This is a genomic window from Pseudomonas sp. R19M (genome assembly GCF_050312585.1).
Classification (GTDB): domain Bacteria; phylum Pseudomonadota; class Gammaproteobacteria; order Pseudomonadales; family Pseudomonadaceae; genus Aquipseudomonas; species Aquipseudomonas palleroniana.
In genome coordinates, this window is record NZ_JBNPJV010000032.1 from 56,266 (window position 1) to 111,817 (window position 55,552).

At 60.4% G+C, this 55,552-nt stretch carries 58 protein-coding genes and 1 tRNA gene (2 of these 59 running past the window's edge); 31 read left to right on the forward strand and 28 right to left on the reverse strand.

The window, feature by feature from the left end; genetic code table 11:
• The 10 genes from ACQRBT_RS05530 to ACQRBT_RS05575 form a co-directional block, all read left to right on the forward strand.
• A protein-coding gene (locus ACQRBT_RS05530) for a sigma 54-interacting transcriptional regulator (RefSeq protein ID WP_412046979.1) crosses the window boundary here: on the forward strand, positions 1–243 show its final stretch. The gene continues 672 nt to the left of window position 1, outside the view; the window shows 243 of its 915 coding nt (coding positions 673–915); its start codon lies beyond the left edge, outside the window; it ends in the stop codon at positions 241–243.
• Between the two features lie 418 nt (positions 244–661).
• The gene (locus ACQRBT_RS05535; RefSeq protein ID WP_060754810.1) at positions 662–1,024 is read left to right on the forward strand and encodes a hypothetical protein; all 363 of its coding nucleotides are present in this window, start codon (positions 662–664) and stop codon (positions 1,022–1,024) included.
• Positions 1,025–1,031: 7 nt separating this feature from the next.
• The gene (sctJ, locus tag ACQRBT_RS05540; RefSeq protein WP_412046978.1) at positions 1,032–1,805 is read left to right on the forward strand and encodes a type III secretion system inner membrane ring lipoprotein SctJ; all 774 of its coding nucleotides are present in this window, start codon (positions 1,032–1,034) and stop codon (positions 1,803–1,805) included.
• Positions 1,798–2,379 carry a type III secretion protein gene (locus tag ACQRBT_RS05545; RefSeq protein ID WP_244697443.1) on the forward strand — a complete coding sequence of 194 codons (582 nt, stop codon included), beginning with the start codon at positions 1,798–1,800 and terminating at the stop codon, positions 2,377–2,379. The genes sctJ and ACQRBT_RS05545 overlap by 8 nt, the downstream gene beginning before the upstream one ends.
• A gap of 7 nt (positions 2,380–2,386) precedes the next feature.
• Positions 2,387–2,947 (forward strand): type III secretion system stator protein SctL, encoded by a 561-nt coding sequence (gene sctL, locus ACQRBT_RS05550; protein WP_412046977.1) that lies wholly within the window; start codon positions 2,387–2,389, stop codon positions 2,945–2,947.
• 104 nt (positions 2,948–3,051) lie between these two features.
• Complete coding sequence (locus ACQRBT_RS05555; protein WP_104995453.1) at positions 3,052–3,288, forward strand: hypothetical protein; 237 nt, start codon at positions 3,052–3,054, stop codon at positions 3,286–3,288.
• The gene (locus ACQRBT_RS05560; protein ID WP_161548323.1) at positions 3,275–3,682 is read left to right on the forward strand and encodes a type III secretion protein; all 408 of its coding nucleotides are present in this window, start codon (positions 3,275–3,277) and stop codon (positions 3,680–3,682) included. Before ACQRBT_RS05555 ends, ACQRBT_RS05560 begins: the two co-directional genes overlap by 14 nt.
• 14 nt (positions 3,683–3,696) lie before the next feature.
• Positions 3,697–5,829, forward strand: coding sequence for a type III secretion system outer membrane ring subunit SctC (sctC, locus tag ACQRBT_RS05565; protein ID WP_104995451.1), 2,133 nt, complete (start codon positions 3,697–3,699; stop codon positions 5,827–5,829).
• On the forward strand, positions 5,826–6,029 hold the full coding sequence (hrpT, locus tag ACQRBT_RS05570; RefSeq protein ID WP_060754804.1) for an HrpT family type III secretion system protein: 204 nt from the start codon (positions 5,826–5,828) through the stop codon (positions 6,027–6,029). Before sctC ends, hrpT begins: the two co-directional genes overlap by 4 nt.
• Positions 6,026–6,397 carry a transcriptional regulator gene (locus tag ACQRBT_RS05575; RefSeq protein ID WP_412046976.1) on the forward strand — a complete coding sequence of 124 codons (372 nt, stop codon included), beginning with the start codon at positions 6,026–6,028 and terminating at the stop codon, positions 6,395–6,397. Before hrpT ends, ACQRBT_RS05575 begins: the two co-directional genes overlap by 4 nt.
• Before the next feature lies 1 nt (position 6,398).
• Here ACQRBT_RS05575 and sctU read toward each other — a convergent pair whose 3' ends face one another.
• From sctU to sctW, 11 genes are read right to left on the reverse strand one after another with little or no spacing between them, the layout of a single operon-like run.
• Positions 6,399–7,496: a type III secretion system export apparatus subunit SctU gene (gene sctU / locus ACQRBT_RS05580; RefSeq protein ID WP_090366941.1), complete on the reverse strand. Its 1,098-nt coding sequence runs from the start codon at positions 7,494–7,496 to the stop codon at positions 6,399–6,401.
• Positions 7,493–8,281: a type III secretion system export apparatus subunit SctT gene (sctT, locus tag ACQRBT_RS05585; protein ID WP_161548327.1), complete on the reverse strand. Its 789-nt coding sequence runs from the start codon at positions 8,279–8,281 to the stop codon at positions 7,493–7,495. The genes sctU and sctT overlap by 4 nt, the downstream gene beginning before the upstream one ends.
• A gap of 10 nt (positions 8,282–8,291) precedes the next feature.
• Positions 8,292–8,555, reverse strand: a complete 264-nt coding sequence (sctS, locus tag ACQRBT_RS05590) for a type III secretion system export apparatus subunit SctS (RefSeq protein ID WP_060754800.1) — start codon at positions 8,553–8,555, stop codon at positions 8,292–8,294.
• 7 nt (positions 8,556–8,562) lie between these two features.
• A complete protein-coding gene (sctR, locus tag ACQRBT_RS05595) occupies positions 8,563–9,216 on the reverse strand; it encodes a type III secretion system export apparatus subunit SctR (protein ID WP_244697421.1) in 654 nt (217 codons plus the stop codon).
• Positions 9,213–10,226 carry a FliM/FliN family flagellar motor switch protein gene (locus ACQRBT_RS05600; protein ID WP_412046975.1) on the reverse strand — a complete coding sequence of 338 codons (1,014 nt, stop codon included), beginning with the start codon at positions 10,224–10,226 and terminating at the stop codon, positions 9,213–9,215. Before ACQRBT_RS05600 ends, sctR begins: the two co-directional genes overlap by 4 nt.
• On the reverse strand, positions 10,223–10,684 hold the full coding sequence (locus ACQRBT_RS05605; protein WP_412046974.1) for a type III secretion system HrpP C-terminal domain-containing protein: 462 nt from the start codon (positions 10,682–10,684) through the stop codon (positions 10,223–10,225). The genes ACQRBT_RS05600 and ACQRBT_RS05605 overlap by 4 nt, the downstream gene beginning before the upstream one ends.
• A complete protein-coding gene (gene sctO, locus ACQRBT_RS05610; protein ID WP_104995446.1) occupies positions 10,681–11,109 on the reverse strand; it encodes a type III secretion system stalk subunit SctO in 429 nt (142 codons plus the stop codon). Before sctO ends, ACQRBT_RS05605 begins: the two co-directional genes overlap by 4 nt.
• Positions 11,096–12,454 carry a FliI/YscN family ATPase gene (locus ACQRBT_RS05615; protein WP_060754795.1) on the reverse strand — a complete coding sequence of 453 codons (1,359 nt, stop codon included), beginning with the start codon at positions 12,452–12,454 and terminating at the stop codon, positions 11,096–11,098. Before ACQRBT_RS05615 ends, sctO begins: the two co-directional genes overlap by 14 nt.
• Complete coding sequence (locus ACQRBT_RS05620) at positions 12,451–13,350, reverse strand: FHA domain-containing protein (RefSeq protein ID WP_412046973.1); 900 nt, start codon at positions 13,348–13,350, stop codon at positions 12,451–12,453. The genes ACQRBT_RS05615 and ACQRBT_RS05620 overlap by 4 nt, the downstream gene beginning before the upstream one ends.
• Positions 13,351–13,384: 34 nt before the next feature.
• Positions 13,385–15,478 carry a type III secretion system export apparatus subunit SctV gene (gene sctV / locus ACQRBT_RS05625; RefSeq protein ID WP_060754793.1) on the reverse strand — a complete coding sequence of 698 codons (2,094 nt, stop codon included), beginning with the start codon at positions 15,476–15,478 and terminating at the stop codon, positions 13,385–13,387.
• Positions 15,475–16,539: a type III secretion system gatekeeper subunit SctW gene (gene sctW, locus ACQRBT_RS05630; protein ID WP_412046972.1), complete on the reverse strand. Its 1,065-nt coding sequence runs from the start codon at positions 16,537–16,539 to the stop codon at positions 15,475–15,477. Before sctW ends, sctV begins: the two co-directional genes overlap by 4 nt.
• A gap of 262 nt (positions 16,540–16,801) precedes the next feature.
• Between sctW and ACQRBT_RS05635 the strand changes: the two genes are divergently transcribed.
• From ACQRBT_RS05635 to ACQRBT_RS05670, 8 genes are all read left to right on the forward strand, one after another.
• Positions 16,802–17,353: an RNA polymerase sigma factor gene (locus ACQRBT_RS05635; protein ID WP_412046971.1), complete on the forward strand. Its 552-nt coding sequence runs from the start codon at positions 16,802–16,804 to the stop codon at positions 17,351–17,353.
• Between the two features lie 224 nt (positions 17,354–17,577).
• Positions 17,578–17,654 (forward strand) — tRNA-Met (locus ACQRBT_RS05640).
• A gap of 426 nt (positions 17,655–18,080) precedes the next feature.
• On the forward strand, positions 18,081–19,355 hold the full coding sequence (locus tag ACQRBT_RS05645; protein WP_060754790.1) for a glycoside hydrolase family 68 protein: 1,275 nt from the start codon (positions 18,081–18,083) through the stop codon (positions 19,353–19,355).
• A gap of 206 nt (positions 19,356–19,561) precedes the next feature.
• Positions 19,562–20,395 (forward strand): EamA family transporter, encoded by an 834-nt coding sequence (locus tag ACQRBT_RS05650; RefSeq protein ID WP_161548331.1) that lies wholly within the window; start codon positions 19,562–19,564, stop codon positions 20,393–20,395.
• Positions 20,396–20,489: 94 nt separating this feature from the next.
• Entirely contained in the window at positions 20,490–21,269 is a 780-nt protein-coding gene (locus ACQRBT_RS05655) for a PhzF family phenazine biosynthesis protein (protein ID WP_412046970.1), read from the forward strand.
• Positions 21,270–21,305: 36 nt separating this feature from the next.
• A complete protein-coding gene (gene ggt / locus ACQRBT_RS05660) occupies positions 21,306–23,135 on the forward strand; it encodes a gamma-glutamyltransferase (protein ID WP_412046969.1) in 1,830 nt (609 codons plus the stop codon).
• Positions 23,136–23,156: 21 nt separating this feature from the next.
• Positions 23,157–23,882 (forward strand): peptidoglycan editing factor PgeF, encoded by a 726-nt coding sequence (gene pgeF, locus ACQRBT_RS05665; protein WP_412046968.1) that lies wholly within the window; start codon positions 23,157–23,159, stop codon positions 23,880–23,882.
• A 71-nt stretch (positions 23,883–23,953) separates the two neighbouring features.
• On the forward strand, positions 23,954–24,268 hold the full coding sequence (locus tag ACQRBT_RS05670; RefSeq protein WP_090366954.1) for a helix-turn-helix domain-containing protein: 315 nt from the start codon (positions 23,954–23,956) through the stop codon (positions 24,266–24,268).
• Positions 24,269–24,295: 27 nt separating this feature from the next.
• On the opposite strand, the gene ddlA is transcribed toward ACQRBT_RS05670, so the two are convergent.
• The 4 genes from ddlA to ACQRBT_RS05690 form a co-directional block, all read right to left on the reverse strand.
• On the reverse strand, positions 24,296–25,390 hold the full coding sequence (gene ddlA, locus ACQRBT_RS05675; RefSeq protein ID WP_244384420.1) for a D-alanine--D-alanine ligase: 1,095 nt from the start codon (positions 25,388–25,390) through the stop codon (positions 24,296–24,298).
• Positions 25,391–25,434: 44 nt separating this feature from the next.
• Entirely contained in the window at positions 25,435–26,073 is a 639-nt protein-coding gene (locus ACQRBT_RS05680) for a LysE family translocator (RefSeq protein ID WP_090366956.1), read from the reverse strand.
• 80 nt (positions 26,074–26,153) lie between these two features.
• Positions 26,154–26,375, reverse strand: coding sequence for a helix-turn-helix domain-containing protein (locus ACQRBT_RS05685; RefSeq protein ID WP_060754782.1), 222 nt, complete (start codon positions 26,373–26,375; stop codon positions 26,154–26,156).
• 7 nt (positions 26,376–26,382) lie between these two features.
• A complete protein-coding gene (locus ACQRBT_RS05690; RefSeq protein ID WP_090366957.1) occupies positions 26,383–26,946 on the reverse strand; it encodes a DUF2975 domain-containing protein in 564 nt (187 codons plus the stop codon).
• A gap of 190 nt (positions 26,947–27,136) precedes the next feature.
• Between ACQRBT_RS05690 and ACQRBT_RS05695 the strand changes: the two genes are divergently transcribed.
• Positions 27,137–27,946, forward strand: a complete 810-nt coding sequence (locus ACQRBT_RS05695; protein WP_060754780.1) for an AraC family transcriptional regulator — start codon at positions 27,137–27,139, stop codon at positions 27,944–27,946.
• A 130-nt stretch (positions 27,947–28,076) separates the two neighbouring features.
• On the opposite strand, the gene ACQRBT_RS05700 is transcribed toward ACQRBT_RS05695, so the two are convergent.
• From ACQRBT_RS05700 to ACQRBT_RS05710, 3 genes are all read right to left on the reverse strand, one after another.
• Complete coding sequence (locus tag ACQRBT_RS05700) at positions 28,077–28,658, reverse strand: flavin reductase family protein (protein WP_090366958.1); 582 nt, start codon at positions 28,656–28,658, stop codon at positions 28,077–28,079.
• A 52-nt stretch (positions 28,659–28,710) separates the two neighbouring features.
• Complete coding sequence (locus ACQRBT_RS05705; RefSeq protein WP_090366959.1) at positions 28,711–30,027, reverse strand: methyl-accepting chemotaxis protein; 1,317 nt, start codon at positions 30,025–30,027, stop codon at positions 28,711–28,713.
• 102 nt (positions 30,028–30,129) lie between these two features.
• Positions 30,130–30,462, reverse strand: coding sequence for a DUF2790 domain-containing protein (locus tag ACQRBT_RS05710; RefSeq protein ID WP_060754777.1), 333 nt, complete (start codon positions 30,460–30,462; stop codon positions 30,130–30,132).
• Positions 30,463–30,687: 225 nt separating this feature from the next.
• Between ACQRBT_RS05710 and ACQRBT_RS05715 the strand changes: the two genes are divergently transcribed.
• The 3 genes from ACQRBT_RS05715 to ACQRBT_RS05725 all read left to right on the forward strand — a co-directional run bounded on the left by ACQRBT_RS05715 (position 30,688) and on the right by ACQRBT_RS05725 (position 34,400).
• Positions 30,688–32,007 carry an OprD family porin gene (locus ACQRBT_RS05715; protein ID WP_244384422.1) on the forward strand — a complete coding sequence of 440 codons (1,320 nt, stop codon included), beginning with the start codon at positions 30,688–30,690 and terminating at the stop codon, positions 32,005–32,007.
• Between the two features lie 336 nt (positions 32,008–32,343).
• A complete protein-coding gene (locus ACQRBT_RS05720) occupies positions 32,344–33,018 on the forward strand; it encodes a heavy metal response regulator transcription factor (protein ID WP_060754775.1) in 675 nt (224 codons plus the stop codon).
• Positions 33,015–34,400, forward strand: coding sequence for a heavy metal sensor histidine kinase (locus ACQRBT_RS05725; RefSeq protein WP_244384424.1), 1,386 nt, complete (start codon positions 33,015–33,017; stop codon positions 34,398–34,400). The genes ACQRBT_RS05720 and ACQRBT_RS05725 overlap by 4 nt, the downstream gene beginning before the upstream one ends.
• 10 nt (positions 34,401–34,410) lie before the next feature.
• Here ACQRBT_RS05725 and ACQRBT_RS05730 read toward each other — a convergent pair whose 3' ends face one another.
• The 4 genes from ACQRBT_RS05730 to ACQRBT_RS05745 all read right to left on the reverse strand — a co-directional run bounded on the left by ACQRBT_RS05730 (position 34,411) and on the right by ACQRBT_RS05745 (position 40,925).
• Positions 34,411–37,545, reverse strand: coding sequence for a CusA/CzcA family heavy metal efflux RND transporter (locus ACQRBT_RS05730; protein ID WP_412046967.1), 3,135 nt, complete (start codon positions 37,543–37,545; stop codon positions 34,411–34,413).
• Positions 37,546–37,563: 18 nt separating this feature from the next.
• On the reverse strand, positions 37,564–38,670 hold the full coding sequence (locus ACQRBT_RS05735; RefSeq protein WP_412046966.1) for an efflux RND transporter periplasmic adaptor subunit: 1,107 nt from the start codon (positions 38,668–38,670) through the stop codon (positions 37,564–37,566).
• A gap of 20 nt (positions 38,671–38,690) precedes the next feature.
• The gene (locus ACQRBT_RS05740) at positions 38,691–39,911 is read right to left on the reverse strand and encodes a TolC family protein (protein ID WP_412046965.1); all 1,221 of its coding nucleotides are present in this window, start codon (positions 39,909–39,911) and stop codon (positions 38,691–38,693) included.
• Positions 39,912–40,019: 108 nt separating this feature from the next.
• Positions 40,020–40,925, reverse strand: coding sequence for a cation diffusion facilitator family transporter (locus ACQRBT_RS05745; RefSeq protein ID WP_090366966.1), 906 nt, complete (start codon positions 40,923–40,925; stop codon positions 40,020–40,022).
• Between the two features lie 216 nt (positions 40,926–41,141).
• Between ACQRBT_RS05745 and ACQRBT_RS05750 the strand changes: the two genes are divergently transcribed.
• Complete coding sequence (locus tag ACQRBT_RS05750; protein ID WP_060754769.1) at positions 41,142–42,512, forward strand: gluconate:H+ symporter; 1,371 nt, start codon at positions 41,142–41,144, stop codon at positions 42,510–42,512.
• Positions 42,513–42,515: 3 nt separating this feature from the next.
• On the opposite strand, the gene ACQRBT_RS05755 is transcribed toward ACQRBT_RS05750, so the two are convergent.
• Positions 42,516–43,805, reverse strand: a complete 1,290-nt coding sequence (locus ACQRBT_RS05755; protein WP_060754768.1) for an MFS transporter — start codon at positions 43,803–43,805, stop codon at positions 42,516–42,518.
• Positions 43,806–43,991: 186 nt separating this feature from the next.
• Here ACQRBT_RS05755 and ACQRBT_RS05760 point away from each other — a divergent pair, with 186 nt between their 5' ends.
• On the forward strand, positions 43,992–45,410 hold the full coding sequence (locus ACQRBT_RS05760) for a short-chain fatty acid transporter (protein WP_412046964.1): 1,419 nt from the start codon (positions 43,992–43,994) through the stop codon (positions 45,408–45,410).
• A gap of 33 nt (positions 45,411–45,443) precedes the next feature.
• Here ACQRBT_RS05760 and ACQRBT_RS05765 read toward each other — a convergent pair whose 3' ends face one another.
• Positions 45,444–45,788: a HepT-like ribonuclease domain-containing protein gene (locus ACQRBT_RS05765; protein ID WP_090366972.1), complete on the reverse strand. Its 345-nt coding sequence runs from the start codon at positions 45,786–45,788 to the stop codon at positions 45,444–45,446.
• Entirely contained in the window at positions 45,785–46,075 is a 291-nt protein-coding gene (locus ACQRBT_RS05770) for a nucleotidyltransferase family protein (RefSeq protein ID WP_053134104.1), read from the reverse strand. Before ACQRBT_RS05770 ends, ACQRBT_RS05765 begins: the two co-directional genes overlap by 4 nt.
• A 158-nt stretch (positions 46,076–46,233) precedes the next feature.
• On the opposite strand from ACQRBT_RS05770, the gene acpA reads away from it, so the two are divergent.
• The 3 genes from acpA (at position 46,234) to ACQRBT_RS05785 (ending at position 49,896) form a co-directional block, all read left to right on the forward strand.
• On the forward strand, positions 46,234–47,934 hold the full coding sequence (gene acpA / locus ACQRBT_RS05775; RefSeq protein WP_412046963.1) for an acid phosphatase: 1,701 nt from the start codon (positions 46,234–46,236) through the stop codon (positions 47,932–47,934).
• 122 nt (positions 47,935–48,056) lie between these two features.
• Complete coding sequence (locus ACQRBT_RS05780; RefSeq protein WP_412046962.1) at positions 48,057–49,226, forward strand: hypothetical protein; 1,170 nt, start codon at positions 48,057–48,059, stop codon at positions 49,224–49,226.
• A gap of 145 nt (positions 49,227–49,371) precedes the next feature.
• Positions 49,372–49,896 (forward strand): SET domain-containing protein-lysine N-methyltransferase, encoded by a 525-nt coding sequence (locus ACQRBT_RS05785; protein WP_412046961.1) that lies wholly within the window; start codon positions 49,372–49,374, stop codon positions 49,894–49,896.
• Here ACQRBT_RS05785 and can read toward each other — a convergent pair.
• Positions 49,893–50,537: a carbonate dehydratase gene (can, locus tag ACQRBT_RS05790; protein WP_198761647.1), complete on the reverse strand. Its 645-nt coding sequence runs from the start codon at positions 50,535–50,537 to the stop codon at positions 49,893–49,895. The genes ACQRBT_RS05785 and can overlap by 4 nt on opposite strands.
• 139 nt (positions 50,538–50,676) lie before the next feature.
• On the opposite strand from can, the gene ACQRBT_RS05795 reads away from it, so the two are divergent.
• Positions 50,677–51,081: a serine kinase/phosphatase gene (locus tag ACQRBT_RS05795; protein WP_412046960.1), complete on the forward strand. Its 405-nt coding sequence runs from the start codon at positions 50,677–50,679 to the stop codon at positions 51,079–51,081.
• 53 nt (positions 51,082–51,134) lie between these two features.
• On the opposite strand, the gene rimI is transcribed toward ACQRBT_RS05795, so the two are convergent.
• Positions 51,135–51,587, reverse strand: coding sequence for a ribosomal protein S18-alanine N-acetyltransferase (gene rimI / locus ACQRBT_RS05800; protein WP_090366980.1), 453 nt, complete (start codon positions 51,585–51,587; stop codon positions 51,135–51,137).
• Complete coding sequence (locus ACQRBT_RS05805; RefSeq protein ID WP_198761658.1) at positions 51,580–52,323, reverse strand: energy transducer TonB; 744 nt, start codon at positions 52,321–52,323, stop codon at positions 51,580–51,582. Before ACQRBT_RS05805 ends, rimI begins: the two co-directional genes overlap by 8 nt.
• A 187-nt stretch (positions 52,324–52,510) precedes the next feature.
• On the opposite strand from ACQRBT_RS05805, the gene mksB reads away from it, so the two are divergent.
• The 3 genes in view from mksB to mksF are tightly spaced (each overlapping or abutting the next) and all read left to right on the forward strand, a layout consistent with a single transcriptional unit that may run on beyond the window.
• The gene (mksB, locus tag ACQRBT_RS05810) at positions 52,511–53,788 is read left to right on the forward strand and encodes an Mks condensin complex protein MksB (RefSeq protein WP_060754760.1); all 1,278 of its coding nucleotides are present in this window, start codon (positions 52,511–52,513) and stop codon (positions 53,786–53,788) included.
• Positions 53,778–54,485 (forward strand): Mks condensin complex protein MksE, encoded by a 708-nt coding sequence (gene mksE, locus ACQRBT_RS05815; RefSeq protein ID WP_060754759.1) that lies wholly within the window; start codon positions 53,778–53,780, stop codon positions 54,483–54,485. The genes mksB and mksE overlap by 11 nt, the downstream gene beginning before the upstream one ends.
• A protein-coding gene (gene mksF / locus ACQRBT_RS05820; RefSeq protein WP_060754758.1) for an Mks condensin complex protein MksF crosses the window boundary here: on the forward strand, positions 54,482–55,552 show its 5' portion. It continues 1,770 nt past the right edge of the window; only the first 1,071 of its 2,841 coding nucleotides appear in the window; it begins with the start codon at positions 54,482–54,484; its stop codon lies beyond the right edge, outside the window. The genes mksE and mksF overlap by 4 nt, the downstream gene beginning before the upstream one ends.

Genomic DNA, 55,552 nt, shown 5'->3' on the forward strand with positions numbered 1-55,552 from the left:
GGCAACATCCGGGAGCTGCGTTCAGCGGCAAAGCGCTTTGTGTTGGGCTTGCCGCCCCTGTGCGAACCGCTGGTGGAGCAGAGGGTGCAACCGTTCAAGGAAAAACTGCAACAAATCGAGAAATCACTGATTGAGGCCTCCCTGAAACGTCATGCCGATTGTGTGGAAAGTGTGGCGGTGGAACTGGGAATCCCTAAGCGCACGCTTTACTACCGTTTGAAACACCTGAACATATTCAACTAGGCCGTTAACAGACAACACCGACGAAATATCCAGAAATAACTAAACAATACTCATCAGGAACCGTTGAAGCCTCTTCCGCCACCCATAACATGAGCACTAGCTCGCTAGCTTTTAAACACACAGTGCTGAGCACTTAGCAAGATCCAATCTTAAAAAGGTACTGCATATGTCTATTAACAATGTTTCCTCACTCGGACGTCTCACAAACGAACAGGCAATACTCCAGACAAAGGAACTGCAAGAAACTAAGAATGCGGAAAACGTCGAGCTCACCCGCACCAGTATTCTTGTCGAAAAACTCACCAAAATAATGCAGCAAATAGGCGCGAACAGGCCCTGACCCTATTGCCTCCTTTGCCTGGTTTGCAAGGGAGGCAACTCTCTTCGTTATCAATCTCGTGCAATGGGTGGAGATTACATGCTTTTAAAAAACGAGTGGGCCTCGCCGCCTTCCACACCGCTTCCAATCGCCGAAGCCACGACGGGCGCTGACAGCACCATCGACAGCCACTTTTTTGCGTCAGCCCTGGCAACCAATGACAGCGTCAAAACACCACCCCCCACCATCGGCACGCACTTTCTGGCCGAGCAATCCAACTATCTGAGAACGCGTGCCAACGATGTCTCCAAGGGTTTGAGCGACCTGGTGAAAAACAAGAACTCGATAAAATCAGTTCAAGTCCCGCAGGCGCTGGCTGAAAGCAAAGAGGTCCTGACCGTGTCGGTGAAAATCATTAAGCACTGCGTTTCGATGGTAGAAAAAACCACCAACTTGCAGTAGGCCGCTTATGCGCACGCGCTTCATCTATTTATTACTTACGCTGACGTTCATGCTGAGCGGCTGTGGTGAACGCATTGACCTTCACCGCCAGCTGTCCGAACAGGAAGCCAACGATGTGATCGCCGAACTGGCGGACAAGCATATCCGTGCCCAGAAGGTACTGGAAAAAGACGGTGCCGTAGTGCGGGTCCGCACAAGCGATATCGCCCGTGCGGTTCGAACGCTGGAGGCGGCAGGGCTGCCAAAAACCGCGCGCACCACACTCGGTGAAATTTTCCGTAAGGAAGGGGTTATTTCCACCCCGCTGGAAGAGCGTGCGCGCTATATCTATGCCTTGTCCCAGGAACTGGAGGCGACGCTATCCAACATAGATGGGGTCATCGTTGCCCGCGTCCATGTTGTGCTGCCCGAGCGTGTAGCGCCGGGCGAACCCGTACAACCGGCTTCAGCCTCGGTCTTTATCAAGCACGATCCAAGGCTGGAGCCGGACAACATCAGGCCACGCGTACGCAGGATGGTTGCCAGCAGCATCCCCGGCATGAGCACCACGGCGGACAACCCGCAAAAACTCACCGTTACGTTCGTGCCGGCCGCGACCTATATCGAGCGCGAACGACTGGTCTACTTCGGCGCGTTTCTAGTACCCGAGGCTGACCTGGCCTTTTGGCAGATCTGTGTGACGGTCTTGCTGATCCTCTTGATAGTGTCACTCGTTGCCGCTGCTCTATGGCTTCGCAAGACGCGAACCGCATCACCTTCGAGCTCGCCACCACATGCCTGATATCCGTGACTGGGTGCATTGGTGGGCCTGCCCCTGGAGCCGTTCGCAGCATCCATGGGTCGCCTTCGATCTCAACTCACCCTCCAGCCTCGCGTTATGCCGCGGCCGGCATGAGCTGATCAGTCGCGCATTGGGCATCACGCCCTGCCTGCCGATCCAGCCCTCTGCAGCGCTATTGCGGATGGTACTGGCACCGCCTGAACAACAAGCGTTGATGCTGACCCTGGTCGACGGCATTTACCACCCACAGCGCGATACCGCTTTGAATCATGACCAGCGCCAGTGGTGCGCCCGCCTATCCATGGCCCTGCCCTCCTCGTCCCGACAACCCAGTGAAGACCCTCTGCATCATCTGCGCGCCTGGGTCGATCACACCGTGTGGCAACGCTTGCGCCTCAGTTTTGCGCGCCGTCGGGTACTGGAACTCGAAAGCCAATACCTACCGCAAGTGGGAAGCAAACTGGACACTGTCTGGCAGGCGGTCATCTGGCGTGCCACCGCTGCGGCGGAAGACGACTTTCACGCTGCCCCCTCCGGAGTGCCCCCGCACCATGTTATGCCGACGCAAGATTGAACTGTCGATGCCCACCGCAAGCCTGCCGCATGCCTTGATTCCCCGAGCTGTCCTTGCCGACAGCCGACAGGCCGAGCAGTTGCTCGAAAACGCCCAGGCCCAAGCCGACGCGCTACTGCACCAGGCTCAGGCACACAGCGAGCAATTGCTTGAACAGGCCCAGGTCGAGTTCTGGCAGCGTGCCAATCGCCAGCTCGAACGCTGGGAAGTAGAGCGCCAGGCCATTTGCGAGCGCCTCGAGCAGATTGCCACCTCCGTCACCAATCAGGCGCTGATCAGCCTGCTGGAGCTGACACCTCCCGCCGAGCGCCTCAACGCCTTGCTTAAAAAACTGCTGAACACGCAAGTCCCGGCAATCGCAGCCAACCTGGTCTGCCACCCACAGGACCACGTGCAGGTCGAGCAATGGCTGCAGCTTCACACTGAGGCCCCCTGGTGCCTGCGCCTTGATGACTCCCTGGCGGCCGAGACACTCATACTGGAAACCGACGAAGGCAGCTTCCACATCGAGTGGCGCTCTACCGTTGATGGCCTGCTATTGCTTGAGCCCGTGTCCCGCGGCAGGTAAGGAATTTCCGGCAACGCTGATTACATTGCCTTTCAAAACTCTTGGCGTGGAACCGTTACCAGCCTTTAGCCACTTATAGCGGCAAAGCCACCGGAGAGCCGACCATGAGTTTTGATTACCGCCAGCAACAACGGCAATACAGGGAACTGGATACCGTCAACCGCCACCTCGAACAGATGAAGAAAGCCTCAGAAGAGCCGCTCGATAACGAAACGTTCGCGGCCTTACTGGAACAGGCCTTTGAGCTCAAGATGGATGCCAACCAACTGATGACCTCAACCTTCGCGATGACCAATCACATGGCCGATAAAGGGAAGATCGTCTTTGATGGAATCCCTTGAAGGTGAGGATGACCTGGCGCGCTGGTTGAGCGGTTCCGATCCGCAGATCACCTTGACTGAAGGCGATAGCCGTATCGTCCTGCAACGTGACAGCGGCGCGCTGGTACTGGGCGTTGAACTCACTCAGCACGTGCCCACCAATGCCCAGTTGGAGAACTGGATGCGTCCGGGCGCCGCCAGCTTGCATCATTTTCCAGGGGCGCTCGCCCAAGACCCGGTCCATGGCGCGCTGTGGTTGCTCGAGTGCCTGCACGACGCGCCAAACCCGACGCAGGTGCAGAAAAGCCTCGAGGCGCTGCTCAATCAGCGTGACACCTGGCGGGCAGTCATGGCCCGCCTTGCACGCCCTGCCCGTGCGCCGCGCCCCGCCTCGCGACATCCGCTTTCGCCTTAATCAGAGAACGCCTTATGAACAATACCTCCGACAAGCCTGATGGCTTGCATGCCCCCTCGCCCCGGTTAACTGCAAAGCGCTCCGGCTGGCGCGGCCTGCTCGTTCTGCCATGGTTGCTGATCCCTTGGCAAAGCGCGCAGGCCGCCATTCCCAGCGAATGGAAAAATACCGCGTATGCCTATGAAGCCGAACACAAGCCTTTGCGCGAGGTACTTGAAGACTTCGCCCAGACCTTCGGCACGCAGTTGCAGATCGAGGGCCTGCTGGAGGGTGTCGTCAATGGAAAGATCCGCGCCAATACCCCCCAGTCGCTGCTCGACAGGTTGGGCGTTGAGCATCGTTTCCAGTGGTACTTGTACAACAACACTTTGTACATCAGCACCCTGGACCAACAGGAATCCGCACGCCTCGAGGTCTCCTCGGAAACCATCGCGGACTTGAAGCAGGCATTGACTGATATCGGCTTGCTGGAAAGCCGCTTCGGCTGGGGCGAGCTCCCCGAGGACGGTGTGATATTGGTTTCCGGCCCCAGACGCTACATCGAGCAGATTAAACAGTTCGCCAGCCAGCGCCGGTCGCCCGATGAAAAACAGAGCGTACTGACGTTCCCCCTGAAGTTTGCCAATGCCGCAGACCGGCAGATTGATTATCGTGGCGAAAAATACAACGTCCCCGGCGTCGCCAATATGCTGCGCGGGCTATTGGAAACGCGCCCAGCGTCAGCCTTGTCATCCCGTGCCACGCCCCCTTCCGCACCCGCACCGCTCGCGGCGAGCGGCGCTCGCTTGAGCAACCCGTTGCTGGGGCAGATGCTGGGCACCACGGCACCTTCGGAGCCCCCAGGCACTGGCCCCATGGTCACGCCGCGTGCGCCCGTCGGCAGCGGCAAAATCCGCGTCGAGGCGGACGTGCGCAACAACGCGGTACTGATCTATGACCTGCCCGAACGCCAGGCCATGTATCGCGACCTGATTGCCCAACTCGACGTAGCGCGCAAGCTTGTGGAAATCGACGCAATCATCCTGGATATCGAGCGCACTCAACTGCGTGAATTCGGGGTTAACTGGGGGTTTCAGAACAGCCGCTTCCGAGGCGGCGTGAACACGAGCCCCGGTACGTCATCACAACTTTCATTTGAAAATCGCGACCGGTTTTACGCAGACATACGGGCCCTGGAAAGCCGCGGCCTGGCGACCCTGGTCTCGAATCCGTCGGTCCTGACCCTGGAAAACCACCCCGCGGTGATCGATTTCAACCGCACTCAATACCTGGTCGGCGGCACCGAGAACGCAACCATCTTGCCCGTCACGGTCGGCACCAGCTTCCAGGTCGTGCCCAGGGTCATCACGTCCCGGGGCAAGCATCAGATCCACCTGCTGGTGGACATCGAAGACGGTAACTTCAATGAGTCCAACCCCCTGAGCACAACACCGGATGTGAGCCGTGGCAAAGTCAGTACCCAGGCGGTGATGGCGGAGAAACGCTCACTGGTGATCGGTGGCTTCCACGTCAGCGAAAGCACCGACAAGCACAACAAAGTCCCATTGCTGGGGGATATTCCCCTGCTGGGCAAGGCCTTGTTTTCTTCCACTGAACGCCAGAACAATCGCCGCGAAAGGCTGTTCATCCTGACCCCCCGGGTCATCGGCGATCAGGCCGACCCTTCGCGCTACCTGCCAAAAGACGATCAGGCCGAGTTGCAAGCCGCCCTCAAACCCTTGGCCAGGCGCGATGCCCCTCACCAACCGGTGATCAAGCGCAGCGATATCACCAGCACCCTGGCGCATCTGGTGAGCGGCCAGGTACCCAAGCCTTTCAAGACGGCCCCCTTGCCCTTGGGGCTCAATACCCTATGCGTCACGCGCGATCTGCTGGCGCTCAATACCGACCGCAGCCAGTGGTACACCGGCCCGGACTTCAACGTGGCCGTCGTCGTGCTGCGCAACCAGTTCAACCGCAACGTACGTATTGATGAAAAGGAGTGCAGTAACTCACACACCCTGGCCGTCAGCGTCTGGCCGCGAGCCTGGCTCAAGCCGGGTGAAGAAGCCGAGGTCTTTATTGCCATGCGTCCAGTGGTGAAAGACGAACACATCGGCGTCTCCCGCCCTTCCCTGCTCACCCCAACCCGGAACCAACCGCAATGAAGCCTTTACTGTTGTGCTCCACACTCATCGGTGCGGCACTGCTCGTCGCCGGCTGCACGCCGACCTGCCAAGGCGACTCGTGCTCACGTCCGCAGTCAGGCAAGCACACGCTGGTGGTCTGGTGGCCACCGCAGATGCGGGCCGAGTCGGGCCCGTCAGGCGAGCGTTCGGACTACCAGACGATATCGCTGGAACGATGACGCCCCACGGACTTACCGATAACCAGCAGCGTCGCGAGGCATTCAGCGACGCATGGGTGGGCGGCCCTGGCGCCCACCTGCCAGTCGGCCCCGGCATTGCCATCTACGCCATGGATACGGCTGCCGGTCCGGGATTGGCCCTGCAGGTGAACCGCGACGTCTTGCGACCCCGACAATTGCAGCGGGCACTTGAGCGCCGGTTTGAACAAGCAGTGGCCTTCAGTGGCTGCTTTGTCTACCTGGACGCCAGGGGCAACCTGGTGATCTGGCATGCACTGCCGACCCAGCGCCAGGCGCTCGACGCAACCATCAGCCGCCTGCTCTCGCTGGCCAGTCTCGAGACGCTGGACCGGCGCGCCGCTCGCTGAATCAACGCCGCTCCAGTCCCGGCAATTCCAGGGTTTCGCGCTTGGCTTCAGCGTCAAGCTCACGCAAGGTCCGGTAGATCAAGGCGACCGCCTGCAAGGTTTCGCGAGGAATCCCCATCCCCAGCTTTTTCTCGTACAGCGTACGGGCCAGCCAGACGCATTGGACCACCGGGACATCGGCGGCTTTCGCCCGGTCGATCAACGCGCGTGCCTGCGCATCCGTGCCCTTGTCCACCAGTAACGGCAGCGGTGTCTTGCCTGGGCGGTAATACAAGGCGACGGCAAAGTGCGTCGGGTTGACCACCAGCATGTCGGATTCCTCCAGCTTGGGCAGCTTGACCTTGGGTTCTTCCTGGGCCAGTTGATAAGCCAGGGAGCGACGCTGCCCCTTCACGTGCGGGTCGCCTTCCATATCCTTGTATTCCTTGAGTACCTCCACTTGGGTCATGCGCATGCGCTTGGCAAAAAAATGCTTCTGCAACGCCAGGTCAATCAACGCCAAGACCAACAGCAAGCCCAGACAGGCATGCAGTAGATGGCGGAACACTACAATCAGCGCCTGGACATAGGTTTGCAGGTCGCTACCGGCCAGCTTGATCAGGGTTCCCAAGGACGGACCGATCACGGCATACAGGATCACGCCCAATAGCAGGGCCTTGGCCAGGCTCATCAACAGGTTCATGACCTGCTGGGCCGAGAACATCTGCTTGAGTTGACTCAGAGGGTTCAGGCGACTGAAGTTGAGCTGCAGGCTCTGTGGCGCAAACAGCAACCCGAACTGCATCCAGCTGCTGATCAACTTCACGCTGATCGCCACGCCGGCCATCATCAGGGCAAACGCAAAAAACACGATCAGGCTTTCCAGCAACACCTCTTCCAAAGCGCGTGCGAAGGGTTGGCCCATTCGCGACATGGGCAGCACCATCAGCTGCTGGAAGCGTTGCATGCTGGGTTCGGCCGTGAACAAGGCGATCTCGCTCAAGGCGGTCAACACCAGCAATTTACCGACATCCTGGCTCTGCGCGACCTGGCCTTTTTGACGTTGGTCACGCAACTTCTTCGGCGTCGCCGCGTGCTTTTTCTCACCGGAGTCACTCATGGCGTCGAGCCCTGAAGCAATAGGCCCAGGGCGTGTTTGAGATCACCCAGCAGGCTCATGCGACCGACGATCAAATCCTGCAACAGGGGAAAGTACAAAATCAGGATCATCAACCCGGCCAGGCTTTTGAGCGGCGGCGCCAGGGTCGACACTTGCAGTTGCGGGCTATACAACCCGAGCAAGGCGACGCCGAATTCCAGCAACAGCAACACGCCAATAAACGGTGCGGCATACAGCATCATGTGCATGAACGTATCGCCAAGCAGCCCGAGGAATACGCTGAAGCCATTCACCGCCACCGACGGCAGCCACGCCGTCGGCGGCCACACCAGGTAGCTGTCCCAGATCACCTGGGTCAATACGCCAAGCCCGAGGGTCGCGATCAACAGGTAGATCGCCAACTGCTTGAACAGGTGGCCCACGGGCGTAGCATCCGGCCCCAATGAAGGGTTGAGCTGACCACCGGCCAGGGCGCCACGCTGGTTGTCCAGCAAGGCGCCCACTGACTCGAACATCCAGAACGGCATGGCCAGCAAGATCCCGAGCAGGAACCCCAGCACCAGCTCCTTGAACACCAACCCAGCGATCATCAAGGCCGAGTAGTCCTGGCCGTTGAGCACGCTGTAGATGCCGGGTGCCGGAATCAGCGCGAGGACCATGACGATGATGTGTCGAGGCATCCCCCTAAGGTGCTGGAAGCAGAATGCAGGCACCAGAAAAGCACAGGGATAGATGCGCGCCATGGCGACCAGCAGGCTGGGTAGGTAATCAACGAGAAGCAGCAAGCCGGTAACCTCAGTTCAGTGCCGAACGGGCGATCATGTCGAACGTCAGGTTGATCAGTTGGATCAACTCCACCCCAATCCAACGCCCGGTCAATATCAGGGTGACGCCCACCGCGACCAACTTGATGCCAAAGGGCAGGGTCTGATCCTGTATTTGCATCAACGCCTGCACCAGCGATGTCAGCACACCGACCACCACTGCCACGATCAACGGGGGCGCCGACAGGACCACCACCAGCAGCATGCCTTGCTTGAACAGCACGATCGGTTCCATAGGCCACTCAGAGATAAGAAAGGAACAGGCTGTCGAGCAGACGCGACCATCCGGACACCAGGACGAACAGGAGCAGCTTGAGCGGCAGTGAGATGGTCATGGGCGAGACCATTTGCATGCCCAATGCCAGGAGCAGATTGGAGACGATCAAATCGATGACGATGAACGGGATGTAGATCAGGAAGCCGATCTCGAAACCCGCCTGCAGCTGCGAGAGAACAAAGGCCGGCATCAACAGGATCAAGTCTTCGCGCTGAACCTGCTGCGCCATTTCCGGCGGCCACATGCGCGCACTGTTTTCCTTCAGGTGGGTCAGGACATCCGGATCGGTATTGCGCTGCATGAACGTGCGCAACGGCTGGATGGCCGCCAGGCCAGTCTCTTGCATCGTCTGCACGCTGCTCAAGTCCAGCGGTGACACCTTGAGCGTCTGCGCCACCTCATAGCCGACGGGCGCCATGATAAACAGCGTCGCCGCCAGGGCGATGCCATTGATCGCCATGCTCGGGGGTACCTGCTGCACGCCGATGGCGTTGCGGGTAATCATCAGCACGATGACGATCTTCAAGAACGCCGTGCAGACGATCAACAACATCGGCATCAGCGACAATGAACCCAGAAACAGCGCGAGAACGAGCGGGTCCACGCCTTGAAAGGTCATCGGGAGAACACCACACGGGACAACTGCAAGCCGAGCCGCCCATCCACCTCAACCAACTCGCCCTGGCCGATGGGCCGGTCGCCATAGTAAAGCCCGGCCATGCCGGGGGCGTATCCGGTTATCCCCAACACGGCGCCGGGGGCGAGGTTGCGCAACTCGCCGAGGCTCAGGTTCAGCGTGCCGCAGCGTACATTGAGCGCCATGCTCAACTCATCAAATGGCTCATGACCGAACACATCCGTCACCGGTCGGTCGTCCCCGCCTTGCGGAGCGTGATGAGCAACCAAATCTTCATCCACAGTTGTTTCCTCTATTGAAGTCACGGTCAGGCACAGCGACCCGCTTGCATCGTCAATGCACCCGTGCAGGCGATGCTTGCCGACGGGCAAGTAACCGGTGCCCTGCACTTGAAAATAGGTGTGTTCGAGCACCACGACGTCGCCTTCGCGGACGCTGCACAGCTGCGCGATCGACAAACGCAAATGCCCCAGCGTGACCGCGAGCGTCAGTTGGAATCGGTCCGGCATCGGCGCGGCTGTCGGCTGCCAAGGCCCGGCCTCGCACAGTGCCAGGAAGCTATGCGTAGACATCCACAGAAAACCCGCGACCCTGGATGCGCCAAGGCACACCCACAGCCGACAACCGAAGTCCAACACCGGCACCGCGGGGGATAAACGCAGGTAGCCGAACAACGCGCGAACCTGTGGGCTCAGATGTTGTTCAAACAGGGCCCAGAACCAGGAGTCCGGATCATTGCCGGCCTGGGCCAGTGTCACCGGGCACTCGCCCAACAGGCTGAGCTGCGGCGAAGGCTCACCGAACGCCAGCACCCCGCAGGCCGTTTCAAAACACAACGGCGTTACGCCTTCCGGTGCGCGCGCGGGCTCAAGCCGCAACTCCCCGCGCTGGCCGTCGACCTCAAAGGGCAGGCGCAACCCGCCCCCCAACCGACGCAGCGCAGCGACCACGTCACCCTGCACCGGGCGCAAGGCCAGAGGCGGCATCATCACGTGCGCTCCAGATGCGCCAGATGCAGGCTGACCGGCTGGCCAACGGCCTGGGCAATCCGATCCTCACAGCGCTGTCGCACACCACTGAGCCAACGCGTCGTCGTGTCCTGCTCGGCCTCCAACTCAACGCTCCAGGCGCCCTGCTCTCGGCGGATACGGGTCTGAATCCGCCCCAGCCGAGGCACGTACAGCATCGCTTCCAGCGGCCACTGCGAAGCGATGTGTAACCGAGGGGCCAACTGTTCGGTCAATGTCTCGATCATGGCGATCTCTGCGGCTGCGCTTCGTCCCGCCGCAGCGTGGCTGCCATAGCCCGTGGGCTCACCTTCATCAGCGAATAGCCGGCGGAACAACTGCCCTTGTTCTTCAGGGATAGCCACGCCGGCCCCGGCCTCACGCGCCTCACGAAGCTCCCGCAGGAGCGGACGCTCGACCTTGTCTGCCGGCACCTGAGTCACGCCTCCTCCTGAATCAATAAACTGGCCAGTTCCTGAAGCTTTTCGACCTCACGCAAACATTGGCTGACCTGCTTCTGCACGCTGCTGATGTGCTCGGCCTGCTGCGCCTTTTGCTCATGCAAGGCGTGTAGCTGGTCTTCTTCACGCTGGGTGCCGGCCGACAGGTTGCGCTCTTGGGCGCTCCAATCTTTCAACGCCTTGAAGGTCATGACCTGCCCCTGGTGCTGACTCAGCAGTTGCGCGCATTGCCGCGCCTCTTCAAGGCGTGTGTGTTCAAGCGCCTGCTGCGCCTGCGCGATCTGTTCCAGCAGGGTTCGCTGGGCTCGCTGGGCGGCACTCAACGCTCGCTCGACACGATCCGCGCGATGCCGACGCAAGCGCCGCAGTGTCTCGACTTCAACGCTCAGTGACTCAGAAGGGGACATACGCTGTCAGCTCCGTCAGTTGCTCCAGGGTCGTCGTGATAGGTGATGGCTCTCGCAAGTCCTGGCGCAGAAAACCATCGACGGACTGACGGCTGTCCACGGCCATATCGGTCAAGGCATCACTGCCGGGCTGATACTCACCCAGCTTGAGCATCAGCTCGATCTGCTGATACGCCGACAACAAGCGTCGCAGCGCGGTGCCGGCCCGGATATGTGCGGGCTCGGCCACATTGCTCAAAATCCTCGATAAGCTGGCCAGTACATCCACCGCCGGATAGTGACCACGCTCGGCCAGCTTGCGCGACAGCACGATGTGACCATCAAGCAGGGAGCGAACCTCATCGGCCACCGGATCGCTCATGGAGTCCTGTTCGATCAGCACCGTGTAGATGGCGGTGATCACACCGTCTCGCGTCAACCCGGCGCGCTCCACCAGCCGCGGCAGCAAGCTATACACCGACGGCGGCAAGCCCCCGCGCCCCAGGGGTTCGCCGGCCGCCAGGCCGATCTCGCGCTGGGCTCTGGCGAACCGGGTCAGGGAATCGATCAGCAACAACACCCGCTGGCCTTTGCGCCGAAACCCTTCGGCCAGCGCCGTTGCGGTGAAAGCGGCGCGGGCGCGCTCCATGCTGGAACGGTCGGAGGTGGCACAGACCAATACCGCCTTGGCGCGTAATGCGTCATCCAGCTCATGGTCGAGAAACTCACGCAGCTCGCGGCCTCGCTCGCCAATCAGGCCGAACACAATCACATCGCAGTCGACATTGCGGGCAATCTCGGCCAACAAGGTGGTCTTGCCACAACCGGCCCCCGCGAACAGGCCCACGCGTTGGCCCTCGCCCAAGGTCAACAGGCCATCGATCGAACGCACCCCGGTGGCAAGCGCCCGATTGATCCTCGGTCGCTCGGTCGGCAGCGGCGCCTCGCACAATACGGTGCTGGCATCGAGCGTGTCGGTCACGACAAACGCACTGGGACCGTCCCCCGCAATAGGCCGACCAAAGCCATCCAGCACCTGCCCCAGCAGCGCCTCGCTGACTTGTACTCGGTGTGGCACGCCCAGGCGCTCAACACTGGCGCCTACGCGCACACCTTCCAGGTTACCCAGGGCGCTGAGCACCGCGTCCTGCTGATCGAACCCGATGATTTCGGCCAGCATGCAATCACCCGGTTTTTTCTCCACCTGGCACAAGTCACCAATACGTGCGTCAGGCAACCGGCATTGCAACAGCATGCCGTTCACACGCTGTATGCGACCGCGCATCGAAACGGGCGCAAAGCGGGTCAACGCGTGTGACTGGTTCAGCCGCCACGCTTCCAGGCGCGCCTGTATCGAGTTATTCACCAGCGCACCTCATACCGTTGCGTACCGTCAAAAATCACTTTGTTGTTGTCGATCAACACCAACCGCAGGCCATCCAGTTCGTCGCCCACGAACAACCGGACGCCGTGCTCCAGCACCACGTGGCCGCTGGCGCCGCCGACGATTTGGAGGATCTTGAAGGGGAGTGTGTTATCGCGTACCTGCACGCGGCTGATCACCGGCACGGCGGTGTCGAACTGCTCGGCGAAACGACTGAGCATGCGGGCGACCAGCTCGACTTCTTCCTGGGAAACATCGCCGTTGAGGACAATCTGGGCATTGATCACCTGCAAGCTGACCCGCTGGGCCAACTCACGTTCGCTGAGCATCTTCAACAACTGCTGCCGCACCTCGAAGGGTGAGATCAGCTCCTGCTTTTGCTCCACGACGGGCATCAGCGACGCTTGTGCCCCGCGCCCTGGCGTCGAGACGATACCGATCGCGACGATGACCACGGCACACAGCAACACCAGGCTGATCAAACGTTTCTGTTGCGACGGGGAGATCGACGACAGCACCAGCCGCTGGGCCGGTTCAGGCGGCGGCGCCAACGGTGTTGGCCGGTCAGGCGGCGCCTGCGGCCAAGGCTGATCAGCCGGCACCACACACAAGCGCACGGCACCGATCACAAAAGGCGTATCGAGTGCCAGGTCGCCGATCTGCGCCAGCACTTGCCCGTCGCTGTCTTGCAACAGCCCCGCTTCGGCCTGCACCGTCCAATGTCCGTCGACCAGTTGCAAACGGGCGTGGTGCTCGGTGATACCCGGGTCCCTCAACAACAGGTCGGCATCCGCGTGGGCGCCAAGGCTCCACTGCTCACCAAACAACGGCAAAGCGGCGCCTTTTTGCAGTCCATCGAGTACCCGCAGCTCGAACATCATCGCACCTGTGGTGTCAGCATTAACGGCGGTGTCATGCCACTGCTCCGCGCATCAACTCGTCCTGGCCCAGGTCAAAACGCCCCAGCACCCTGACCTTGGAAGTACTCCCCAACTCGGCGAAGGACAGCACCGGCACATGGCTGAATTCGTCCAGCAACAAGGTGCGCAAGGGACTGCGCAGATCCTGTGCCACCAGCATCACGCTCTTGCTTTTGGGCCGCGCCGAAAATGCCTGGTTGAGCAGGTTGATCAGGGCTGCACTGCTCTCGTTGTCGAGGGCAAAGAACACGCCGCTCTGGGTCTGGCGCAACGCTTCGCGCAGGATGTTTTCAGTCTGGGGCGACAGCAGCCAGGCATGCAGGCCATCGGGCTCGCTGTATTGGTGGTAGATCTGCGACTTGAGGGCAATACGCGCGTAATCGGCCAAGGCATCCGGTTCGCGCTCATGCTGGCCGTACTCGATCAACGACTCGACAATCAAGCGCACCGCACGCAACGGCACGCCTTCGCTGGCCAGGCGCTGCAGCACTGACGAAAACCGCGAAAGCGGCATGATGCGTTGCAGTTCCTGCACCAGTTCCGGCTGGTTGTGTTCCAGCCAACTGAGAATCGCCTTGCTCTCCTGGATACCGAGAAACCGCGGCCCGCTAAGCATCATCGCTCGCGTCATGCGCTCGATGATCAGGCTCGGGGCAGTGAAACGCTCGACCTGGGGGTCGTCCAATAAAGGGTCATCGGGAGCAAGCCATAACCAGTCCTGCTCATCGCGCTCAGGAAGCCCTCTCTCGCCTCGCTCCAAGGGTGGCGTCAGCGATGCGTATTCAACGGCGATGCGATCACTCAGGGTCGCCGCCATCACCGGCACTTCGTGCACGCAGAAGCGCATCTCGTCAGGCGCCAGCAAGTCATCGAACTCGGCTTCAAACGGCGGCAGCGTCAGGCCGATGCTTGTGACCAGCCCGTTCCGGGCCTGGCGAATCTTATGAACGATATCGATGACCTGCGGCGTTGCGTACAACGTCGGGTGGAACTGCAACAGATAGGGGCGTGACGGATCAAAACCGCGCAAGTCTTCGTCGCCGTTTTCCTCGGGCCGCACCACTTTTTCAGCCTGCGGCGGCGGGGCAGCCTCGCGCTGGCGCTGACGCGCCAGGTAGTAGCCCAGGCTGCCGGTCATCAGCGAGATCAGAATAAACACCACCGTGGGCATGCCCGGCAGCGCGGCGAAGGCGAGCATGCCTACCGAGGCGATCATCCAGCTCTTGGGCTCACTGGTCATCTGCCGGGCAATTTCGGCGCCCATGTTATTGGCGCCCTTGCGCCCATCCGGTGCCACACGGGTAATGATCATGCCGGCGGTCAGGGAGATCAGCAGCGCCGGAATCTGTGCGATCAGACCATCGCCAATGGTCAGCACCGAATACAACGCCATCGAATCTCCCGCACTCATCCCATGCTGGAACATCCCGGTGGAGAAGCCACCCAGCAGGTTGATGAGCACGATGATCAAGCCGGCAATGGCGTCGCCTTTGACGAACTTCATGGCCCCGTCCATGGCCCCGAACAGCTGGCTTTCGCGGGACAACTGCTCGCGCTTGTCGCGAGCTTGCCCACCGTCGATCAGCCCGGCGCGCAAATCGCTGTCGATCGACATCTGCTTGCCCGGCATGGCATCCAGGCTGAAGCGCGCGGCGACTTCGGCGACCCGTTCGGAGCCCTTGGTAATCACCAGGAAGTTGACCAGGGTCAGGATCATGAAAATCACCAGGCCCACCGCGAGGTTACCGCCCACCACAAAATTGCCGAAGGCTTCGACAATGTCACCCGCGTCCTGCTCCAGCAGGATCAAACGCGTAGTGGCGATCGACAATGCCAGGCGAAACATTGTGGTCAGCAGCAAAATCGACGGGAACGACGAGAACGCCAACGGCCCGGGCAGGTACAGCGCGAGCACGATCAGCAAACAGGAAATGCAGATATTGAGTGCGATCAGGATATCCACCAACCAGGTGGGCAACGGCACAATAAAGATGAACACGATGGCCATGACCACCACCGCGCCTAACACTTCAGCACGCTGCGCCACTTTGAGCAGCACAGCGTTGATGGCGGCCAGCACCGTCACGGGAGGCTCCTCGACTCACCGTCGAAGTGCAGATGACCGCGCTCGGCACGGGTGAATTCGTCCATCACCAGCAAGATGTTATGCAGGGCCTCTTCACGCCCACGGCTGTCACGCCACAGAGCCAGGGGCAAACGTTGCATCACCGGGTACAAGCCGTTGAGAGACACCAGTTGGGCAGCCGGTAGCGCGCCGCCAAAATCGCAAGCTAGCCGCTGGACTTCCGCCGATTCGATACCAGTGCCGGCATAACCCAGAAGCCGTTGCAGCAGGCCTACCGCATCCAGTTCCGCATCCAGGCGCTGGATCAACGCCTGGCAATTGGATAACGCCCCGCCCAGCTGGCTGCAGCTCTGCAAACCCAGCAGCAACGTACGCAGTTGTGCCGTGGGTACCGAAGGCGTGTGGGCGGCGATATCGTCGGCCAAAGCACGACGCATCAGGTTGAGCCCGGCGCCAAACTGCTCGCCACCGTACACCCCGAGCAGCGATTGCATCATGAACGCCAGGGATTGGCGCATGACCACACTGGCGTAATACAACGCACGCACCGCTTGGCGTTCCTCTGGGTCACCACTGGCCTGCTGCAGCGTCAGTGCGATATTCAGCCCGGCCTGGATTTCCCGCTTGAAGCGGACTTCCAACTTTGCGAGTGCATCTCGCGCCAGGGCCGCCTCGACTTTGCGCGCTTCAGCTTGCGCCTCGGCCGCCACCCGCTGAAGTACCACGAAGGTGCGCGCAGGATCGCGGCCAGTCAGCTCAAGCAATGTGTCGATACCAGGCTGTAGCAACAGTTGCATGCGGACCTGGCGAGCAACGGTTGCCAATGACGCCTGGGCAGGATGGCCCAGTTGTTCATAGAGCTGGGTGATGTGCTCAATCGGTGTGACCTGCCGCCCAATCGAACGGCGGCCCAGAGCCACGCCATTGAGCGCCATTTCTTCGTTGAATATCTGGGCAATGTCGTCGATAGCCGTGGCACCGGCCTGCGTTTGGGTAACGCCGATGCGGGGTTGATCCGGGTTCAGGATCGGTTGCACATCGTTGAACGGTTCGACTTTCATGGGCGGGCCAGGACAGGGAGTTTGTGTCCCTATGTGGCAGGCGCGCGCCATACGGTTCCATCGAAACTACCCCTGCGGCGTTTTTGAAAATACCCGCACAACAGCATCCCCGCTTTTTGCAAACGACTGCACAAAACTCAGCACAAAAAATAAATATCTACTTATAAATCAATGAATTAAAACTTTTTTTCCTTTGGCACAGCCAGTGCAAAAGGGGTCACGTCGAAACCACTTCGACCGTGTCCACCCAGAGGAAAAAATCATGGATATCCCTATTGGTGCCCTCGCTCATCTTGTTGGCAGCTCGCCTCAATTCATGCTCCACCTGACGGAAGACCAACAAAAAAAACTCCGGCGCTTCATTCATAAGCGCGTGCTCAACCCGGAAGATGCGGACGATCTTCTGCAACTCACCTACCTGGAAGCCTGGCGTAACCGCGAGCGCTACAGCGGCCAGGCGACACTCAGCACCTGGATGTGCGGAATCGCGCAGAACCTGATTCGCAACCACTTCCGGCGCCTGTATGCCAAACCGGTGCATTGCGAATTCGACGAGGCGCTGTGGCATGGCCAGGAGGACAGCCGTAATCTGGACTGGGAATTCGAGGTCAATCGCCGGCTGGAAAAAACCCTGATAGCCATCAAGGACCTGCCGCAGGAAATGCGCAAAACCCTGTATGCCTCGCTGGAGACGGATGGCAGCTATCAGGACACCGCCGATGCACTGGACATCCCTATCGGCACTGTTCGCTCGCGCCTGTCACGGGCACGTGAACAACTCAAGCGCGTCACCCATACGCCGTTGCGACCTTAAGCCAGACTAGCTGGCCATCGTTGGGCGACAGGGATATCAGCCCAACTCGATCTAGCCTTTTCATGCGCGACAGCAAGGCCGTGCCCATCCCGCCGAAACCTGACGCCCAACCCGCCACTCGTCGCTGTTTAGCCCGATTTTCGTTAAACAGTTGAAAGCGTAGAAAAATTTTCAACAAAAACGCTTGACGCATTCCCGTTCTACGCGAATAATGCGCGCCACTTGGCTACATAGCTCAGTTGGTTAGAGCATAGCATTCATAATGCTGGGGTCCGGGGTTCAAGTCCCTGTGTAGCCACCAAGTACCGATCCATAGATGTCTACAGCAGTCTGTGAATCACCTCAAGAAGCCCGCCTCGTGCGGGCTTTCTTGTTTCTGGACATCCATGCGGGTCCAGCGACGTCAAACTCCCCCTCTCCAATACGACACTCGCCAACCTGGCTGCTTGATCATGCCTGTACTCCAGGCTTTGAAGATGCCCGCCCACGTCCAGACCAACGCACCACAGTTCTCTGCCGCGAATATCATGCAGGCATCGTCGCCGATCAGGCTTAAAGCTAACTTCTAGAAACGCATCAAGCTGAAACGTATCAGCCTGTGTAAAAAGTCAAATTATGCACAAATGCAAATTTACGCTTGACCCCAAAAACCGGTTTGCCTAAGATGAAATCACTGTATGCACATACAGTATTTTTTATAACTTCCTTCACGGACGAGGTATTACCCATGAAAAGCAACACTGAAAAATTCGGCAAGATCCCCCATCAACCCAGCCTCTGGACTCGGGCCGATGCGCTGAAAGTCCACGCGGACGATCCCACTACGACCCAGCCACTGGTCAGTGCGGATTTCCCGGTATTGAGCAATGAGGTGTTCATCTGGGACACCATGCCGCTGCGCGACCTGGACGGAAACGTGACCTCCGTCGATGGCTGGTCGGTGATCTTCACCCTGACCGCGGATCGCCATCCTAACGACCCGGAGTACATCGACGAGAACGGTAACTACGACATCACCCGCGACTGGAACGACCGCCATGGCCGGGCAAAGATGTACTACTGGTTTTCCCGTACCGGCAAGGATTGGAAACTCGGTGGCCGAGTGATGGCCGAAGGGGTTTCGCCGACCGCTCGCGAATGGGCCGGCACGCCAATCCTGTTGAACGAAAAGGGGGACATTGACCTGTACTACACTGCCGTCACGCCAGGCGCGACCATCGTCAAGGTACGTGGTCGAGTGGTGACGACCGAGCATGGTGTCAGCATGGTCGGCTTTGAAAAGGTCAAGCCGCTGTTCGAAGCCGACGGCCACATGTATCAAACCGAAGCGCAGAACGCCTTCTGGGGCTTTCGCGATCCTTGGCCGTTCCGTGACCCCAACGACGGCAAGCTGTACATGCTGTTTGAAGGCAACGTGGCCGGCGAGCGCGGTTCGCACAAGGTCGGGAAAGCCGAAATCGGCGATGTGCCGCCGGGTTATGAAGACGTCGGCAACTCGCGTTTCCAGACCGCCTGTGTCGGTATCGCCGTGGCCCGTGACGAAGACGGGGACGACTGGGAAATGCTGCCGCCGCTGCTGACCGCGGTCGGCGTCAACGACCAAACCGAACGCCCACACTTCGTGTTCCAGGACGGCAAGTACTACCTGTTCACCATCAGCCACACCTTTACCTATGCCGACGGCGTGACCGGGCCGGACGGGGTGTACGGTTTCGTCGCCGATTCGCTGTTCGGCCCTTACGTGCCGTTGAACGGTTCCGGCCTGGTGCTGGGCAACCCGTCCTCCCAGCCGTTCCAGACCTACTCGCACTGTGTGATGCCCAACGGCCTGGTGACCTCGTTTATCGACAGCGTGCCGACCGACGAAACCGGCAAACAGATTCGTATCGGCGGTACCGAAGCACCGACGGTGGGGATCAAGATCAAAGGACAGCAGACGTTCGTGGTGGCCGAGTATGACTACGGTTACATCCCGCCGATGCTCGATGTAGCACTCCAATAACAGCGAAACAGAGTGTTTGGGCAGCGGGCTCGAATTCGATAAAGAGCCCGTTGTGGATAGGATCGAGTATCCCGCCCGGCTCACTGCAACACCGACCCGTTACGGGCTGCAAGGATGCAGCCCGTAACGGGTCTTCCTCTTTGTGAGCTACTTCATCACACTCTTGCCTGTCTAACATACCCTTGAGCGCAGCAGGAGCGCCCTTCATGAGCCTCGACGTATTCGCCATCATCCTGCTGGGCGCCGCACTTCACGCCACTTGGAATGCCGTAGTCAAAGGGGGTGCCGACAAGCTCCTGACCACCTGCATGATCGCCTCAGTCGCTTCGCTGATCGCGTTGACGACTGTCCCGTTCCTGGAGCCTCCAGCGCGAGGCAGTTGGCCGTTCATAGGGGCATCAGTAGTTTTCCAGGTGCTGTATTTCGCCCTCATCGCCTCGACCTACCGTGTGGCCGACATGAGCCAGACCTATCCGATCATGCGCGGTACCGCGCCACTGCTGGTGGCTACGGTGAGCGTGCTGCTGTTGTCCGAGGCATTGTCGGCATTCGCCTGGCTCGGCATCGCAATCATCTCCCTCGGCATCTTGAGCATGGCCGCCGTCCCTTCGGCAGGGTCGCGAAAAGGCGTGGTGCTGGCCTTGATCAACGCCGGCGTGATCGCGGGCTACACCCTGATCGACGGCGTGGGTGTGCGTAAATCCGGCGCGCCGGCGGCGTACACCCTGTGGATATTCCTGCTGACCGGCATCCCGCTTTGCGCATGGGCCCTGGCCACGCGGCGCGGCGTCTTCATTGAATACGTCAGGCGCCACTGGCACCTTGGCGTGGTGGGCGGCTTCGGCACACTGGCGTCCTATGGCCTGGCCCTGTGGGCGATGACTGCGGCACCGATCGCCACGGTTTCTGCGCTACGGGAAACCTCCATCCTGTTCGGCGTGGTGATCTGTGCATGGGTACTCAAAGAGCATCTGACGCGGGCTCGCCTCCTCGCCGCCTGCATCATTGCCGGCGGGGCAATGGTATTGCGCCTGGGCTGAGCAGCGTTTGCGCTCAAAAAAACTTCGTATCTGTATTTTGACGCTCTGGGGACCCACTGTTAGTGTCCGGCCTCCCCTACACGGAGTGCTCCTGATGAAATTGGATATCTACCAGGTCGATGCTTTCAGCCAACATCCCTTTGGCGGTAACGCGGCGGCGGTCTGCCCGCTGACCGAATGGCTGACCGATGAGCAACTGCACAACATCGCCGCCGAGAACAACCTCTCGGAAACCGCGTTCTTCGTGCCCCGTGATGGCTTTTATGAGTTGCGCTGGCTGACCCCGGAAGTCGAGGTAGACCTGTGCGGCCACGCCACGCTCGCGGCGGCATGGGTCTTGATTCACCAGTTGCCGGATGCACCGGATGTGTTGCGCTTCGCCACCCGCAGCGGTGAGTTGCGCGTAACGCGCAACGGCGACGAACTGGCGATGGATTTCCCGGCCAAGCAGCCCGAGCGTTGTGAGCCGCCCGCCGGCCTGTTGAACGTCTTGGGGGTTGAGCACGCCGAGGTGTATGCCACCGATGACTACATCGTGCTGCTGGAAGACGAAGCCCAGGTCGCCGCCCTGACGCCGGATTTCGTTCGCCTCAAGGGCCTGCCTAAACGCGGAATTGCGGTGACGGCCAAAAGCACGCGCTTTGATTTCATTTCTCGCTGGTTCGGCCCGAATGTCGGTATCAATGAAGACCCTGTCACCGGCTCTGCGCACACCTCGCTGACGCCATTCTGGGCCGAGCGCCTGGGCAAGTCGCAATTGACCGCCGAACAGGGAGGCAACCGTCGTGGACAACTGCGTTGCGAACTCAAGGGCGACCGCGTGATTATCGCCGGGCACGCAGTGCTCTACCTCAAGGGCACGATTTACCTGTAAAAAGGAGCCACCCAAGGACAACAGATCATTCTCACAATGAACGGAGTTCAGCGCGTGCTTTCGATTTCCCGCCGTCAACTGTCAATGGTTGCCGCAGCCTTCGCCCTGGCCGGCTGTCACACCCCCGTCACTGAACAACCTCCAGCACCGGAGCTGGGTTCGGGTTACCGCAGCGATCTTGTGACGCAACACGCCGAGCGCCATATGGCCGCCGCCGCCAACCCGTTGGCGGCCGAAGCCGGGCGTGAGATGTTGCGCCAAGGAGGCTCGGCCATTGATGCAGCGATCGCCATGCAGGCGGTGCTGACCCTGGTGGAACCGCAGTCGTCCGGCATCGGCGGCGGTGCTTTCATCATGCTCTGGGATGGGCAAACCGTACACGCGTACGACGGTCGCGAAACGGCGCCGGCCGGTGCAACCGGGCGCTTGTTCTTGAAGGCCGACGGCACTCCCATGGCGTTTCCCGAGGCGCAGATCGGCGGGCGTTCGGTCGGCACGCCGGGCGTCTTGCGTGCGCTGGAAATGGCACACAAGCAAACCGGCCACCTGCAATGGGCCAAGCTGTTCGAGCCCGCCATTCGTTTGTCGGAGCAGGGCTTCGCGATATCCCCCCGCCTGCACGCGCTGATTGCCGCCGACCGCTACATCGCGCAGTCGCCGGAGATGGCGGCCTACTTTCTGAACGCCGATGGCACACCTAAAGCCGCCGGCACGCTGTTGAAAAACCCGGCACTGGCGAGTGTATTCAAGCGCATTGCCAAGGAAGGACCCGACGCGCTGTACCACGGCCCGATCGCCGACGAGATCGCACGCAAGGTCCAGGGCAATCGCAATGCGGGCAGCCTGTCGCAGGCCGACCTCAAGGGCTATGTCGCCAAGGAGCGCACACCGCTGTGCACCGACTACAAACAGTACCGCGTGTGCGGCATGCCGCCCCCCTCCTCGGGCGGGATTGCCGTTGCGCAAATCCTCGGCACGTTGCAGGCCGTGGAGGCTCGCGACCCGCGCCTGGCCATCGCGCCGATGGCACCCGTGAAAAGTGCCTCGCCCGCCGGTCTTGAGCCCAGCCCCAAAGCCGTGCACCTGATCGCTGAGGCCGGTCGCCTGGCCTTCGCCGACCGCGCATTGTATGTGGCCGATTCAGACTTCACCCCCGTCCCCGTCGCGGGCCTCGTCGCACCGGACTACCTGGCCCAACGCGCCACGCTGATCGGCGAGCGCAGCATGGGCATCGCCAAACCGGGCCGACCTGCGGGCATCCAGGTGGCGTACGCGCCGGACCGTTCGCCGCTGCGTATCTCCACCTCACAAGTGGTGGCCGTGGACGACCAGGGCGGCGCCGTATCGATGACCACCACGGTGGAAGCGGCGTTCGGCTCGCACCTGATGGTCCAGGGCTTTCTGCTGAACAACCAGATGACCGATTTTTCGTTCATCCCCGAAGAAAACGGCCAGCCGGTGGCCAACCGCGTCGAGCCGGGAAAACGCCCACGTTCGGCCATGGCACCGACCCTGGTGTTCGACCGCAAGAGCGGTGAATTGCTGGCCACAGTAGGCTCGCCGGGCGGCTCACAGATCATCGAGTATGTGAGCAAATCCTTGGTGGCTATGCTCGACTGGAACCTCGACCCGCAAGCCGCCATCAGCCTGCCGAACTTCGGCAGCCGCAACGGTGCGACCGAACTGGAGGCCGGCCTGTTCAGCCCAGGGTTGAAACAGGCGTTGCAGGACAAAGGCCATACGTTGAGCGAGATTGAAATGACCAGCGGCATCCAGGCCATCGTGCGCACGCGGGATGCCCAGGGCAAGGTGTCGCTGAGCGGCGGCGCGGACCCTCGGCGTGAAGGCGAAGCGGTCGGCGACTAACTTTTTCAGCGGAGACATCCTGTGCAGCAGGCAGACAATCTCGGCGCCGTCCCCGGCGTCGACCATGGCTTTTGCTCGATCAATGATCCGCTACGGCCAGAAACCGTGTTCATCTGCAAGCAGGTGCACAGCGCCTCGGTGATTGAATGGCAGGCCGGTCAGGTGGCCAACACCCTTGAGGCGGACGGCGTGTTCACCCGCGAGCATCAGGCGATTGCGGTGATTACAGCCGACTGCCTGCCGGTGCTTATCGCCTCGGAAGACGGCGCAATGGTTGCCGCCGTGCATGGCGGTTGGAAGGGACTGCAAGGCGGGATCATCGCCAACGCGGTGCAACGCTTTGCCGACCAAGGCATTCCCGTGGACCAATTGCGAGTGGCCATCGGACCGTCGATCAAGCCGTGCTGTTATGAAGTGAGCGAGGGGTTTATCGGGCAGTTCCAGATCGATCAAGGCCACTTGTGGTGGAATGGCCTGGCGCCATGGAGCTTTGCGCAACCGACCCCATTGCTGCCACCCGAGATTGCACCGCCGTATGCCAGGCAAGCGGGAAGTGCCTGGTTCGATTTGAGCGGGTATGGGGTGATGCTTCTGCAAGCGGCGGGACTCAAGCGTGAGCAGATCGAGGTCAGTAAGGTGTGCACTTATTGCACATCACCCACCTTCGCCAGCTACCGCCGAAGAACTCATCACCCGCAGGAACCGAAGACGTTGATCTATTCGTGGATTGCTCGCCGAGACCGGTGAGAGAGAACCTACAAAGGATACCGAGAATATTCCAGCGCATATCCTGCACAAAATCGCAAAGGACATGAACCATGCCACTCACTGAGAAGCAACTGAAGGAACGTGACGCCAAACGTAATATTGGCGAAGAGTTACTGGCCGCCATACAGGATGTTAAAGCGGGACATTACGGCGCTGTGCATCAGGTTGAAATCACTCAAGCCGCAGAAGCCAGGAGTAAAACCGGATTGTCACAACCCAAGTTTGCCGAGCTTTTAGGGGTTTCGGTAAGAACACTTCAAGAGTGGGAACAAGGGCGTCGCTCTCCTTCCGGGGCCGCACGCTCACTGCTGCACATAGCAGCCATACGGCCAGACGTTTTCCGGGAAGTACTCAGTAACGCCTGATGACGCTACTGAGCTGTCGGTCGATGACTACCGACTGATCTTGAGCCCCTTGCGCCCGGCATGCCGCTCCAGTGCCAGCTCGATCAAGCGGCTCACCAGCTCGCTGTAGCTCATCCCCGCTGCCTGCCACAGCTTGGGGTACATGCTGATGCGGGTGAAGCCGGGCAGTGAGTTGATTTCGTTGATCAGCACTTCGCCGTCGTCGGTGAGGAACACATCGACCCGGGCCAGCCCGGAGCAGCCCAGCACCCCGAATGCCTCGATGGCCAACTGGCGGATACGCTCACTGGCGTCATGGCTGATAGCGGCCGGCACCACCACTTGGGCGGCCTGCTCGTCGATGTATTTGCTGTCGTAGGAATAGAAGCCGTTGCTCACCACGATCTCGCCACAACCACTGGCGATGGGGTTGTCGTTGCCCAATACGGCGCATTCGATTTCGCGGCCTTGAACGGCGGATTCCACCAGCACTTTTTCATCAAAACCCAAAGCCAGCTCGACGGCTGCGTGGTACTCGGCTTCACTGGCAACCTTGCTCACACCCACCGAAGACCCCTGGTTCGCGGGTTTGACGAACATCGGCAAGCCCAGTTTGTTGACGGCCGTTTCAAAGGATGTGCGCGCCGCATTGCCACGGGTCAGGGTGATGAACGGGGTAACGCCAATACCGGCATCGCGTAGCAGGCGCTTGCTGATGTCCTTGTCCATGCACACCGCCGAGCCGAGCACATCGGAGCCAACGAAAGGCATATCGGCCATGCGCAGCAAACCTTGCAGGCAGCCATCTTCACCCAGGGTGCCGTGGACGATGGGGAAGATTACGTCGATGTGTTCCAGCATACCCTGCCCGGAGGTTTCCACGACTTGCCGGCTGGACTTGCCTGGCACCACTGCCAGTTCGCGATTGGACTGGTTGAGGGCGATCAATGCCGGGTTTTCCTGGTTGATCAGGAAGTTCGACGTGTCGTTGAGGTGCCAGTGGCCGGCCTTGTCGATGCCGATCAGGACGGGCTCGAAGCGCGTACGGTCCAAGGCGTCGACGATATTGCGCGCCGATTGCAGAGAGACTTCGTGCTCGGCCGAACGGCCACCAAAAATAATACCCACCCGCACCTTGCTCATGACCCAGCCTCACAGTTGAAAGTAAGGCTTCTTAACACGGGCGGTTAGCGATTCGCCACCAGATGTGCACCGAACAGTACGTAGCAACCACCGGCAAAACGGTCGAGCCACTTGCGCGAACGACTGTAGAGGTTGGCCATGCGCTCACTGGAAAACACCAGTGCAACGGCGCAATACCAACTGAACGACAAGCTGGCCATGACGACCACAGCCAGCGTCAGCAGCAACGGCGAGGGCGAAGGAGGCATGGTCGAGGCGAAGATCGTCGCGACAAACAAGGCGGACTTCGGGTTGGACAAATTACCGAGCAAACCCAGCCGCCAAGCCGACAACAGCGAGCGTCGCTGCCCATCCGCCAGCGGGTTCCGGCCCGCGACCGGTACCGAACGTTTGAACAGCCTGAGCCCCAGGTAAATCAGGTAGCAGCCACCGATAATCTTGAACGCCAGGTACAACATGGGCGCCGCCGTAAACAACGACTTGATGCCCAGGCCACCGGCCACTCCCCACAGCACCGTACCCGAGGCGACACCTGCCGAGGCCGCCACACCATGGCGGCGTGAGGCATTGGCGGCTAACTGGGCGATGTTGAAAAAATTCGGCCCCGGGGTGACGACAGCAACTATCCAGAGCAACGCTAACGAGAGCAATGGCGCGGTATAGACCCAGTGTGAAAGCTCCATAAACTGACCCCTGCTCGAAAAAATCGCCAATCCGTGTGAAAGCAGCATAAGCCGATCCCTGTTCGAAAAATAGTTAGCCGCTACCGCTCGACCGGAGGTTCCGGCATATGCACCAACAGATCACCGGGCTGGCACTGCAGATAGGTGCAGATGGCATCCAGCGTCCCCAGCCGTATACCCTTGACCTTGCCTTGTTTGAGCAACGACAGGTTCTGTTCGGTAATTCCGATGGCGGCCGCCAGGTCCTTGGATTTGACCTTGCGCCGGGCAAGCATGACGTCCAGCTCAATCACAATGGGCATTTCAATCTCAGACAAAGGTGCGGTTTTCGGAATCGACTTCACTGGCCTGCCACAGAATACGCGCAATCACTGCGATACAACCGGCTAGAAACAGTGCCACAACGCTGGGCGCCGTCACGCTCAGGGTGATCAATCGCTCGCCGACCGGCAAGGTCATTGTTATCCAGGCGCTCAGCAATGGTTCGCATAGGAAGTCCAGCAAGACCCAGATCGCGACGGCTTTCCCAACCTTGCCCAAGTGCGAAGCGGCCGTGCTGGAAAAGTACTCACCCCGCGAATAGCGCTGGAACAGCTTGCGCAGATGATTCAAGCCACTCGCCAAGGCCATCAGCGGAATACTCGACAACACAATGGCGCCCAGGGTTTGCCATAGCGGGAACAGGGCTACCTGGTCCATGCGCCCCTGGATCAGGCGATCGCTCAGCGCAAAACTGAAGCCTCGCCCACCAGTAGAGGAGCTCAAGGTTGGAAACAACCACACAGCCGCGTTCAGGACCAGCATGCCGACAATCAGCAACAATGTGATCACTGACATTCGTTGGCTAAGCAGGGCAAGACGTTGAGTGTTCATAAACAACCTCGTTGAATTAATGTCGAGGCAAAATAGCGAATTTATTATCGTAAAACAATAATAATTTACCGATAAACGATTAAAACCGCTCATCCTTCCCAAAAAAACCTGCACAATCGTTCAAGACCACGCCCCACAACCTGCACAGACTGGGTTAACGTGTTTCCACCTCTATTTGTGACAAGTCACCATGGGCCAACCCACCTCCACCCTCGACTGGCTGCACCGCGCCCCGCACGCCAGCGGCCTGGACCGTATCGAGGCGTACTTTGCGGGCTTTGCATTCGATCCCCATCGCCATGACACCTATGCGATCGGGCGCACTTTGTTTGGCGTACAGAGCTATCACTACCGGGGCTGCATGACCCACAGCCTGCCCGGCACGACCATGGTGATTCACCCGGATGAAACCCATGACGGCCGCGCCAGCAGCGTGGAAGGCTTCAAGTACCGCATGATTTATGTAGAACCGGCGTTGATCCAGCAGATTCTCGGAGGCCGGCCTTTACCGTTTATCCACAAGGGCCTATCGACAGACCCACGGTTATTTCGCGCCAGCGAAGTGTTGCTGCAAAGCCTCGATTGCCCGATCGACCCGATGCAGGAGCAGGACGCACTGTACGACCTGGCCCAGGCACTGAACGCCGCCTCGGGGGTGATTGTCAGCCGCAAGTCGTTCGATTACGTCGCCGCCGAGCGCGCTCGGGAATTTATCCACAGCGCGCTGGGCCGCAGCATTACCCTGGATGAAATGGCCGACCACTGCGGGCGTGATCGCTGGGCCTTGTCGCGGGACTTTCGCTTGTTGTTCGGCACCAGCCCTTATCGCTACTTGACCATGCGGCGGCTGGACCTGGTACGCAGCCTGCTCGCCCAGGGGCAATCGTTGGTAGACGCGGCACTGACCGCCGGCTTCACCGACCAAAGCCATATGACCCGGCAATTTCGCAGCACCTACGGCATGCCGCCGTCGCGTTGGGTGAAGATGCTCGGGCGCTGAAAAAACTGGCTCGCCCTATGTGTAGGAGCGAGCTTGCTCGCGAAAAACTCACAGGCACCGCGTTCATCCAGGCAGCACGCGTTATCGTTGACGTTTTTCGCGAGCAAGTTCGCTCCTACAGAGGGTGGGTTCAGGGCAACAGTTGACGCCCGACAACCGGTGCGCCGATGCTCAGGAAATTCCCGCCGGCAATGTGGTGCAAGGTGCGTAGCTCATCATGCCCTTCAAAATGCCAATGCCCCTCGCTGAACACGCGCACATCGGCGTAGGCGGCAACCACTTCGCCCAGAAACAGGTCGTAGGTCTGCTGGTTGTGGGGTTCGGGTAACAAGCGGCATTCCAACCAGGCCACGCAGCCTTCCAGCAGCGGCGCTTCGGTGTGCTCCCCGCTAAAGGTTTGCAGGCCGTAGGCGGCAAACTTGTCGGTTTCAGCGCCGGTCGTATTACCGACCGTCTGCACCAGGTCAGCCTGGGCCACACAGGGCACCTGGAGCACGAAGGTGCCGGCGCTTTCGAGCAATTGGCGGGTCCAGGTGGATTTGTCCAGGACCACCGCGACTTTCGGCGGTTCGAAATCCAAGGGCATGGCCCAGGCTGCAGCCATGATATTGCGCTTGCCCCCAAAGGCTGCGCTCACCAGTACGGTCGGCCCGTGGTTAAGCAAACGATAAGCTTTGGACAGAGGAACGGGGCGACGATGGGTAGGGCTCATGGAAGGTCGGCTCTTCATGCAAGAAAGAACCTACGATACCTGAGCCCTATGCTCAGCTCGACAGCTGATTGGCGAACTGCCCGACCGCGCTGACCACCTTCTGCGCGCCGTCCTGGATTTCCACAATCACCGTACCCGCCTCGGACGCCAGCGCCAGCCCCTGTTCGGCTTGCACGCGGCCATCGGTCATCAGGGCGACCGCATCGCGGGCCATATCCTGGTTCTGACGCACCACACCGACGATCTCCTCAGTGGCTTTGCTGGTACGTGATGCCAGCTGACGAACTTCATCCGCCACCACCGCAAAACCACGGCCTTGCTCACCGGCACGGGCCGCCTCGATGGCCGCATTGAGCGCCAGCAGGTTGGTCTGCTCGGCAATACCGCTGATGGTCTTGACGATGCTGCCGATCACCTGGGACTGCTCGTTCAGCGCTTCAATGCCTTCGCCGGCCTGCTGCATGTGCTTGGCCAAGTCACGCATCACCCCCACCGCCTGCGTCACGACAGTGGTGCCGCGCTGAGCGCTGCTGTCGGTTTGCTGCGAGGTGCTGTAGGCAATGTTGGCGGCCTCGGCCACGGCCTGCTCCCGGTTGACCTGGTCGGTGATCACCGTGGCGAACTTGACCACTTTGTACACTCGATCATTGGCATCCAGCACCGGGTTATAGGTCGCTTCCAGCCACACCAGGCGCCCCTGGCTGTCGACACGCTTGAAGCGCGCCGCGATGAATTCTCCGGCCTTCAAGCGCGTCCAGAAATGCTGGTATTCGGCGCTGTTGTATTCCTCCGGCTCGCAGAATATGCGGTGATGCTTGCCCTGAATCTGCGCCAGGCTGTAGCCCATGCCATTGAGAAAACGGTCGTTGGCGGTCAGCACATGACCGTCGAGGTCAAACTCGATGACCGCAGTGGAGCGCACCAGCGCCGTGATCAGGTTTTCATGCTCACGCGAGGCCTCGATGGTACGGGTCAGGTCGCTGGAGACGATCGAGAAATATTTGATGCGCCCGTCCGAACTGCGCACCGGCTGCACGATCGAGCGCAGCCATGCTTCCTTGCCATTGCCGCGCATCAGGCGCACGGTGCCGGCATAGTGTTCACCGCGTACCAGTGCGTTCTTGAAACGCTGCTGGAATTCGTTGTCGCGTACATGTGCCGGAAACAACTCGTCAATCAAGCGCCCCGACAGTTGCGTACCTTGATAAGCCATCTCCTGAAGAAAGAGGGCGTTGACCGATGCGATGCGCCCTTGCGGGTCCAGGGTGATCGCGATCATTTCGCTTTCCAGGCTCTCTTTAACCTGTTGCAAGCTGGACAACTCTTCGCGAAGAGCCGACAGCTCCTGCTTCAAACGGGTCGTGAACATGGGGCACCAATGATCAAATGATGACAGGGTATTTTCTGCATCGGCGCGGCCGGCGTTTTCTGAAGAGGGTTTCACCTCAGATCCAACTATATTCCTGGCCGGTCAGCCGCCATTGTTCCGGCACACCCCCATCACTTGATACTCCAGGGTATTGAGCTTGCCCGTGGAGTCCTCATAGGTCATGCGTGACGGCACCGGGTTGCACGAGCGGATGGGCGGCGTCACGTTGACCACGTTGGCGATGTCCAGCTTCATGCCGTAGCGATACGCCTGTACCTCGGGTGCCGGCTTGCCGACCCTGGCCGCGTAATCGGCCATAGCCTTTTCATTGCGCTCCATCATCAGAGCGAACGTACGATCCCCGCCGCCTTCGGCCAATGCGCCAAAAGACAGGATAGCCGTTAATACACCCAGGCCAATTTTATAAAAGTTCATTACCGGTTCCTCGTCTGAAAGTTCAGTGCCGAGATTAACCAGCCAACCCTGACGCCATGTTCACGACAACATTACTTATTTGTTAGGTGGCCATGACTTTCCAGAATTGTAATGTTGGAGCCACTTTCCCGTTATCTGAGGTTTGCAACTATCAGCCTGGGCCAGATCAATAAGAACGCCCGCCCCCATAAGAAGCCGATAACTGCCAAGCCCCAGGAGCGAACCATGAATATCCGCCACTACACCCTTCCCTTTTCGTTGATCGCCGCATTGCCCCTGACCGCCGTGGCTGCTGAGGACAAGCCCGAAGGGTTTATCGAAGGCAGCAGTGTCAACGTGCTAGCGCGCAATTTTTACTTCAACCGAGATGATCGCAAGGGCCAATCCAGCCCCACCGGCAACGGTTATTCCGCGGCCTGGGCGCAGGGGTTGATCGGCAAATTCGAATCCGGTTTTACCCAAGGCACGGTGGGGTTCGGCCTGGATGCGTTCGCCATGTACGGCCTGCAACTCGACTCGGGCAGCGGCCGCAGCGGCGGCAAGGGCTCGTTCGGCGTGCTGCCGGTGGATAGCGACAACCACCCTGAAAACAACTACAGCAAAGTTGGCGGCGCGGTGAAATTGCGCGTACTCGACACCGTGATCAAGGCCGGTGATGTGTTCCCGCTCACCCCCGTGGTGGCGTACGGCGACTCGCGTTTACTGCCGCAAAGCTTTCGTGGCGTGACCGCGCAAAACACCTCCATCGAGGGTTTGAGCCTGCAAGGCGGGCGCTTGAGCGGCATGAGCCAACCCAACGAAAGCGGCATGAACAACGGTTTCGCGACCTTCTATGCAGGCAAGGTGGACTCGCCCTGGATCGGCTACTTCGGCGGTGATTACCAGCTCAACAAACACTTGAGTGTGAGCCTGTACAGCAGCCGCTTGAAGGACGCCTGGGATCAATATTATTTCGGCAGCGCCGCCAGTTACCCGATGAACGATGACGTCTCATTGTTCGGCGACTTCAACTATTACAAAGCGGTGGACGAAGGCAAAAAACGCCTGGGTGAGTTCGATAACAACATCTGGAGTGCCAGGCTCGGGGTCAAGATCGGCGCCCACAGCGTAGCCGTCTCGCATCAGCGCAACAACGGCGATGACGACTTTGATTATCTGCGCCAATCAGACTCGATCTTCCTCAATAACTCGATCCAGTACAGCGACTTCAACGCGCCCAAGGAACGCTCCTGGATGCTGCGCTATGACCTGGACATGCAGCCGTTCGGTATCCCCGGCCTGTCGTTCATGACCCGCTACGGTAAAGGCACGGGTGCCGACTACAGCAACGCCAACGCCGTCTACATGCGCCGCGATGCAGCGGGTAACCCGCTGACCGACCAGCGTCGCTGGGAGCGGGATATCGAGGCCAAATATGTGGTGCAAAGTGGCACCTTGAAAGACCTGTCATTGCGCCTGCGCCAGGCCAGCGTGCGCTCCAGTGCATTTGAGTCGGACCTGGAGGAAGTTCGCTTGATTGCCGAATATCCACTGGTAGCGCTGTAAGTGATTACATTCGTTCGCCGTTGACCAACATCTGTTCACAAATTCCCAGTTATCAAAACTGTAATATTGGCCTCACCTTCTCGTTAAGTTGATCTTCCTATACTGGCCTCAACTTATTCACCGAGCACATTCATCTCTGAAGCTTTTGTGTAGCTCCTTTGGAAAGAGATGGATTTTTAACGCCCCGCCTGGGGCGTTTTTTTTGAGCCCGGCTTTGTGCGGCCGATGGTCGCAGTTGACCCTGAAGCTACTTCACGGTTCAGACTTTTCCTACTCCCCCAACGCACAGCCCATAAGGAAATGGCCTTCTTTTCTCTTCGTGATAGGTAACCCCCCATGCGTATCCTTGTGGTTGAGGACGAACAAAAAACCGCCGACTACCTGCAGCAAGGCTTGAACGAAAGCGGCTATGTGGTGGACTGCGCCAGCAATGGCATTGACGGCCTGCACCTGGCCGGGCAACACGCGTATGAACTGGTGATTCTCGACGTCAACCTGCCCGGCAAAGATGGCTGGGAAGTGTTGGAGCAATTACGCCGCAACGGCACCCAGCGCGTGATGATGCTGACCGCCCGTGGCCGACTGGCGGACAAGATCAAGGGCCTGGACATGGGCGCCGATGATTACCTGGTCAAGCCCTTCGAATTTCCCGAGTTACTGGCGCGGGTGCGCACGCTGCTGCGGCGCAGCGAACATATTCAACAGCCTGAAGTGTTTCGCGTGTCGGACCTTGAGTTGGACCCTCGCCGCCATCGTGCCTATCGCGGCAACCGGCGCATTGACCTGACCACCAAGGAGTTTGCCCTGCTGCAGGTGCTGATGCGCCAGACCGGCGAAGTACTGACCCGCACGCAGATCATTTCCCTGGTGTGGGACATGAACTTCGACTGCGATACCAACGTGGTGGAAGTCTCCATCAGCCGCCTGCGTGCCAAGGTCGATGACCAGAGCGAGGTCAAGCTGATCCACACCATCCGCGGTGTGGGCTACGTGTTGGAGGCGCGCCCATGAAAACCGGCAGTCTGTCGATGCGCCTGGGCCTGACCGTCAGCCTGATGGGCGCGGGCCTGGTCGTGCTGCTGGCGACCCTGGCCTACCTGGCCCTGACCCATGAGCTGGAAAAACTGGCGCGCAAGGGCCTGGAAAGCAAGATGGAACAGATCCAGCACAGCCTCGCCCTGGGCCTCGATACCCATGCCATTCGTGCCCGGCCACATTCGCTGATGGACCTGGTAATGGGCCACGACAACTTCTACCTGACTATCGTCGGCACCGCGCCCAACAACAGCGTACTGCTGAGCGTCGGTGCCAAGCCGCAAGAACCGCTGCTGACCGACTTCAAGCCTCGGGAAACCCTCGGCTACCTGAACTGGACGGACAGCTATGGCAACCAGGTACTCAGCGCCTCCAGCCTGATGCGCCTGGCCAGCGGCGAACGCGTACGGGTGCTGCTGTCGCTGGACCGCATGGACGACCAGGCACTGCTCAGCGCCTACCTGCGTGCCACCATCATCGCGCTGCCCATGTTGCTGATCCTGATCGGCATGGGTGCCTGGTGGCTGGTGCAGCGCGGGCTAGCGCCATTGAAGCAGTTCAGTCATGTGGCCGCCAAAGTCACCACCCAGGACCTCACCCATCGGTTGTCCATCGATAACTTGCCCAAGGAACTGGGCGAACTGGCTCAAGGCTTCAATGTGATGCTCAATCGCCTGGACGCTGGGGTGCAGCAGCTCTCGCAATTCTCCGATGACCTCGCCCACGAACTGCGTGCGCCCCTGACCAACTTGATGGGCAAGGCCCAACTGACCCTGTCACGCCAACGACCGCCGGAGGAATACAAGGCCGTGCTGGAATCCAGCACCGAAGAACTGGAACGCCTGGGACGCATCGTCAACGATATGCTGTTTCTGGCCCAGGTCAGCCACCCGGCGGCACGCGCCTCATTCACGGCGGTCCCACTGGCGGCTGAAGCCCATCGGGTCATGGAGTTGTTTGCGCTGAGTGCCGAAGACAAACAATTGACCCTGACCTTGAGCGGCGACGCCCAGGTACTCGGGGACCGCCTGATGATCCAGCGTGCGCTGTCCAATCTGCTGTCCAATGCCATCCGCCACAGCCCGGCGGGCTCGCATATTTCGTTGCTGGTGGAAACCTATGGCAACCAGGTGTCGGTATCGGTGAGCAACCCCGGCCCAGGCATCGAAGCCCAGCACCTGCCGCACCTGTTCGAACGTTTCTACCGCGTCGACAGCAGCCGCGCCCGCAACGAGGGCGGCACCGGCCTGGGGCTGGCCATCGTGCGGTCGATCATGACCTTGCACCAGGGGCAGGCCGACGTACGCAGCCTGCCCGGTGGTTTCACGCTGTTTCGCCTGGTCTTCCCATTCACGTGAAGTGCAAGGGTCATTCTTCCTTGCGGTACGCCCATTGATACAGCGCCGGCAGCACCAGCAAGGTCAGCAGCGTCGATGAAATAATCCCGCCGATCACCACCGTCGCCAACGGCCGCTGCACCTCGGCGCCGGTGCCGGTGGCGAGTGCCATGGGGATAAACCCGAGAGAGGCCACCAACGCAGTCATCAGCACCGGGCGCAAGCGCGTCAGTGCCCCTTCGTTGACCGCGTTTGATAATGAACGCCCTTCCTCCCGCAGGTTGCGGATGAAGGCAATCATGACCAGCCCGTTGAGCACCGCCACCCCGGACAATGCGATGAAACCCACCCCCGCCGAGATCGACAACGGAATATCCCGCAACCACAGGGCCATGATTCCGCCGGTCAGCGCAAACGGAATCCCGGTAAACACCAGCAGACCATCCTTGAGGTTGTTGAACATCATGAATAACAGCCCGAACACCAGAAGCAACGCCACCGGCACCACGATACGCAAACGCTCGGAGGCTTCCTTCAATTGTTCGAACTGGCCGCCCCAGGTGGTCCAGTAACCGGCGGGCACCTTCACCTGGCGGCTGATCGCCGTCTCGGCCTCTTCGACGAATGAGCCGATATCCCGACCACGCACGTTGGCACTGACGATCACCAGGCGCTTGCCGTTCTCGCGGCTGATCTGGTTCGGGCCGAGCACCAGGTCCAGGCTGGCGACCTGGGACAAGGCAATAAAGCCCAATGGCCCCGCTCCGCTGCCGGCCATTGCCGGCACCGGGATCAGCAGTCGCGCAAGCCCCTCGATATCGGTGCGCAACGCGTCGGACAAACGCACAACCATATCAAAACGACGATCGCCTTCGTACAAGGTACCGGCCTGGCGCCCACCCACCGCGACGGCAATGGTGTCCTGCACATCGCCCACGTTCAGGCCAAAACGCGCGGCCTTGTCGCGGTCGATATTGATGGTCAGCACCGGCAGGCCGGAGGTCTGTTCCACCTTCACTTCCGAGGCGCCCGTGAGCTTTTTCAATGTTTCGGCAATTTCCTCGGCGGTCTTGTTCAGCACGGCCATGTCGTCACCAAACACCTTCACCGCCACATCACTGCGCACCCCGGAAATCAGTTCGTTGAATCGCAACTGGATCGGTTGCGACAGTTCATACGCGCTGCCCGGCACAATCGCACTGGCACGCTGGATATCGGCAATCAGCGCCTCGCGGGACTTCTTCGGATCGGGCCATTGCTCCTTCGGCTTGAGCATCACATAGCTGTCAGAAATATTCGGCGGCATCGGGTCGGAGGCGATTTCCGCCGTGCCGGTGCGGGCAAACACCCGCTCGATTTCCGGTACCTGGGCCAGCAAGGTTTTTTCCAGTTGCTGCTGCATCTGCACCGACTGCGTCAGGCTGGTGCCGGGTACGCGCAAGGCCTGCTGGGCGAAGTCGCCTTCACTGAGGCTGGGGATAAACTCGCTGCCCATGCGGCTGGCGACCGCCCCGGAGGCGATGATGGTCAGCACCGCCAGGCCGAACACCAGCGAGCGACGAGCCATCACCCAATCCAGCACCGGGGCATAGGCCCGGCGCGCACTGCGCATTACCAGGTTTTCGTCTTCCTGGACCTTCCCGGTAACGAACAGCGCAATCGCCGCCGGCACAAAGGTCACCGACAAGATCATCGCGCCAAGCAGGGCGATCACCACGGTGAACGCCATGGGGTGGAACATCTTGCCGGCTACACCCGTCAGGGCGAAGATCGGCAGGTACACCACCATGATGATCAGTTGCCCGAAGATCAGTGCGCGCCGCGCCTCCTTGGCCGCAGCGAACACCTCATGCAGGCGCTCGCTGCGGGTCAACAAGCGCCCATGACGGTGCTGCGCGTGGGCCAGACGGCGGATGGCGTTCTCGACGATCACCACCGCACCATCGACGATAATGCCGAAATCCAGCGCGCCGAGACTCATCAAGTTGGCGCTGACTTTATTGGTGAACATGCCGGTAAAGGTGAAGAGCATCGCCAGGGGAATCACCATGGCCGTAATCAGCGCCGCGCGGATATTGCCCAGGAACAGGAACAGCACCGCGACCACCAGCAGCGCGCCTTCAAAGAGGTTCTTTTTCACCGTGGCAATGGCTTTTTCCACCAGGTTGGTGCGGTCGTAGACGGTAACGGCCACCACCCCCTCGGGCAGCGAACGGTTGATCTCCTCGAGCTTTTTCGCCACCGCCAGGGATACGGTACGGCTGTTCTCACCGATCAACATGAACACCGTGCCCAGCACCACTTCACGGCCGTTTTCAGTGGCTGCGCCGGTGCGCAGTTCGCGGCCGATCTCGACCTGAGCCACATTGCGCACGCGGATCGGCGTACCGTCCGAGGTGGTGATCACGATGTTGGCAATATCGTCGATGGACGCCACTTGCCCCGGCGCCCGAATCAACAACTGCTCACCGCTGCGTTCGATGTAACCGGCACCGACGTTGGCGTTGTTGCGTTCCAGCGCCGTGACCAAATCGCCCAAGGTCAGGTTGTAGGCCGCCAGGCGCTTGGGGTCGGGCGCGATCTGATATTCCTTGGCGAAACCACCGATGGTGTTGATCTCCGCTACGCCCGGAACGTTGCGCAGTTGCGGCTTGATGATCCAGTCCTGGATCACCCGCAAGTCGGTCGGCGTGTAGGGCGTACCGTCGTCTTTGAGTGCGCCCTCCTCGGCCTCGACGGTCCACAAGAATATTTCACCAAGGCCAGTGGAAATCGGCCCCATGGCCGTTTCGATACCCTCGGGTAATTGCTCACGGGCCACTTGCAGACGCTCGTTGACCAATTGGCGGGCAAAGAACAGGTCGGTGCCATCCTTGAAAATCACCGTGACCTGGGACAAACCAGAACGCGACAACGAACGCGTCTGCTGTAACCCCGGTAGCCCGGCCATGGCCGTTTCGATAGGAAAGGTGATGCGCTGCTCGGTTTCCAACGGCGAAAACCCGGCCGCTGCCGAGTTGATCTGCACCTGCACGTTGGTGATATCGGGCACGGCATCAATGGGTAACTTCTGATAGCTGGCAATGCCGACACCGGCCATCAACAGCACCGCCAGCAGCACAATGATGCGCTGCTCGATGGCGAATTGGATAAGGCGCTCAAACATGGGAAATCACTCGCAGGATCAATGGGCGTGTTCGGCCGAGCCTTTGCCCAATTCGGACTTGAGGATGAAGCTGCCGACGGCTGCCACCTGTGCCCCGGCATCGAGGCCTTTGCGCACTTCGACGTAGCCGTTTTCACTCACCCCCAGTTCAAGATGACGGGTGATGAAGCCGTCCGGGGTGCGCACAAATACCGAGGGTTTGTCCTCGACGGTCTGGATCGCGGTTTGCGGCACGGTGACCTTGGCCTGGTAGGTATCGGTGGCTACTTGCACCGTCACAAACAGGCCCGGACGCCAGGCGTCATCAGGGTTGGGCACGCTCACGCGCACGCTGGCAGTGCGCGTCTGCTCGCCGAGCAGGTTGCCGACATAAGCCACCGTGCCGAGCACATCGGTGCCCATTTCGGTGGAGCTGACTTTCACCGGTTTACCGATGCGCACCTTGTTCAGGTCTTTGGGAAACACACCGAAGGTGACCCACACCTGGGACAGGTCCGAGAGTGTGAAGGCGTTGCTGGTTTCGCTGACCACTTCGCCGACGCCAAGGTGCTTTTCCACCACCACACCAGCGAACGGCGCGCGCAGCTCGTAGCGATTACCCCCAACCAACACCGCACTGCCGCTCAGGGCGTTCATCTTTTGCCGAGCGTTGTTCAGGGCAATTTCGGCCTCCTGCAAAGTCTGGCGTGCCAACAGGTAATCCTGCTCTGCGGAGATCTCGTCCTTCCACAGTTGGCGCTCACGCTGGAAGGTGGTGCGCGCCAGTTCGACACGGCGCTCGCTGGCGGCCAACTCGCTACGTTGATCGGAGATCTGCTGGCTGGCGATCACCGCCAACAGTTCGCCCTTCTTCACCGCTTGCCCGAGGTTGACCTTGACCGCCTCTACGACGCCCGCCGCACGCGGAACAATGTGCGAGGTACGGTCTTCGTCGAAGCGTACTTCTCCCGGCAATGTCAGCAGCGTACTGAGCGCACGGGGCTGTGCCTGCGCCAGTTGAATACCGGCGGCCTGGATCTGCGCCTCAGTGAGTTCGAGTTTGCCTTCCTCTTCATCGGCGCAGGCAAAACCCGACAGCATCAGGCTCAGGGCGACGGCGAGCGCCATGCCATGTTTCTTGTTCATCAAAAAGACTCCAGAAAAAATCAAAACCGGGCGAGGTCGCCGTAGATCCGTTCGATACGCACCCAGGCGTCGGTGGCCTGGGCGGTCGCCGTGAGGTATTGGGTGCGTGCAGCGATCAAGGTGCGCTGGGCATCGAGTACGTCGAGGAAGTTGAACTTGCCCATCTCGAAGCCACGGGTGGCACTGTCGACCGCGCGCTGGGCCGCCGGCAGAATCTGCTGGTTGAACGCTTGCACCTCGGTGTTTGCGGTTTGCCACAGGTCCAGCGCCTGACGGGTTTCGGTGCGCAGCCGCAGCTCGGTGGCATTGCGCAGGTCGCGAGCCTGGTCCGCACGGCGGCTGGCGGCGAGCACGTTGCCCTGGTTACGGTTGAACAGCGGGATCGGCATCGACACCCCGATCACATTCACCCGCTCGCGCACGCTGGCGTCGTATTGGCTGCCGACCGACACGTCGAGGTCGGGAATGCGCTGGGCTTTCTCCAGGCCCACACTGGCTTCGCTTTGCAGAATCTGTAACTCGGCCAGACGCAGCTCGGTGGTTTGCTCCAAGCGTGACAGCAATTGCGCAGAGGACGGCAAGGGCGGTGAGGATCGGCTTTGCGTGGCCACGCCCTGGAAGTCCGGCGCGGCGCTGCCGGTGCTGGCGGCCAAACGACGGTAGGCATCGGTGAGGCCGACCTGCGCACGGTTCAATTCCAGGCGAATCTCGGACAGTTGTACCTGGGCGCGAGTGGCCTCCACCGGTGAGGATTTACCGGCGTTGACACGACCGTTGGCAACCACCAGGCCGCGCTCGGCCAAGGCCATCGAGCGCTGCGCGAGGTCGAGGCGCTCCTGGGCGCGCAGGGCGCTGTAATAGCTGTCGATCACCTCGGCGCGCAGGCCGTTGCGGCGCTGCTCCAAGGTCAGCGCGGCGGCGTCCTGGGCGCGGGTCGCCACGTCGATTCGCGCACCGCGCTTGCCGCCCAGCTCCAGGGTCTGGCTGAGTTTGACGGTCGTGGTGCGGCTGTTGCGGCGGGTGTCTTCCGCATCCCAGGAGGCCACCGGGTTGGGGATCAAGCCGGCCTGTTGGCGACCGCCCTGGGCAATCTCGATCTCCCATTGCGCAGCCGCCAGTTCAGGGTTGTTGGCGAATGCGGCTTGCAAGGCTGAGTCGAGGGTGAGGGTTTGCGCCTGGGCGACACTTGCGGCCATCCACAACGTCATCGCGCCTAAAAATGCTCTTACGGAAATTGCCATAACGAAAGTTCCACGCCCATGAAGTCGCTGAGGTTCCCAGCGGGGGCAATGTAACTTTCGTTACTTATCAGAGCGGTGGGTGGAACATTACAAATCCGTTAGCCGGGATCAGGCGTGAACCTCGTCGTGCTCGTCATGTTGAAAACCCTCCCCTTCGACCTGAATGGTGGCGTGGGAAATATCGAATTGTTCATGCAGCATTTCCGTGACCGCACTAAGGATTTGTTGCTCGGTGCCCTTCGACGCGTCCGCCACCAAATGGGTGCTCAGCACATTTTTGCCGCTGGTCAGGGCCCAGATATGCAGGTCGTGCACGCCCTTGACCCCGGGTACATTGCCAATCGCCTGCTCGATCTGATCGATATCCAGGCCCTCCGGAACACCTTGCAGCAGCACGTTCATGCTTTCCTTGAGCAGGGTCCAGGTGCGTGGCAATACCCAGAAACCAATCGCCGCCGCGACCACGGAGTCGATCCAGCCCCACCCCGTGAACATGATCACCACCGCCGCGATGATCACACCGATGGAACCGAGCATGTCGCTCCAGACCTCCAGGTACGCGCCTTTGACGTTCAGGCTCTCGCCGCTGGCGGCGCTGAGCAGGCGCATGGAGATCAGGTTGACGACCAACCCCAGCACCGCGATCACCAGCATGCCGGTGGACTGGATTTCGGCGGGCGCCTGTAACCGTTGATAGGCTTCGTAGAGGATGTAGAACGCCACGGCGAACAGCAGCAGCGCATTGAACGCCGCCGCCAGGATTTCGAAACGGGCGTAGCCAAAGGTGCGCTTGCGGTCGGCGGGACGCTTGGCGACCTGGATCGCCACCAGGGAAATCGCCAGGGCCAAGGCGTCGGTCATCATGTGCGCGGCGTCCGACAACAGTGCCAGGCTGCCGGTGATGAAGGCACCGATCACCTCGGCGATCATGAAGCTGCCGGTCAACCCCAGGGCAAACCAGAGTTTTCTTTCGTGGCCGGCGCGTACTTGGGCGTGGCTATGTCCTGCACTCATGAAATGTCTTCCTGTGAGGGTGTCCGTCGATCATAGAGCTATAGGCCAGATCTTCGGACCTGCATTGCAAACTTGTCATCCGCTCGCCAGCTCGCCGTTACATTGGCCGCACCAAAATCGCTCATGAACGCTGTGGAACCGCTCTATCGGGTATGCTTTTCGAGCAGGAAACAAAAAGAAACATATTAGCCAACCTGTTCGATAAGGAGTTCCCTCTTGGAGTTATCGACTGCTGCGTGGATGGTTCACGACACACGCCTCATGTTTTGCGTCCTGCTGGCCATCGCCAGCATCATCGTGCTGATCAGCGCGACCAAATTACCGCCGTTCCTGTCGATCCTGATCGGCACCTTTATCGCCGGTGTCGGCGCCGGGTTACCGCCGGAAGAAGTTGCCAAAGCCTTCAGCAAAGGCGCCGGGGCGATCCTCGGTGAGGCCGGCATCATCATTGCGCTGGGCTCGATGCTCGGCGCATTGATGGCCGAATCCGGCGCAGCCGACCGCATCGCCACCACGTTGCTCGGGCTGGGCAAGGGCAAGTCATTGCCGTGGGTAATGGCCCTGGTGGCGATGGTCATCGGCCTGCCACTGTTCTTCGAAGTGGGCCTGGTGATGATGGTGCCGATCATCTTCGTGATGGCCAAGCGTTCGAACCAGCCACTGCTTAAAATCGCCATCCCGGCGCTCGCGGGCATGACCACCCTGCACGCCCTGATGCCGCCGCACCCCGGGCCGCTGATTGCGGTGGGCGCGTTGCACGCCGACCTGGGCCTGACCATGTTGCTGGGCTTCTGCCTGGCGGTACCGGCCGTGATGCTGGCTGGCCCGATCTATGGCAACTGGCTGTCCAAACGCCTGCACGTGGATGAACCGGCCGATATCGGCGCGCTGTTCAGCGCACCGCCCAAGGCCCCGCGCCAGCCGAGCTTTGGGGTGTCGTTGCTGATCATTCTGTTGCCGGTGATTCTGATGCTGGGCAGCACCCTGGCCAAAGTCGCGCTGCCGGCAGAAAGCAGCATCGGCCTGACCTTGAAGTTCCTCGGTGAACCACTGATCGCCCTCGGCCTCGCCGTGATCGCCGCCGTGATCTGCCTGGGCTGGGCCGCCGGCATGCCCCGCGCCGACGTCGGCAATACCCTGCGCAAAGCGCTCGCACCCATCGCCGTACTGCTGCTGACCATCGGCGCCGGCGGCGGCCTCAAGCAAACCCTGCTCGACGCCGGTGTCAGCCAGACCATCAGCAAGGTCGCCGAAGGCGCACACATGCCTTATCTCTTACTCGCCTGGCTGATCGCCGTGGCCTTGCGCCAGGCCACCGGCTCAGCGACCGTCGCCACGACCACCACAGCCGGCATTCTCGCGCCGATGATGGCCGGGCTGGCGGCAACGCAGAGCTCATTGGTAGCCCTGGCGATTGGCGCAGGCTCGGTGTTCTTCTGCCACGTCAACGACGCCGGGTTCTGGATGGTGCGTGAGTACTTCGGCTTACAGCTCAAGCAGACGATCTGGGTGTGGTCGGTACTGCAGACTATTGTGTCGGTCGTAGGTTTGATCGGGACGCTGTTGCTCTGGCATTTTCTGACCTGAGCCTCAGGCAGCCAAGGTGTGGCGCTTGCCAAACAGCGCCACACTCGCCACCCCCACCGCCCCCATCACCGCGCAGTAACCCACACAAATCCACGGACTGGTCGGCATCAGCGCAATCAGCAACAGCGGCGTGGTACTCGCCCATAGCGCGTAGGCAATGTTGTAGGTAAAGGAAATCCCCGACACCCGCACCTGCGCCGGAAACAGCCCGACCATCACCGACGGCACCGCACCGACTACGCCACAACTCAAGCCCGCCAAGGCGTATGCCGCGCCCAGCCATACGCCACCGGCGATCAGGCTGGCGTACAACACCGCGATGCCTATCGGCAGCAGCAGGCTGTAGACCAGCACCGCACGCCAGGCGCCGATGCGGTCGACCAAAAGGCCGGCGAGCACGCAGCCGATGTTCAGGAAAACAATGCCCAACGCGCTCAAGGCGAAGGTGTGGCTGGGGCTCATACCGAAGGTTTTCTGCATCATGGTCGGGGTGATGACCACCAGTACCACCACGGCCGATGTCAGTACGCACGTGAGGATCATCGCCGGCAGCAACACGGCGCGATGCTCACGCAGCACGGTGCGCAGCGGCAGTTCGGCAGCGGCCTGGCGGCGTGCCTGCATTTCGAGGAACACCGGGGTTTCGCTGAGCCAGCGGCGCAGCCAGACGCCGATCACACCGAACACACCACCGAGCAGGAACGGGAAGCGCCAGGCGTAATCGAGGATTTCGGCGGGGCTGAAGAGTTGCGCCAGCAGCGTCGCGGTGAGGGCACCAAGCAGGTAGCCGAAGGTCAGGCCGGCTTGCAGGAAACCCAGGGCGTAGCCGCGGTGATGGATCGGGGCGTGCTCGGCGACAAAGGTCCAGGCGCTGGGCACTTCGCCGCCGACCGCCGCCCCTTGCAGCACGCGCAAGGCGAGCAGAATCAGCGGTGCGAAATAGCCGATTTGCGCGTACGTCGGCATGATCCCGATCAGCAGGCACGGCAAGGCCATCATCAGAATACTCAGGCTGAACACACGCTTGCGTCCCAGATGGTCGGCGAAGTGCGCCATCAGGATGCCGCCCAGCGGGCGTGCGAGGTAGCCGGTGACGAAGATGCCGAAGCTTTGCAGCAGGCGCAGCCACTCCGGCATTTCCGGCGGGAAGAACAGTTGGCTGAGGGTCAGCGCGAAGAATACGAAGATGATGAAGTCATAGATTTCCAGGGCGCCGCCGAGGGCGGCCAGGCCCAGGGTTTTGTAGTCGGAGCGGGAAAAACGCTGCGCCTGTGAAGAGAAGGTGGCAGTCATGTGAAAGCTCGGCAGACAAACAAAATGGCGTGCAGGTTATGAGCTGAGCCCAATGATGGCAATCACGACAGATATATTTGTTTTCCTCATTGATCGATGAAGATAACTGCATTCCCATATCAATAGCCGTAGCGGAACATGCCGTAAAACTGCCGAACCTCATAATAAATACAAGAGGAATGACTCGTGGCCGATGCTATCGAAGAAAGCCGCTATGCCCGCTTTGCCCTGCGCTGCTCCAATTTCGCCGAGCGCTGGTTTCCTGACTCCTGGGTGTTTGCCGCCCTCGCCGTGATCATCGTGGCCGTGGCGACCCTGGGCATGGGCGCCGCGCCCACCGAAGCCGCCAAGGCTTTTGGTGACGGTTTCTGGAGTTTGATCCCGTTCACCATGCAGATGGCCTTCGTGGTGATCGGTGGTTATGTGGTGGCCAGCTCGCCGCCTGCGGTGAAGTTGATCGACCGGCTGGCGCGTATCCCGAAGAACGGCCGCTCGGCCGTGGCCTGGGTCGCGTTGATTTCCATGGTCGCCTCCTTGCTCAACTGGGGCCTGTCCCTGGTGTTCGGTGGGCTACTGGTACGCGCACTGGCCCGACGCACGGATTTGCGCATGGACTACCGCGCCGCCGGTGCGGCTGCCTATTTGGGGCTGGGCGCGGTGTGGGCGCTGGGGTTGTCGTCATCCGCCGCGCAGTTGCAGGCCAACCCGGCGAGCTTGCCGCCCTCGATCCTGTCGATCACCGGGATGATCCCGTTCACCGACACCATCTTCCTGTGGCAATCCGGCGTGCTGTTGCTGGCGCTGATCGTAGTCTCGCTGATCATCGCCTACGCCACCGCACCAGGGCCGAACAGCGCCCGCGATGCCAAGGCGTGTGGCGTCGACCCAGCCTTCAACCTCCCCAAGCCGCAAGCACCGAGCCGCCCTGGCGAATGGCTGGAACACAGCCCGCTGCTGACCATGCTGCTGGCCTTGCTGGCCGCCGGCTGGCTGTTCCATGAGTTTTCGACCAAGCCGGCGATCAGTGCGATCTCGGGGCTGAACACCTACAACTTCCTGTTCATCATGGTCGGCGCACTGCTGCACTGGCGTCCGCGCAGCTTCCTCGATGCAGTGGCTCGCGCCGTGCCGACCACCACCGGCGTGCTGATCCAGTTCCCGCTGTACGGCTCGATCGCTGCGTTGATGACCGTGGTCAAGGGCGGCGATGGCCAGACCCTGGCGCACCATATCTCGACCTTCTTTACCTCTATCGCCTCCCACGACACCTACGCACTATTGATGGGCGTGTACTCGGCGGTCCTGGGCTTCTTTATTCCGTCAGGCGGCGGCAAGTGGATCATCGAAGCGCCTTATGTGATGCAAGTGGCCAATGACCTGCAGTATCACCTGGGCTGGGCGGTGCAGATCTACAATGCCGCCGAAGCGTTGCCGAACCTGATCAACCCGTTCTACATGCTGCCGCTGCTGGGCGTGTTGGGGTTGAAGGCACGGGATCTGATCGGATTTTCGTTCGTGCAACTGCTGGTGCATACGCCGTTGGTGCTGTTCCTGCTGTGGGCGCTGGGGACGACGTTGAAGTATTTGCCGCCGGTGATGCCTTAATCAACGGGTGAAGCACCTGTTGCAACAGGTGCTTCATGCAGGAGCAACAGGGAGACACTCGAGTAAATCAGGCAATGCGATCTGGATCGTGTCCCAAACCACATCCAGGTTGATATCGAAGTAGCCGTGGGCGATCCGGTTGCGCATTCCGCGCATGCTGCGCCAAGGAACGTGTGAATGAGCCGCAGCGAATTCCGCATGTTGATCCATGATTTTCGTTGAGGCTTCACCGATGATGATCAAACTCATAACCACCGCTTGCTGGGTACGCCTGTCCTCCAAAAACTCATCTTTGCTCAAGCCTTCGACAAAGCTGATCGCATCAACAGTGGCCTGCCTTATGTGGTCCAGATAATCCCCGAGGCGGTTTGCAGTCATACCGGCCGCGCCTCAGCCAACACCTTCGCGCGAAACTTCAAAGGCAAATCGGCAGGCGTCAGTAGATCCACATTGACCCCTAATAGATCTTCAAGCTCGACTTGCAGCCCACCAAGATCAAATAGTGTGGTCCCCGGCGGCGCATCGACCAGCAAATCAAGGTCGCTCCCTTCTTGGTCGGTACCCAGCAATACAGACCCAAATACCCTTGGGTTTGAAATGCGAAAACGGCCCACCACTTCTCTGACGGCCGCTCGCTTCAGATCCAGCGCGGTTGAAGGTTTCACGGTTCACCCCGGTGACATCCATTATCGGGCAAGTCTAGCAGCGCGGGGCGCGTGTAGACACGTCTGGCTGCTCACATCACTGTCTTCGTTCCGTCACATTGCATTGCTACCGTCCTGCGAAATATCTTGCAACATCTCGCCAGCAAGGACTCCCAGCAATGAGTGACGAGCACGAAGAACGCCCTTCCGCCGATTCCGTAGCCCAACCGCCGGTCAATACCAGCCGCCGGCGCTTCCTGGGGGGCGCGGCGGTGCTGGGGGTAGGCGCGACGTTGAGTGCCTGCGGCAACGCCAACCAGACGCCGGGCAAACCGGTGGAGCGGCCACTGACGCCGCAAGAGCTGGACAAGGCTCTGCACGAGCAGGTGAAAACCGTGGTGGTGATTTATGCCGAGAACCGCAGCTTCAACAATCTGTTTGCGGACTTCCCTGGCGTAGAGAAACCTTTGTCGGCGCTGTCGGCCGCAGACACCCAGCAACGCGACCGCGACGGCAGCCTGCTGAGCACATTGCCACCGGCCTGGGGCGGTGTGTTGCAAGTCGGCCCACAAACGGTGGATGGAGTGACCTATCCCAGTGAAGTGCAATTCCAGGAAAACCTGCCCAACGCACCGTTTGCCCTCAAGGGGCCGAACGCCGAAGACCTGCCGCTGAGCCTGGTCACCCGTGATTTGTGGCACGTGTTCTATCAAAACCAGATGCAGATCAACGGCGGCAAGAACGATAACTTCGTCGCCTGGGCCGATTCCGGTGGTCTGGTAATGGGTTATTACGCCCAGAGCCGTTACTCCCTGCGCCTGTGGGACGTGGCCAAGGAATTTGTACTGTGCGACAACTTCTTCCAGGGAGCATTTGGTGGCTCGTTCCTTAACCACCAGTATCTGATCAGCGCTACCGCGCCGTTTTATCCCAATGCTGCGCAATCGGTCGCCAAGGCCCAGATCGCCACGCTGCAAAGCGATGACCCGACCGACACTCGTCTCAAGCCATTGGACAAGTCCCCCGCCAGCGCCATGACCGGCCCACCCCAGTTCGGTCCTAGCGCACTGACCCCGGATGGTTACGGCGTGAATACCTTGGCGCCGCCCTACTGGCCGACCTGGATTCGCGACCCGCAAAACCCGGACTACGCCAAGGCCGATCTGCCCAACGTACTGGTACCGCAGACCCACGAACACATCGGCGACAAGTTGTCGAAGAAGAACGTCGACTGGGCCTGGTATGCCGGCGCATGGCAAGCGACCCTGGACCAGTTCAAGGATTCGGGCGGCATCCCGAAGATCCCGAACTTCCAGTACCACCACCAGCCATTCAACTATTTCAAGCAACAAGGGCCGGAAAATCGCGCTGAACGCGACAAACGCCTGCGCGACGGCGGCTTGGGCGATGAGGCCAGCACCAACAAATTCTTCGCCGAAGCCCAGGCCGGCAAGCTGCCCGCCGTGACCTTCTACAAGCCCCAGGGCAATCTGAACATGCACGCCGGTTACGCCGACGTGGCATCGGGTGATCGCCACATCGCCCGCGCCTTGAAAGTCCTGCAGGAAAGCCCGCAGTGGAAAAACATGGTCGTGGTGCTCACCGTGGATGAAAACGGCGGCTGGTGGGACCACGTTGCTCCGCCCAAGGGCGACCGTTGGGGCCCGGGCAGCCGGGTGCCGGCGCTGGTGGTGTCGCCATTTGCCCGTAAAGGCACGGTTGACCATACGGTGTACGACACAGCATCGATCCTGCGCTTGATCACCCGGGTATTCCAGTTGGAGAAACTGGACGGTCTCAAGCAACGGGATGACGCGATGATCGCCCGTGGCCAGAAGCCCATGGGCGACTTGAGCAACGCATTGCAGTTCAATGTGTAGGTTTTCTTATCCAATAGCGACACACCGGGCGATTTAACACGCAGTTTTGCTGGTCAGCCGCTACTGTGTGGGGGTGGGCTTTCACCCCGCGCAGACGGGCTTTCGCTGACAAGGAATCAAGCATGTTCAAACCGACCCGGTTGTCTTTTGCCCTGGCCGCACTCTTGGGGAGTGCGGCCGTCCAGGCTGATATCGAAGTGCCGCTAGGCAGTACGCAGCGCGTCACCCAGTTGTTCGCTTTCCCCAATAATTGCAACGTGATCTGCTTTCGGCCCTGGTCGCTGGAACAGACCGTCGAGCACTACTTGAACCAGAGCCTGCAGCGTGATGGCTACAGCCGCGCCAAGGTCAGCGTGAAGACCCACGAGGGTCAGCTCTCGGCGACCTTCAGCGGCGTGCCTGACAACTACGGCCAGCCTTTGAGCAAATTGCTCGACACCGCCGACCTGGCTTACCAAGGCGCCAGCAAGCTCAACAGCGACGGCAAGTGGGCGTACAACTGGTACCTGTTCCTGCCGTTGGGCATGGCCCTGGAAAACCGCAAGAGCATTGAGCTGCTGCACTTCCCGCCGGACTACTCACTGACCCAGGCCCAGGACTACCTGGAATCGGCCACGACCGACCGTTGGGCGACCTTGCTCACCGACAACGGTATCCCGGCCACAGAAACGCCTGCGTACCAGACGATCATCGATATCGCTCCCGTCGCTGCACCGTCTAACGCGGGCAAGGATCTGGAAGGCGTCTACAGCTATTTCAACAGCTACCAGACACGCATGGTCCAGGAGCTGAGCCTGATGCCAAGTGGCTCCTTGCCGATGGTCGCGTTCGGCGCACCGGTGCGCAATTGGATCAAGCAGCAATACGGCCAGACCGTCGGTGTGCTGGGCCTGGCGCAGATCAGCCCGGCCGCCGGCAAAACGGTCTCGGTGCTGGGCTCCAACCATCCCAGTTACATCTGGTATGCGGCTGACCCGGCCACCTATGACGGTAATGAGCAAAAGGCCGATGAAGCGGGCTTGAAGGTCATGGGTCAGGATTTGAGCGCCGCCTGCTGGCAAGCGGGGATGGGGCAGAAACCGGCCGGCGATCCCAATGTGTTGCTTCAAGCGTGCATGAATACCTGGCAAGTCACGCGCAAGGAGCAGACCTGTGAGCTGTTCTACACCTCCGTGCGCAACCTGACACCGGAGCAAGCCAATGCCAAATGCGCCACGCCGGTCATCAAGGCCCAGCTCAAACAACTGAAAACCGCCGCTCCAGTCCCCACCCTCGCAGCCCCAGCGTTGTAATCACGCAAAAAACCCGGGTTTCTACTGTCAGATTTGACAGTAGAAACCGGATCCAACTTCGACGATTCTTGAGCAGCCCCCATCAGCTGCGAGACTGGTAGTCAGACAACATCAGCAAGTCGATGCAGCCTAACCCAGGAGAGTCATGAAAACTCATGCCATGGATAAGGCCAAAGCGTCTGTAAATGACTGCCTTTACCCCTTCAAGACACTGCTTGTTGAACAGGGTTACCCTTCGACCAAGCAATTCAAGGTTTTGCACGACATTGAGGGTGTCGGCGCCGGGGTCAAGGCCCGCGTAGCCTTCGACGCCCGCGTGCGCATCGCCAAAGTCTCCGGCTACGCGGTCAGCGAGCGACGCCTGCATACCTTGCAGTTGTCGTCACGCATCCACTTGTACGACCGCTGGTTCGCCGGCTTATTGATGCACTCGTGCAACCCGAACGTGTTTTTCGACACCACCTACCTGGAGGTGTGGACCGTGCAGCCCTTGCGCGCCGGCTCAATCCTGAGCATGGATTACGCGAGCACCGAGGACGTGTTGTTCCGGCAGTTCGCTTGCCAATGTGGCGAGCTGAACTGCCGGGGGTGGATCACCGGCAGCCAGGAGCCCTTGAACACCGAGGGACAGGCGTTCATGAAACAGTGGCGGATGCGCAAAAGCCCTTAGGCTTCACCCAGTGGGCGCAAGCGATACTGTGGCGGCAACTGCTCAAAGCCACTGATAGTGGTGTTCAAGCTCTTCCAGCGACCATCCTTGATGCCATAGATGCAGCCATGGATCGACAGGTTCTGCCCACGGTGCCAGGCGTTTTGCACAATGCTGGTGTGGCCGACATTGGCCACCTGCTGAATCACGTTCAACTCGCAGAGACGGTCGACGCGCTCTTCTTCGGTGGGCAATTGGGCCAGCAGGTCGCGGTTCTCGTAATAGAGGTCGCGAATCGTGCGCAGCCAGCCGTCGATCAGGCCGAACTGGCGGTCTTGCATCGAGGCACGCACGCCGCCGCAGCCATAGTGACCAGTCACCAGGATATGTTTGACCTTGAGCACGTCGACCGCGTACTGGATCACCGACAAGCAGTTGAGGTCGGTGTGCAGCACCACGTTGGCCACGTTGCGGTGCACGAACAGATCACCCGGCAGCATGCCGACGATCTCGTTAGCCGGTACGCGGGCATCGGAGCAGCCGATCCAGAGGTATTCCGGCGTCTGCTGGCGGGCGAGCTTGGCGAAGAATTCGGGATCTTCCTGTTTGATCGCGTCCGCCCAGCGTTCGTTGTTATCAAGTAAGTCTTGTAGTTCGTTCATCAGGGAAAGCCTCAGGAATGGTGCGCAGTTTTGTGACTGACAACCCGTCGTCCGGGTCACGCTGAGTGCTAATTAGCTTGAATCTTTAGGCTGCTGCGCCTGTCCACACACTATAAGCCCCACAGTATGAGGATTGGCCATGACCGAATCACGACGCCCCTACGGCGCCACGCAGCCCGAACCGATTGATGACAACGAAGATCGCATGGGCTCGATGCGTGAGCTGGATTTTGACGAAGAGGAGCCAACGGCCCAGATAGGTGAAGAGATGCCCCCGCGTGAGCGCGAGCACCTGATACCCGCTGAACGGGCACGGGAGGCCGGCATGACCGGGGCTTCGACGGCCGCTCATGAGTCGACCGACGATGACATGAGCCCGGAAACCCTGATCCATGAAGACGGTGCGCGGGATGCTCGGGAAGCAGGCGATGGCGACGCTGCCGATTATGACCTGAGCATTGTCGATGAAGACGAGATTGGCGGCGGCAATGGATTGGATGAAGCCGAGTTGGCCGACATCGACCCGGTAGACGGTAGCCGCTGACACACCACTGGAGCTGAATGTGGGAGCAGGCGCTCCCACACGAGGCCTGTGCCCTAGTCGACGAGGGTGCAGGCCATCACGACGGCATCTTCGCGGCCACCCACGGCGGGGTAGTAATCGCGCCGACGCCCGATTTCGTTGAAGCCGTAGCGCTCATACAAGCGGAACGCGCTGGTATTGCTGTCGCGCACTTCGAGGAAGCACTCGCGAGCGTTGGCGGCGTAGGCGCGGGACATCAGGTGTTCCAACAACGCCAAGCCCAGGCCGCGGCCCTGGTTTTCCGGCTTGACGGTGATATTCAGCAAATGCGCTTCATCGAGGATGATCTGTACAACGCCGTGGCCGACTTGTTGCTCGCCTTCGAACATCAGCCAGATCTGATACTTGCCCAAGCCATCAAGGAAAATCCCGCGGGTCCACGGATGGCTGAACGCCGCATATTCGATTTTCAGCACCGCGTCGAGGTCAGCCTCGGTCATCGGGCGGAAGGATAAAGCCTCACTCATCAGTCGTTTTCCAGCGCGCCATCAGCCGGCGCATGGCTTGCCAGACATCAGCCTTACGCTGTGGCTCTTCCATTAATAATTCCAGGCCCGGCAGGGCCCAGACCAGGCCCAGGCCCTCGACCTGAAGTTCACGGTACCAGGCTTCGGCATTGGCCTCGCCGGCGAAACGCACGGCGGGCAGGCCGATCAGCCACAGGCATGCACAGGGTTCGTCTTCCAGGCGCGCCGACACAAAGCCTTGCACAAAATCCCGCGCAGCTTCCGGGCCCTGGTCCATGGTGCCGCGTACCAGCAGCGGCCAGCGCACCGGGTCGCCGACGATTTGCGGGCTGTCGGGCAGGCCGGCGGCGCGCAGCATGTCCTTGAGCAGCATATAGGCCGGGTCGCGGGTCTGGAAACGCTCGCCAGTGGGCAGTTCCACCAGCAACAGGCAACGACCGGCGCGCAGCAATTGCAGGGCAAAGCGCGGTGGCGGCACTACCGGCGCCTTGACCACCGGCGCAGTCTCTTCAGCCACCACCGGCTTGGTCACCGGCGATGGGCGCGGTACTTCGATCTTCGCTCGCTCGACCACAGGGCGCGCTTGGGCTACGGGGTTGACCACCGCCACGGGCGCTGCGGCCTCTTCGCCCGATGACTCGAACGCCTCATAGGGTTCAAGCGCCTGCAACAGCTCAGGCCGCGACGGCGCGGCAAACGGCAGTTCGGTGCGGGGCAGCCAGTTGACCACCTGCATGGCGGTCAAGTAAGCGCGACGTCGGGACTCGATAAGCACAGCTCGGCCACTTGTGGATAAGTAAAGAGCGAGGATTCTACCGCTGTTCGGCAACAATCGCCCACTGCGCGCTGACCGGCTGTGGATAAATCCCGCGCCTGATGCAGTACAATCGCGACTTTTAATCGCCAACCAGCCGGCCATTCCCATGATCGAACCCAAGCGCGTCCTACGCGCCCTCGCCGAACACTGGGCCTTACTGGAGCCACTGTGTGAACACTTCGACCAAGGCACCTTGAGCCTGGGCGAGCTGCGCGCACAATTGGCCGCCCAACAACTGGACAGCACGCCCCAGGACATCACCAACCTGCTGGACGTATGGATTCGCCTGGATATCCTGGTGCCTGTCGCTAAGAGCCCGAACCGTTTCGAGCTCAATGCGCAGATCCATGACTTCCTGGCTTATCTTCGCAAGGAGCACCGGCTTGGCCTGTGCCTGGAAATCGAAGCCTACCTGCGCCATCTGGAACGCTTGGCAGGCTACATCCAAGATGCGTTCGATATCCGTGACGGCCACGACCTGGCCCGTCAACTGCGCCTGCTCGACATGCGTGTGCGTGACGTGCTGAAAAAGCTCGCCAACGACGAACAGGCCCTCGCCGCAGTGGCCGACCGCGCCAAGACCAGTGACCGGCAGATACCGCTGCGCCAGCGTTACGCCGAGGTATTGGCAACCTGGGATGAATACGTCGAACCGATGATCCAACTGGTGAACGCCGATGGCGCCTTCGAACAGGGCGTGCGCAAGGTCGAGAATGTGCTGCTGCGCCTGCTCACCGAGCAACAGCGCCTGGGTCACCTGGTGGACGACGACATGCTGCTGCGCACCCACGCGCGCATTCTTGAAATGCAGACCAGTGCCCAGCTGACCTTGCGTCATGCGCGCGAACTGCTGTTGCCGCTGCGTGAAGAAGCCCGTCGGCACAACGCCGTGACCCGAGGCGCGGCGCTGGCCTTGTCGGCGATTCGCCGCAAAGGGCTGGACGCGGTGCCGCAAGCGGCGTTGCCCATGTTTACCCGGCCGCAAAGCACCTTTCTCGGCAGTGCGAGCCAGGTGGAAGCCTATGTGTACGCCCTGGCGAATTTCGAGCCGAAACCGGCACGCTTCCCCAAGGCGCACAAATCCCACAGAGGCGAAGCCCAACGCGCGCCGCGCACGGTCAAGGAAATGCTCGAACGCTGCGAAGACGCGCTGCCGATGCCGGACCTGATGACCTGGCTGCTGGAACAGGAACCGGACGGTGCCACCGATGAGTTGCTGTACTGGTTCTCGCGCCTCTCGCGGGAAAAACGTTTCAAGCGCGAACGCCTGGAACGCCGCGATTACCACACACACGAGCACCAGGTCAGCCTGCGCTCATTCGCCCTGCTCCCGGCCACGCCTGACGCCGCCGAGAATTCTGCGAGCACGCCTTATGCATCTTGATCTATCCGAACTGTCCCAGCTGGCGCCGATTTTTCGCGAGCTGTTCAAGGGTTACCACGTCAGCCGCCGCGACCCTGAACTGTATGCACAATTGTCAAACTTCCAGGACCAGTACCGCACGCTGTTCAAGGCCCTGGGCTTTGAATTGGTCTGCGACACCCGGGGTTTCTACTATTTCGTGCCGGACACCGCCGTGGCCGCCGCGCAAGTGAACAAGACCGCGCAGCGCCTGGCGTTGTTCACCTTCATCATCGTCGAACATCTGGCCGACCAGGGCCGCGACCCGATCGCCGTGCTGGACGGTGGCAGCCTGGGCCGCGATGAGCTGCCGTCGTTGCTGGAGAAGTACCGCGACCTGTTTATCCAGGCCGAAGTGCAGACCCAGGAAGAACTCGAAGAGAAAATCATGCGCCGCATGACCCAACTGGGTTTTGCCAGCGAAGACAACGGCGTGTACCGCTTCCTGCCGCCGATGCACCGTTTCCTTGATGTGTGCCTGTCGGTACAGCAGGATCGCGACCTGGCCGCCAGCATCCACAGCGTGTTGCCATTGCCGGCACCGGTGATCATCGACGAAGACAGCGATGAAAAACTGCTGGAAACCGATGACCCGCTGGACCTCAGTGACTTTACCGAAGAAAGCGAAGAAGACGCCCTGGCTCGTGCCATTGCAGAAGAACAGGAGACCGACGCATGAGCAAGGAACGCTACGGCATCCGCCGTTTCGCCCTATTGAACACCGCCGGCTACAGCCTGGGCTTGTTCCCACTGGAAGAACCGCTGTCGGTCTATGGCGCGAACAACCTGGGCAAATCCGCGTCGATCAACGCCTTGCAGTTCCCGATCCTGGCGCGCATGTCGGACATGAGTTTCGGCAAGTACACCCTGGAACAATCGCGGCGCTTCTACTTCGCCAGTGACACCAGCTACATCCTCGTGGAAGTCTCCCTGCCTCACGGCCCCCACGTGATCGGTGTGGTCGGACGTGGCCCGGGGGGCGGTTTCGGCCACCAGTTCTTTGCCTATGCCGGCAAGCTGGACCTGGCCCATTACCAGAAAAACGATACCTGCCTGCGCCAGAAAGAGCTGTTCACCAACCTTGAGCGCGAAGGCCTGAAAGCCTATGAGCTCAAGCCCGATGAACTGCGTCGCCTGCTGGTGGGCGGCCATACGTCGATCCCACTGGACCTGACCCTGATTCCGCTACGCTCCACCAGCGAGCAGAGCCTGAAGACGTTCCGGGCACTGTTTATCAACCTGCTGCACATGCGCGAAATCACCGCGGCCAAGCTCAAGCAATTGTTCCTCGATGCGTTCGAACACAGCCTGCGTTCCGGCAGTGTCGATTACATCGCTGCATGCGAAGAGGCCTTCCGTGATGTACGACGCATGGAACAGGACTACAACTCGCTGGTGGCCGCGGGGCCTTTGGTCGAGGCACTGTCCAATGGTGTGAAGCAGCGCGATATCCTGCGCGGCAAACTGCATCGCCTGTCGCCGTTGCTGGATTCGTTGCTGGGCACTTGGTCGGATTACGCCAGTGCGCGCAAGGAAGAACTGACGATCCAGGCCGAGCACTACCGCAACGAGCAGGACGCACTGCAGAACGACCAGCGCGGCGGCACCCAGGAGCTGATGCGCCTGGAGCGGGAGATCAGCGGTATTCAGCGCTGGTTGGGCGAGTTGTCGGTGCTCAAGCATCGCTTTGCCTTGGTCAATGACGTCAAGGTGCTGGAGCAGCAACTGCTGGCGGCCAAGGATGCC

What these genes read in the sequence shown, in the direction of transcription:
- sctW (WP_412046972.1), bottom strand. Translation starts at nt 16,539, where the DNA reads ATGAAAGTCGAACCGTTCAACGATGTGCAACCGATCCTGAACCCGGAT.
- sctO (WP_104995446.1), bottom strand. Translation starts at nt 11,109, where the DNA reads ATGTCCCCTTCTGAGTCACTGAGCGTTGAAGTCGAGACACTGCGGCGC.
- ggt (WP_412046969.1), top strand. Translation starts at nt 21,306, where the DNA reads ATGAACGGAGTTCAGCGCGTGCTTTCGATTTCCCGCCGTCAACTGTCA.
- ACQRBT_RS05715 (WP_244384422.1), top strand. Translation starts at nt 30,688, where the DNA reads ATGAATATCCGCCACTACACCCTTCCCTTTTCGTTGATCGCCGCATTG.
- ACQRBT_RS05560 (WP_161548323.1), top strand. Translation starts at nt 3,275, where the DNA reads ATGGAATCCCTTGAAGGTGAGGATGACCTGGCGCGCTGGTTGAGCGGT.
- ddlA (WP_244384420.1), bottom strand. Translation starts at nt 25,390, where the DNA reads ATGAGCAAGGTGCGGGTGGGTATTATTTTTGGTGGCCGTTCGGCCGAG.
- ACQRBT_RS05785 (WP_412046961.1), top strand. Translation starts at nt 49,372, where the DNA reads ATGAAAACTCATGCCATGGATAAGGCCAAAGCGTCTGTAAATGACTGC.
- sctC (WP_104995451.1), top strand. Translation starts at nt 3,697, where the DNA reads ATGAACAATACCTCCGACAAGCCTGATGGCTTGCATGCCCCCTCGCCC.
- ACQRBT_RS05745 (WP_090366966.1), bottom strand. Translation starts at nt 40,925, where the DNA reads ATGAGTGCAGGACATAGCCACGCCCAAGTACGCGCCGGCCACGAAAGA.
- ACQRBT_RS05620 (WP_412046973.1), bottom strand. Translation starts at nt 13,350, where the DNA reads ATGTTCGAGCTGCGGGTACTCGATGGACTGCAAAAAGGCGCCGCTTTG.
- acpA (WP_412046963.1), top strand. Translation starts at nt 46,234, where the DNA reads ATGAGTGACGAGCACGAAGAACGCCCTTCCGCCGATTCCGTAGCCCAA.
- ACQRBT_RS05780 (WP_412046962.1), top strand. Translation starts at nt 48,057, where the DNA reads ATGTTCAAACCGACCCGGTTGTCTTTTGCCCTGGCCGCACTCTTGGGG.
- ACQRBT_RS05545 (WP_244697443.1), top strand. Translation starts at nt 1,798, where the DNA reads ATGCCTGATATCCGTGACTGGGTGCATTGGTGGGCCTGCCCCTGGAGC.
- ACQRBT_RS05730 (WP_412046967.1), bottom strand. Translation starts at nt 37,545, where the DNA reads ATGTTTGAGCGCCTTATCCAATTCGCCATCGAGCAGCGCATCATTGTG.
- ACQRBT_RS05555 (WP_104995453.1), top strand. Translation starts at nt 3,052, where the DNA reads ATGAGTTTTGATTACCGCCAGCAACAACGGCAATACAGGGAACTGGAT.
- sctL (WP_412046977.1), top strand. Translation starts at nt 2,387, where the DNA reads ATGCCCACCGCAAGCCTGCCGCATGCCTTGATTCCCCGAGCTGTCCTT.
- sctU (WP_090366941.1), bottom strand. Translation starts at nt 7,496, where the DNA reads ATGAGTGACTCCGGTGAGAAAAAGCACGCGGCGACGCCGAAGAAGTTG.
- ACQRBT_RS05655 (WP_412046970.1), top strand. Translation starts at nt 20,490, where the DNA reads ATGAAATTGGATATCTACCAGGTCGATGCTTTCAGCCAACATCCCTTT.
- ACQRBT_RS05735 (WP_412046966.1), bottom strand. Translation starts at nt 38,670, where the DNA reads ATGAACAAGAAACATGGCATGGCGCTCGCCGTCGCCCTGAGCCTGATG.
- ACQRBT_RS05695 (WP_060754780.1), top strand. Translation starts at nt 27,137, where the DNA reads ATGGGCCAACCCACCTCCACCCTCGACTGGCTGCACCGCGCCCCGCAC.
- ACQRBT_RS05740 (WP_412046965.1), bottom strand. Translation starts at nt 39,911, where the DNA reads ATGGCAATTTCCGTAAGAGCATTTTTAGGCGCGATGACGTTGTGGATG.
- ACQRBT_RS05705 (WP_090366959.1), bottom strand. Translation starts at nt 30,027, where the DNA reads ATGTTCACGACCCGTTTGAAGCAGGAGCTGTCGGCTCTTCGCGAAGAG.
- ACQRBT_RS05575 (WP_412046976.1), top strand. Translation starts at nt 6,026, where the DNA reads ATGACGCCCCACGGACTTACCGATAACCAGCAGCGTCGCGAGGCATTC.
- ACQRBT_RS05635 (WP_412046971.1), top strand. Translation starts at nt 16,802, where the DNA reads ATGGATATCCCTATTGGTGCCCTCGCTCATCTTGTTGGCAGCTCGCCT.
- ACQRBT_RS05725 (WP_244384424.1), top strand. Translation starts at nt 33,015, where the DNA reads ATGAAAACCGGCAGTCTGTCGATGCGCCTGGGCCTGACCGTCAGCCTG.
- mksE (WP_060754759.1), top strand. Translation starts at nt 53,778, where the DNA reads ATGCATCTTGATCTATCCGAACTGTCCCAGCTGGCGCCGATTTTTCGC.
- ACQRBT_RS05680 (WP_090366956.1), bottom strand. Translation starts at nt 26,073, where the DNA reads ATGGAGCTTTCACACTGGGTCTATACCGCGCCATTGCTCTCGTTAGCG.
- ACQRBT_RS05690 (WP_090366957.1), bottom strand. Translation starts at nt 26,946, where the DNA reads ATGAACACTCAACGTCTTGCCCTGCTTAGCCAACGAATGTCAGTGATC.
- ACQRBT_RS05710 (WP_060754777.1), bottom strand. Translation starts at nt 30,462, where the DNA reads ATGAACTTTTATAAAATTGGCCTGGGTGTATTAACGGCTATCCTGTCT.
- ACQRBT_RS05700 (WP_090366958.1), bottom strand. Translation starts at nt 28,658, where the DNA reads ATGAGCCCTACCCATCGTCGCCCCGTTCCTCTGTCCAAAGCTTATCGT.
- rimI (WP_090366980.1), bottom strand. Translation starts at nt 51,587, where the DNA reads ATGAGTGAGGCTTTATCCTTCCGCCCGATGACCGAGGCTGACCTCGAC.
- sctJ (WP_412046978.1), top strand. Translation starts at nt 1,032, where the DNA reads ATGCGCACGCGCTTCATCTATTTATTACTTACGCTGACGTTCATGCTG.
- hrpT (WP_060754804.1), top strand. Translation starts at nt 5,826, where the DNA reads ATGAAGCCTTTACTGTTGTGCTCCACACTCATCGGTGCGGCACTGCTC.
- ACQRBT_RS05795 (WP_412046960.1), top strand. Translation starts at nt 50,677, where the DNA reads ATGACCGAATCACGACGCCCCTACGGCGCCACGCAGCCCGAACCGATT.
- ACQRBT_RS05685 (WP_060754782.1), bottom strand. Translation starts at nt 26,375, where the DNA reads ATGCCCATTGTGATTGAGCTGGACGTCATGCTTGCCCGGCGCAAGGTC.
- ACQRBT_RS05670 (WP_090366954.1), top strand. Translation starts at nt 23,954, where the DNA reads ATGCCACTCACTGAGAAGCAACTGAAGGAACGTGACGCCAAACGTAAT.
- ACQRBT_RS05650 (WP_161548331.1), top strand. Translation starts at nt 19,562, where the DNA reads ATGAGCCTCGACGTATTCGCCATCATCCTGCTGGGCGCCGCACTTCAC.
- sctS (WP_060754800.1), bottom strand. Translation starts at nt 8,555, where the DNA reads ATGGAACCGATCGTGCTGTTCAAGCAAGGCATGCTGCTGGTGGTGGTC.
- ACQRBT_RS05805 (WP_198761658.1), bottom strand. Translation starts at nt 52,323, where the DNA reads ATGCAGGTGGTCAACTGGCTGCCCCGCACCGAACTGCCGTTTGCCGCG.
- ACQRBT_RS05645 (WP_060754790.1), top strand. Translation starts at nt 18,081, where the DNA reads ATGAAAAGCAACACTGAAAAATTCGGCAAGATCCCCCATCAACCCAGC.
- sctR (WP_244697421.1), bottom strand. Translation starts at nt 9,216, where the DNA reads ATGACCTTTCAAGGCGTGGACCCGCTCGTTCTCGCGCTGTTTCTGGGT.
- ACQRBT_RS05720 (WP_060754775.1), top strand. Translation starts at nt 32,344, where the DNA reads ATGCGTATCCTTGTGGTTGAGGACGAACAAAAAACCGCCGACTACCTG.
- ACQRBT_RS05755 (WP_060754768.1), bottom strand. Translation starts at nt 43,805, where the DNA reads ATGACTGCCACCTTCTCTTCACAGGCGCAGCGTTTTTCCCGCTCCGAC.
- ACQRBT_RS05765 (WP_090366972.1), bottom strand. Translation starts at nt 45,788, where the DNA reads ATGACTGCAAACCGCCTCGGGGATTATCTGGACCACATAAGGCAGGCC.
- can (WP_198761647.1), bottom strand. Translation starts at nt 50,537, where the DNA reads ATGAACGAACTACAAGACTTACTTGATAACAACGAACGCTGGGCGGAC.
- mksB (WP_060754760.1), top strand. Translation starts at nt 52,511, where the DNA reads ATGATCGAACCCAAGCGCGTCCTACGCGCCCTCGCCGAACACTGGGCC.
- ACQRBT_RS05535 (WP_060754810.1), top strand. Translation starts at nt 662, where the DNA reads ATGCTTTTAAAAAACGAGTGGGCCTCGCCGCCTTCCACACCGCTTCCA.